Source organism: Bacillus siamensis KCTC 13613 (assembly GCF_000262045.1).
GTDB lineage: Bacteria > Bacillota > Bacilli > Bacillales > Bacillaceae > Bacillus > Bacillus siamensis.
In genome coordinates this window covers 345,673-403,343 of the sequence record NZ_AJVF01000013.1, presented here as the reverse complement: position 1 = coordinate 403,343, position 57,671 = coordinate 345,673, and the positions used below count along the sequence as shown (strand labels likewise).

Here is a 57,671-nt window from a genome sequence, read left to right as displayed (position 1 = left end):
TCGGTGATATTGATATTAACGTGACAACGGGAAAAATTCAGGCGATTATTTTAGGCGGCAGCGGAAAAGTTCTCGGTTTTTTCGGAAAAGAAGAGGAAATGATCATTCCTTGGCGAAATATAGTTAAAATTGGGGAAGATGTCATCTTAGTGCGTGTAAACGAACCAAAGGGGGGAGCATAATCCTCCCTTTACTTGTAAAAAGCCGGAAATCTCAATGTTTCCGGCACATTTATTTATCTCATTTTTCAATCAGCCGCTAAACGTATGCTTAAAATTGTGTTAAAATGAGTGGGAAATTCGCTTTTTAATGTTTGTCGAAAGGTTGGATCTTCATGAATACATATCACCCGTTTAGTTTTACCACCCCCTCGGCACTCATGATAGAAGACTGGAACCGTGTGAATCAGCATAACACAAAGGTCATCGCCGGATTCACAACGAAAAACGGCGGTGTCAGCAATCCTCCGTATGAGTCATTAAATACCGGATTGCACGTCCGGGACGAAGCTCATGATGTTGTGAAAAACCGTGAAATCATAGCGTCCTTATGCGGTACTGATCTGGATTCCTGGGTATTCGCCGATCAGACACATGAAAACCGCGTCCGATGCGTGACAGCGGGAGATAAAGGAAAAGGGGCGAGAGACTATTCCTCCGCATTCCGCGGGACGGACGGGCTCTATACGAAAGATACAAATCTTTTTTTGGCCCTGTGTTTTGCAGACTGTGTGCCTTTGTATTTTTATGACCCGGTGAAATCAATGATCGGCGCTGCCCATGCCGGATGGAATGGGACGGTCAGACAAATCGGGCGCATCATGACGGAACGCTGGGTAACCGAAGAAGGCTCCCGCTTAACAGATATTCAGGCCGTCATCGGTCCGTCCATCAGCGCGGACAGCTATACCGTCGACGACCGCGTCATCAATGAAGTCCGGGCGCTGCCGTTTTCCGCAGAATCCGCCATACGCGAAACGGAAAAAGGCCGGTATCAGCTTGATTTAAAAGAGGTCAACCGCCTTCTTCTGATACATTGCGGCATTCCGGAAGAAAACATTTCAGTCAGCGGTTTATGCACCGAACAAGAGCGTGAACTATTCTTTTCACATCGCCGCGACAAAGGAAAAACGGGACGCATGATGTCCTTTATCGGAATGAAGGAGGCATAAGTTATCTTGCGTGTTGCTGATCAATTACGACATATAAACGAAAGAATAAACGAAGCATGTAACAGATCGGGCCGAAGCCCCGAAGATGTAACCGTCATCGCGGTTACAAAATACGTATCAGCCGAAAGGGCTCAAGAGGCCGTGGATGCCGGTATTACAAGTCTGGGAGAAAACCGGGATGCCGAGCTTATCCGTAAGCAGGATGTCATCAAAGGCAGCCCCGTGTGGCACTTTATCGGCAGTCTTCAGTCCAGAAAGGTGAAGGCCGTCGCTGACCGTGTATCTTATATACATTCCTTAGACAGACTGTCATTGGCTAAAGAAATTGAAAAACGGGCGCAGCATGCGGTTCGCTGTTTTGTGCAGGTGAATACTTCGCTTGAGCCGTCTAAGCACGGTTTGAAAACAGAGGAGGTCATCCCCTTTATCAGAGAGCTTTCTGAGTTTAGAAACATTTCTGTAGAGGGCCTGATGACGATGGCTCCCCTGACAGACGATACAGAAACGATCAGAGCCTGTTTCCGGCAATTGCGTGATTTGAGGGACCAGGTGCAGGAGCTGAACCAGACAAACGCACCATGCCGTGAACTGTCAATGGGCATGTCAAATGATTATGAAATCGCTGTTGAAGAGGGCGCTACTTTTATCAGAATCGGCTCTTCATTAGTCGGAAATGAAACGGGGGGTGTAAACAAATGAGCATGAAAAATAAACTGAAAAACTTTTTCTCGATGGATGAGGAGGAGTACGAATACGAATACATTGAAACGGAGCAGGATCGTCCGGAAGAGCATGAACAGCAGAAAGATAAACAGACTGCCTACGCTCAGAAGCCTGCGGGCAAACAGAACGTAGTAAGCTTGCAAAGTGTTCAGAAATCCTCTAAAGTGGTGTTGAGTGAACCGCGTGTATATGCGGAAGCGCAGGAAATCGCCGATCATTTAAAGAACAGGCGGGCGGTTGTCGTCAATCTTCAGCGCATCCAGCATGATCAGGCGAAAAGAATCGTCGACTTTTTAAGCGGAACCGTCTATGCCATCGGCGGCGACATTCAAAGAATCGGTTCGGATATTTTTCTGTGCACGCCTGATAATGTCGATGTTTCCGGCACGATTTCGGAGCTTATAAATGAAGACGAACATCAGAGGTGGTAAAGCAGGATGATTCTTTATCAAATTTTTTCCGTTCTGAGTTATTTAATTTACATCTACTCGTTTGCCCTGATTATCTACATCTTTATGTCATGGGTGCCGAGTACGAGAGAAACGGCGGTCGGACGGTTTCTCGCATCGATTTGCGAACCGTATTTAGAGCCGTTCAGAAGGATCATTCCGCCCATTGCCATGCTGGATATATCCCCGATTGTAGCGATTATCGTGCTTCGGTTTGCCACGACGGGACTTTGGGGCCTATACCGCATGATCGCAATGTATACTTGAATGCGACAGTTTGATACGGGCTTGGCACCAGCCAAGCCTCTTTACATAGAAAGGAAAGAACATGAGCGATATTTACCAGCACTTCAGACACGACGAGCGCCCTTTTATCGACCAGGCGCTTGAATGGAAAGAGATTGTCCTGGACCAATATCGGATGAAGCTGACCGATTTCTTAGATCCGCGGGAACAGGTGATTGTAAAAGCCGTCATCGGCGATGCGTGCGGTCTTGCCTTTTTCGGGGGATATGACAGAGCTGAGCGCAAACGCGCGATTTTATATCCTGAATATATGGAACCTGAACAAGATGATTTTGAGCTTCAGGCCTTTGATGTTCAATACGCTGAAAAATTCGTCAACATCGATCACCGCTCTCTTCTCGGATCATTAATGGGGATCGGCTTAAAGCGGCAGAAATACGGCGATCTGATTTTCTCAGAGGAGGCCGTGCAGCTTATCGTTTCCGGTGAAATCGCCGATTTTGTCGGCACTCAGCTGACCAAAGCGGGCAAAGCGCCGGTAAAGCTTGAGAAAATCGAGCTTTCAGCCCTTCACATTCCCGCTTCAGATGTCGAAATAAGGGATGACACGGTTTCTTCATTGCGCCTCGACGCTGTCTGCGCTTCGATGAGCAGGCAATCCCGGCAGAAAGCGCAGACCCTTGTGAAAAACGGGCTCGTTAAGGTGAATTGGAAAGCCGTTGAGGATCCGTCCTATCAGGTTGCTGAAGGGGACATGCTCTCGATTCGGGGCTTCGGACGATGCAGTTTGACAAAAGTAGACGGAAAAACGAAAAAAGACAAATGGAAAGTCACATTCGAACGGCAAAAATGAGTCGTTTTTTCAGATTTTTTCTCCATCTATGGCCGTATTTGTTTTATAATGTGAACTAGATAACCGTACTGAAATGTAAAATGGAGGTGGCAATATGCCATTAACGCCCAATGATATCCATAACAAAACGTTTACAAAAGGTTTTCGCGGATATGATGAAGATGAAGTAAATGAATTTTTAATGCAGGTCAGAAAAGATTACGAAATCGCACTCCGTAAAAAAACGGAGCTTGAGGCGAAAGTGAACGAGCTGGATGAAAAAATCGGCCACTTTGCCAATATTGAAGAAACGCTGAATAAGTCAATTCTCGTAGCTCAAGAAGCGGCAGAAGACGTAAAGCGCAATTCGCAGAAAGAGGCGAAGCTGATCGTCCGTGAAGCAGAAAAAAATGCTGATCGAATCATCAATGAGTCGCTTTCCAAATCAAGAAAAATCGCAATGGAAATTGAAGAGCTGAAAAAACAGTCTAAAGTGTTCAGAACGCGTTTCCAAATGCTGATTGAGGCGCAGCTCGACCTGCTGAAAAACGATGATTGGGATCATCTGTTAGAATACGAAGTCGACGCGGTATTTGAGGAAAAAGAATAATTTTCAGATTTTCTTGACATTCTCCGGCCCGTTCGAATATAATACGTTCATAAATTCAGATGAAAAGACGATGAAAGGGACCGGCATGACTCAAAGCGGGCCATAAAGCGAACCGGGGAAGGTGAAAGCCCGGGATGGCCGGAATCATGCAGATCAGCCCTTTAGTTTCCTTTCTGAACCGAGAGTAGGAAAGGACGTTCCATCACGTTACGATGTTCGAGAGGAAAAGACGGATGATCGTTTTTTCTAAAAGGGTGGTACCGCGAGATAAGCTTTCTCGTCCCTTATGGGATGAGAGGGCTTTTTTTATTTTCTGAAAAATGTTGTGGAGGAATGAAAATGGATTACAAAGATACGCTGTTAATGCCGAAAACAGATTTTCCGATGCGCGGAAATCTGCCGAACCGTGAGCCGGACATGCAGAAAGAATGGGAGGAGCAGGATATTTACCGTCTTGTTCAAGAACGGACGAAAGACCGCCCGAAATTCGTACTGCATGACGGACCTCCTTATGCAAACGGAGACATCCACATGGGTCATGCCCTGAATAAAATCCTGAAAGATTTTATCGTCCGCTATAAATCAATGAGCGGCTACAACGCCCCGTATGTGCCGGGATGGGACACGCACGGTCTGCCGATTGAAACGGCACTGACAAAAAACAAAAAAGTGAACCGGAAAGAAATGTCCGTAGCCGATTTCCGCAAGCTTTGCGAAGAATATGCATGGCAGCAGATCGAAAGACAGCGCGAACAATTCAAGCGTCTCGGCGTCAGAGGCGATTGGGAAAACCCTTATGTTACGCTCCAGCCTGAATTTGAAGCGCAGCAGATCCGCGTTTTCGGCGAGATGGCGAAAAGAGGCTATATTTATAAAGGCCTGAAGCCTGTCAACTGGTCGCCTTCAAGTGAATCTGCCTTAGCAGAAGCGGAAATTGAATATCAGGACAAACGTTCGGCATCCATTTATGTTGCATTTAAGGTGAAAGACGGTAAAGGCGTTCTCGAGAACGGAGAAAGCTTTATTATCTGGACAACGACACCGTGGACAATGCCTGCCAACCTCGGAATTTCCGTTCATCCTGATCTTGAATACAATGTCATCAAGGTTGGAGACAAGCGTTATGTAGTAGCGGCTGAATTAATCGAAAGCGTAGCGGAGGCATGCGGCTTTGAAAATCCTGAAGTTGTCGCATCGTATAAAGGCAGAGAGTTAGAATACATCACTGCAGAACATCCGCTGTACGGCAGAGATTCACTCGTCATGCTCGGTGACCATGTTACAACCGATGCCGGAACAGGCTGTGTTCATACTGCTCCGGGCCACGGGGAAGATGACTTTATCGTCGGCCAAAAGTACGGCTTAGAAGTACTTTGCCCTGTCGATGAAAAAGGCAACATGACCGACGAAGCGCCGGGCTTTGAAGGAATGTTTTACGATAAAGCCAATAAACCGATCACGGAGAAGCTTGAAGAAAACGGCGCGCTCTTAAAGCTCGAGTTTATTACACACTCTTATCCGCATGACTGGAGAACAAAAAAACCGACTATCTTCAGAGCGACAGCGCAATGGTTTGCGTCAATTAAAGATTTCAGACCGGAGCTGCTTGATGCCATCAAACAAACGAAGTGGGTGCCGGAGTGGGGCGAACAGCGCCTTTACAACATGGTGCGCGACCGCGGCGACTGGTGTATTTCAAGACAGCGCGTCTGGGGCGTTCCGATCCCGGTATTTTATGCTGAAAACGGTGAGCCGATCATCACCGACGAAACGATTGAACACGTTTCTGAGCTGTTCAAACAGCACGGCTCAAACGTCTGGTTTGAAAGAGAGGCAAAAGACCTTCTGCCGGAAGGATTTACACATCCGGGAAGCCCGAACGGAATCTTCACGAAAGAGCAAGACATTATGGATGTATGGTTTGATTCAGGTTCTTCTCACCAGGCCGTTCTTGAGGAACGTGATGATCTCGTCCGCCCGGCTGATTTATACCTTGAAGGCTCTGACCAATACCGCGGCTGGTTTAACTCATCTCTTTCTACCGCCGTTGCAGTCACCGGCAAAGCGCCGTATAAAGGCGTATTAAGCCACGGATTTACACTTGATGCAAACGGCCGTAAAATGAGTAAATCACTCGGCAATACGATTGAGCCGACAAAAATCGCAAAACAGCTTGGAGCTGAAATTCTGCGTTTATGGGTTTCTTCCGTAAACTATCAGGCCGATCACCCGGTTTCTGAAGATATTCTGAAGCAGGTCGCGGAAGTATACCGGAAAGTCCGCAACACGTTCCGTTTCCTTCACGGCAACCTGTTCGATTTCGATCCAAGCGTCAATGCCGTTGATGTAAAAGATCTTCGTGAAGTGGATCAATATATGCTGATCAAGCTGAATAAGCTGATCGATAAAGTGAAAAAAGCGTACGATGAATACGAATTTGCGGTTGTTTATCACAGCATTCATAATTTCTGTACGATCGAGCTCAGCTCTTTCTATCTTGATTTCGCAAAAGATGTCGTGTACATCGAGCATGCGGATCATCCGGACCGCCGCAGCATGCAGACCGTCTTTTATGAAACGCTGCTGGCGTTAGTGAAGCTGACTGCGCCGATTCTCCCTCATACGGCGGATGAAATGTGGTCTCACTTATCATTTGTTGAAGAGGCGAGCGTGCAGCTGACAGATATGCCGGAAACCATCTCTGTTCCGGACAGTCAAGCGACAGAAGAAAAATTCGACCGCTTCATGGAGCTTCGCAATGACGTGCTGAAAGCTTTGGAAATGGCCCGTAACGAAAAAATTATCGGGAGATCATTGGAAGCGAGCCTGACTTTGTATCCGAACAAAGAAAACCGCGACCTCTTGTCATCCATTAAAGAAAACATCGCACAGCTGTTTATCGTCTCGGAACTGACAGTAAAAGACGAAAGCGAAGCGCCGGAAAACGCGCAAAGCTTCACAACAGGAAAAATGACCGTAGAAAAAGCGGAAGGTCAGATGTGTGAGCGGTCCCGCGTGATTTCTAAAGATGTCGGCGCTAATCCGAAGTATCCGACATTATCACTGCGCAATGCGGAAATCGTTGAAAAATATTATCAAAATTAATGAATGAGAAAGCGCCCGGCTGACAGCCGGGCGTTTTTTACATGCCACTAATGTCATCGATTAGAACGATAGGAAAAATCTTATGGGCTTCAAATGGCGCTCTGGGGGCAACAATAAAGCTATAAATCAAGAGCAGGAGTTGTGATGAATGAATGATCAACTGACCGCAATCCACACGGAGCTTCTCATGATGAAAGAAGAACTTCAATCAAGATTATTTGAATATTCTTGCTTTCAAATGTCAGCATCTGTTGAACCTTCAATGAACGACCAAGAAGCAACTCTGATCTATCATATAAAAGAAGAACTTCAGGATGTTCTTCTTGCCCTGTCTAAGTTTGAAAACAATACGTACGGTTATTGTGAAAAAACAGGCGACCCCATTCCGATTGACAAGCTTGCGGTATTGCCGACGGCCAGAACCGCTGATGATTTTTATTATCCCGCTCAATTTGAAAAGAAAACCCTTCCATACTGGGTATCCGGAGATTATGCATATGATCAGGCGCTGTATGAGTGACAGCGTCTGTCTTCATGCCCTTATGATCTGCCTTTACTCCGGCATCTTTTACTGATAAAATTCATAAAGGATAAAAGTAACTGTATACTGGAGGAACGTGTGTGCTTTATTATCTTATCGCTCTTTTTATTATTATTGCCGACCAATTAACCAAATGGCTTGTCGTCAGCCATATGGAATTGGGACAAAGCATACCTGTCATCGATCAGGTGCTTTATATCACATCTCATCGCAACACGGGAGCGGCATGGGGAATTTTAGCCGGCCAAATGTGGTTTTTCTATGTCATTACCATCGCCGTGATTATCGGAATCGTTTATTACATACAGCGTTATGCAAAAGGGCAGATGTTACTCGGAATTTCTCTCGGCTTAATGCTGGGAGGTGCAGCCGGAAACTTTATCGACCGGGCGGCACGCCAGGAAGTAGTCGATTTTATTCACGTCATCATCGTGAATTATCACTATCCGATTTTTAATATCGCGGACTCCTCACTGTGCGTCGGCGTCATACTTTTATTTATTCATATGCTGTTTGACAGCGGGAAAAAGAAGGAGCAATAACATGAATCAATTTGAGATAACCGTTCAGCCTGAACAAAAAAGCGAACGGATTGATAAATTTTTGGCCGCAGCAGGAGAAAACTGGTCACGCACCCAGGTGCAGCAATGGGTGAAAGAGGGACTGGTAACCGTTAACGGCAAATCCGTCAAAGCCAACTACAAAATGCAGCCCGGCGATCAGGTAACCGTCACCATTCCTGAACCGGAAGAACTGGACGTGCTTGCAGAGCCGATGGATCTGGATATTTACTATGAGGATCAGGACGTCTTGGTTGTGAACAAACCGCGGGGCATGGTCGTACATCCGGCGCCCGGCCATGTGACAGGGACGCTCGTAAACGGACTGATGGCTCACTGCAATGATCTTTCAGGCATTAACGGCGTCATGCGCCCGGGAATCGTCCATCGCATTGATAAAGATACCTCCGGCCTGTTAATGGTCGCCAAAAACGATATGGCGCATGAATCACTCGTTAATCAGCTCGTCAATAAAACCGTGACGAGAAAGTACACAGCGGTTGTCCACGGGTTGATTTCACATGATGACGGAACGATTGACGCTCCGATCGGAAGAGATAAGAAAGACCGTCAAAGCATGACCGTAACAAGAGAAGGCAGCAAAAACGCCGTCACGCATTTCCACGTGCTTGAGCGGTTTCAAGACTTCACGCTCGTAGAGTGCCGTCTTGAAACCGGAAGAACGCATCAGATCCGCGTTCATATGAAATATATCGGGTTTCCTTTGGCAGGCGACCCGAAGTACGGACCGAGAAAAACCATCGATTTCAACGGCCAGGCGCTTCATGCCGGAATATTAGGTTTTGATCATCCGCGGACGGGCGAATACATGGAGTTTGAAGCGCCCCTACCTGAAGATATGAAAAAACTCATTGAACATTTGAGAAATAGCCATTGACAGCGACTTTCTTTTCTGAAATAATAAAAACAAGCTGAATAGATTCTTTAACACAGTCCAGAGAGGCTGAGAAGGATAACGGAAAGGACAGAAGAGATACGTGTGTGTCTTCGTCCTGGAAAGGAACCCCTCTATGCTCTGGCAGGAGGGGTTTTTTCTTCTTATATACGAATGGAGAGGTGTCACGAGTGAATCAAAAAGCTGTTATTCTCGACGAACAGGCCATCAGAAGGGCGCTCACAAGGATAGCCCATGAAATGATCGAACGGAATAAAGGAATGAATGACTGCATTCTTGTAGGGATTAAAACAAGAGGCATTTATTTAGCAAAGCGGCTGGCTGAACGGATCGAACAGATTGAAGGAAATCCGGTCACCGTCGGAGAAATTGATATTACCCTTTACCGTGACGATCTCACAAAAAAAACGAGCAATGAAGAACCGCTTGTAAAAGGCGCGGACATTCCGGCTGATATCACAGACCAAAAGGTCATTGTGGTCGATGATGTGCTTTATACCGGCCGGACGGTGAGAGCGGCGATGGATGCACTCGTTGATGTCGGACGGCCGTCATCGATACAGCTTGCCGTGCTTGTTGACAGAGGGCACCGGGAGCTGCCGATCAGAGCGGACTATATCGGGAAAAACATCCCGACTTCAAAAGCTGAAAAAGTGATGGTTCAGCTGAGTGAAGTTGATCAGACTGATATGGTCGCCATATACGAAAATGAATAATCACCCTTTTTAAATGCATTCCAGAGAGTCTGCAAAGAGGATTTTAAAACACAAAGCCGGGCGGATCGACGCGGCCGGGTTTTGTATGCCTCTTTGCGTATAAGCAAAGAGGTTTTTTTATACCATTTGAAAGTCAACCGGGAGGAAAACGCCATGAGTAAGAAAAAAGTAAACCTGGGAGTCAGGGACGTCCCCAATCCATTGTCCTGGCTGTCATTCAGCCTGCAGCATTTATTCGCCATGTTCGGCTCAACCATACTCGTGCCGAAACTGGTCGGAATGAGCCCGGCAGTGGCGCTTGTCACGAGCGGAATCGGGACACTCGCCTATCTCTTGGTGACAAAAGGCCGGATTCCCGCTTATCTCGGCTCATCATTCGCTTTTATTTCACCGATTATCTTGGTGAAAGCGGCGGGAGGGCCGGGGGCTGCCATGGTCGGTGCCTTCCTGGCGGGAATTGTGTACGGCCTGATCGCACTGCTCATCAGGCAGCTTGGAACGGGGTGGCTGATGAAGCTGCTTCCCCCGGTGGTCGTCGGACCGGTCATCATCGTCATCGGCCTCGGATTGGCGAGTACAGCCGTCAATATGGCAATGTATGCCGATCCGAATGCGAAGGAACTCGTCTACAGCCTGAAACATTTCAGTGTAGCCGGCGTCACTTTGGCTATCACCATTATCTGCGCCATCTTTTTACGGGGATTTTTAAGCCTGATTCCGGTATTGATCGGCATTATAGGCGGCTATCTGTTTGCGCTGACGCAAGGCATCGTCAATTTCCAGCCGGTCATTGATGCAAAATGGTTCGCCGTTCCTGAATTTATCATCCCTTTCAAAGACTATACGCCGTCAGTGACGTTGGGCATTGCGGCTGCGATGGTGCCGGTCGCTTTCGTGACGATGTCAGAACATATCGGCCATCAAATGGTGCTGAGTAAAGTTGTCGGACAGGATTTCATTAAAAAGCCGGGACTGCACCGCTCCATAATGGGGGACAGTGTTGCGACGATCATCGCTTCGTTAATCGGCGGCCCGCCGACGACGACATACGGCGAGAACATCGGAGTACTGGCAATTACAAGAGTGTTCAGCGTCTTTGTCATCGGCGGCGCCGGCGTGATTGCGCTGTGCTTCGGATTTATCGGCAAAGTTTCGGCGCTGATCAGCTCTGTTCCGTCAGCGGTTATGGGAGGCGTTTCCTTCCTGCTCTTCGGAATCATCGCCTCCAGCGGCTTGAGAATGCTGATTGACAACAACATTGATTATGAAAACAAGCGAAATTTAATTATCACATCCGTCATCCTCGTGATCGGCGTCGGCGGTGCGTTCATTCAAGTATCAAAAGGCGGGTTTCAAATATCCGGCATGGCGCTTGCGGCAATCGTCGGAGTCATTCTGAACCTTGTCCTGCCGCACACAAATGACGAAGAAACGGACGTAACGGAAAAACAAAATCATATGTAAACCTTTTAAAGAAAGTCCAGAGAGGCTTGGAAGGGTTATAACGGGAAGAAGCTGTACGCCGCTTCTCTCTTTAACCGCACCCCGAGTCTATAGACCGGGGTGTTTTTTACGGCCTTCAAGCGGAAACGGAGGAGAAAAAACATGAATCATTTAACGGCGATGTCTGAACTGAGCGCGGCTGAAATTACAGAACTGCTGCGTGAGGCAAAAGCGATAAAAGAGGGTACAGTCCGCCCTGATCTCGCGGGAAAATTCGTTGCGAATCTGTTTTTTGAACCGAGCACGAGAACGCGGTTCAGCTTTGAAGTGGCGGAAAAGAAACTCGGAATGAACGTGCTCAGCTTAGACGGCACGAGCACAAGCGTTCAAAAAGGCGAGTCCTTATACGACACGGTCAGAACACTGGAATCAATCGGAGCGGACGCCTGCGTCATCAGGCACAGCACGGATGAATATTACAAAGATCTGACAGACAGAGTCAATATTCCGATCTTAAACGCAGGCGACGGCTGCGGCCAGCATCCGACTCAGTCATTGCTCGATTTAATGACGATTCAAGAGGAATTTGAGACCTTTCAGGGCCTGACGGTTTCTATTCATGGTGATATCAAACACAGCAGGGTGGCAAGGTCAAATGCCGAGGTGCTGACAAGGCTCGGCGCACGCGTGCTGTTTTCAGGGCCGCCGCAATGGCAGGATGAGAAAAACGCCTTCGGCACCTGTGTACAGACGGATGAAGCCATACAAGCTTCAGATGTCGTCATGCTGCTCCGCATTCAAAATGAAAGGCATCAGACAGAAGCCGACCAAAAAGGCTACCTGGAAGCATACGGGCTGACCGCAAAGCGGGCGGAAAGCATGAAGCGGCATGCCATTATCATGCATCCCGCACCGGTGAACAGAGGAGTCGAAATTGACACAACATTAGTAGAATGCGAAAAATCAAGAATTTTCAAACAAATGGAAAATGGTGTGTATATCAGAATGGCAGTCTTAAAAAGAGCACTGCAAACCAATGCGAAAAGGGGAGAAGCGGCTTATGTCTTATCTCATTAAAAATGGCTGGATGTTAAATGAACAGGGAGAAAAAGTGAAACAGGATATCCGGGTAACAGGAGAAATCATTGCGGAAACCGGCATTCTGACCGCACAAGACGGAGAAACGGTGATTGATGCTGACGGACTGTTCGTCTCACCGGGACTCGTGGACCTTCATGTGCACTTCAGAGAACCGGGCGGTGAGAAAAAAGAAACCATTGAAACTGGCTCTAAAGCTGCGGCGCGCGGCGGTTTTACCACAGTCGCCGCCATGCCGAATACAAGGCCCGTGCCGGATACGAAAGAGCAGATGGAATGGCTGCAAAACCGGATCAAAGAAACCTCATCTGTCAGGGTTCTTCCTTACGCATCCATTACGATCAGACAAACCGGCCAAGAAATGACAGATTTTAAGGCGCTTCATGAAGCGGGCGCGTTCGCCTTCACCGATGACGGTGTCGGCGTTCAGACGGCCGGAATGATGTATGAAGCCATGAAACGGGCGGCTTCAATAAATAAAGCGATTGTCGCTCATTGTGAGGATAACTCACTTATTTACGGCGGAAGCGTGCATGAAGGATCGTTTTCCAAAGCGAACGGCCTGAACGGCATACCTTCCATTTGTGAAGCGGTACATATCGCCCGTGACGTGCTTCTGGCGGAAGCGGCGGGCTGCCATTACCACGTGTGTCATATCAGCACGAAAGAATCCGTCAGAACCGTAAGAGACGCAAAAAAAGCGGGAATCCGCGTGACAGCCGAAGTGTCGCCGCACCACCTGCTGCTTTGTGACGAAGATATCCCGGGGCTTGATACCAATTTTAAAATGAATCCGCCGCTTCGCAGCAAAGAGGACAGAGCGGCGCTGATCGAAGGGCTTTTAGACGGAACGATTGATTTCATCGCCACAGACCATGCGCCGCATACAGAAGAAGAGAAAAACACGGACATGAAGCTTGCGCCTTTCGGTATCGTCGGTTTAGAAACAGCCTTTCCGCTTCTGTACACACATTTTGTGAAAAACGGGACGTGGACGCTGAAGCAGCTGGTTGATTTCATGACAACAAAACCTTGCGAGGCGTTCGGTCTTCCGTATGGAACGCTTGCACCGGGCGCACCGGCTGACATCACCCTGATTGATCTGGAAAAAGAAGCGGCCATTGACAAAGATACATTTTTATCTAAAGGAAAAAATACGCCATTCAACAAGATGAAGTGCTTCGGCTGGCCTGTTGCAACGATGGCTGCCGGTAAGCTTGCATATGAAGAAGGGAGACTCGTCAAATGAAAAGAAGACTAGTGCTGGAAAATGGAGCGGTATTTGAGGGTGAAGCATTCGGGAGCCTGGAGCATACCGCGGGTGAAGTCGTATTCAACACGGGAATGACCGGTTATCAGGAAATTTTATCAGACCCTTCCTACTGCGGGCAGATCGTGACGCTGACGTATCCTCTGATCGGCAACTATGGGATTAACAGAGATGACTTTGAATCCATCACTCCTTTTGTAAAAGGGCTGATCGTAAAAGAACTGTGCGAGCTGCCTTCCAACTGGAGATCTGCTTACACGCTTGACGAGTATTTAAAAATGAAAAATATCCCCGGCTTACAAGGGATTGACACGCGAAAGCTCACAAGAATGATCCGCACGGCCGGTGCATTAAAAGGAACATTTGCATCTTGCGAGGAGGATGTCGAAGCGGTTCTGGCACGTCTGAAAGAAACGGAACTGCCGAGAAATCAAGTCGCTCAAGTATCGGCGAAAACGGCTTATCCGAGTCCGGGCCGCGGCAAACGCATCGTACTCGTTGATTTCGGCATGAAGCACGGCATTTTAAGAGAATTAAACAAACGAAAATGTGATGTCATCGTTGTGCCGTACAATGTAACGGCGGAAGAAGTGCTCCAACTGAAGCCGGACGGCATCATGCTTTCTAACGGACCCGGAGATCCGAAAGATGTGCCGGAAGCGATTGAGATGATAAAAGGCATACTCGGGAAGGTGCCGTTATTCGGAATCTGTCTCGGCCATCAATTATTTGCGCTGGCATCAGGAGCAGATACGGAAAAAATGAAATTCGGACATAGAGGCTCCAACCATCCGGTTAAAGAGCTTGCGACAGGGAAAGTCGCTTTAACCGCTCAAAACCACGGATATACAGTTTCTTCTATAGATGAGACGGAGCTTGAAGTGACGCATATTGCGATCAATGACCAAACGATCGAAGGCCTCAAGCATAAAACATTGCCGGCATTTACGGTTCAGTACCACCCCGAAGCTTCACCGGGGCCGGAAGATGCCAATCATTTATTTGACAGATTCATTGACTTGATCGAAACAACTGAGAAAGAAGGGGAAGCGGTATGCCAAAACGCGTAGATATTAAAAAGATTTTAGTGATCGGATCAGGCCCGATTATTATCGGGCAGGCGGCGGAATTTGATTATGCGGGCACGCAGGCGTGTCTCGCTTTAAAGGAAGAAGGCTATGAAGTCATTCTCGTTAATTCAAATCCGGCAACCATTATGACGGATACGGAAATGGCAGATCGGGTATACATCGAACCGCTGACGACGGAATTTCTCACACGTATCATCAGAAAAGAACGGCCGGATGCCATCCTGCCGACCCTCGGAGGGCAGACCGGACTGAATCTTGCCGTCGAGCTGTCTGAACTCGGGGTTCTCGAGGAATGCGGAGTGGAAGTGCTCGGCACAAAACTGTCCGCCATCCAGCAGGCGGAAGATCGCGATTTATTCCGTACGTTGATGAATGAGCTGAATGAACCGGTGCCGGAAAGCGAGATCATCCGCACTTTGCAGGAAGCCGAGGAATTTGTCGGCCGGATCGGGTTTCCGGTTATCGTGCGCCCTGCTTACACTTTAGGCGGAACGGGAGGAGGCATCTGCTCGAATGAAGCGGAGCTGAAAGAGATCGTCGAAAACGGATTAAAACTAAGCCCCGTCCATCAATGCCTATTGGAAAAAAGTATCGCCGGCTACAAAGAGATCGAATATGAAGTCATGAGAGACAGCAGAGATCATGCGATCGTCGTCTGCAATATGGAAAATATCGACCCGGTCGGCATCCATACGGGCGACAGCATCGTCGTTGCTCCGAGCCAGACGCTGAGCGACCGGGAATACCAGCTTTTGCGCAATGTTTCATTAAAGCTGATCCGCGCGCTCGGCATAGAAGGCGGCTGTAATGTTCAGCTCGCGCTCGATCCCGACAGCTTCCAATATTACATTATCGAAGTGAATCCGCGGGTGAGCCGCTCATCAGCACTCGCCTCAAAAGCGACGGGTTACCCGATCGCAAAGCTTGCGGCGAAAATCGCAGTCGGGCTTTCTCTTGATGAAATGATGAATCCCGTAACGGGAAAAACATATGCGGCTTTTGAGCCCGCGCTTGACTATGTCGTGTCAAAAATCCCGCGCTGGCCGTTTGATAAATTTGAATCGGCAAACCGCAGACTCGGAACGCAGATGAAAGCCACCGGAGAGGTCATGGCTATCGGACGCACCCTTGAAGAATCGCTGTTAAAGGCAGTCCGCTCATTGGAAGCCGATGTCTATCACCTGGAATTGAAGGATGCGGAAGAGATTTCTGACGGACTTTTGGAAAAACGGATCAGAAAGGCCGGAGATGAACGGCTGTTTTACCTTGCAGAAGCGTTCAGAAGAGGCTACACAGTCGAACAGCTTCATGAGTTTTCCGCAATTGACGTCTTCTTTTTGCACAAGCTCTGTAAGCTGGTCGCTTTTGAAACCAAGCTGAAAGCGGAAAAAGGCAGCCTCACCGTCCTGCAGACAGCGAAGGAACTCGGTTTCTCCGACAAATACATCAGCCGGGAATGGAATATGCCGGAACAAGAGCTGTACCAAATGAGAAAAGAAGCAGCCATCAAGCCTGTATATAAAATGGTGGATACGTGCGCGGCGGAATTCGAATCAGAAACCCCGTACTTCTACAGCACATATGAGGAAGAAAATGAATCAGAAGTGACATCAAGAAAAAGCGTCGTCGTCCTCGGCTCCGGCCCAATCCGCATCGGACAGGGCGTCGAATTTGACTATGCGACCGTTCACTCTGTCTGGGCGATCAAGCAGGCAGGCTATGAAGCGATTATTATCAACAACAACCCTGAGACAGTGTCAACTGATTTCAGTATTTCAGACAAGCTGTATTTTGAACCGCTGACGGTTGAAGATGTCATGCATATCATTGATTTGGAACAGCCGGAAGGCGTCGTCGTCCAATTCGGCGGCCAGACTGCGATCAATCTTGCGGAAGAATTGAGCGCCCGCGGCGTCAAGATTCTCGGCACATCACTTGAGGATTTAGACCGTGCGGAAGACCGGGATAAGTTCGAGCAGGCGCTTGAGGCGCTGAACGTGCCGCAGCCGCTCGGAAAAACCGCTGTGTCGGTGAATGAAGCGGTCAAAATTGCCGCATCCATCGGCTATCCGGTTCTTGTCCGCCCTTCATATGTGCTCGGCGGACGGGCGATGGAGATCGTCTATCACGAAGAAGAGCTGCTTCACTATATGAAAAATGCGGTCAAAATCAACCCGCAGCATCCGGTGTTAATCGACCGTTATCTGACGGGGAAAGAAATCGAAGTCGACGCCGTATCTGACGGCGAAACAGTCGTCATCCCGGGAATTATGGAGCATATCGAGCGGGCCGGCGTCCATTCAGGGGATTCAATCGCCGTCTATCCGCCTCAGTCTTTAAGCGGAGACATTAAGAAAAAAATCGAACAATACACTGTAGCCTTGGCAAAAGGCCTCAACATCGTCGGTTTGCTGAACATCCAATTCGTCCTGTCGCAAGGTGAAGTGTATGTGCTTGAAGTAAATCCGCGGTCAAGCAGAACCGTGCCGTTCTTAAGCAAAATCACAAAGATCCCGATGGCGAATCTGGCGACAAAGGTCATTCTCGGCCAAAAGCTTGCTGATTTCGGCTATCAAGAGGGACTGCAGCCTGAACAGCAGGGGGTATATGTGAAAGCGCCTGTCTTCTCATTCGCGAAGCTGAGAAGAGTGGATATTACATTAGGGCCTGAAATGAAGTCGACGGGAGAGGTCATGGGCAAAGATTCAACTCTTGAAAAAGCGCTCTATAAAGCGCTGATTGCCTCTGGCATTCAAATTCCGAATTACGGCTCGGTGCTGTTGACTGTTGCTGATAAAGATAAAGAAGAAGGACTTCTGATCGCGAAGCGGTTCCATGCTATCGGCTATAACATCATGGCGACGGAAGGAACGGCCGCTTATTTGAAAGACGCTCAGATTCCGGCTCAGGTTGTCGGGAAAATCGGCGAAGAAGGGAAGAATCTCATCGACGTCATCAGAAATGGAGAAGCGCAATTTGTCATCAATACGCTGACAAAAGGAAAACAGCCGGCCAGAGACGGCTTCAGAATCCGCCGTGAATCCGTTGAGAACGGAGTCGCCTGCCTGACATCTTTAGATACGGCCGAAGCCATTTTGCGGGTGTTGGAAAGCATGACATTCCGGGCGGATCATATGCCTGCATCTGAAACCAATCAAAAGGCGGCCGTTACGGTATGAAGAAAGCGCACTTGACTGTTCAATCCAACTCAGAAATTGCCGACCGGATTTATAAGATGGTGCTGAAAGGAGAGGTTGTCCGGCACTTTACCGAGCCGGGACAATTTCTTCATCTGAAGGTAAGTGACGCGGTCACGCCGCTATTAAGAAGGCCGCTCAGCATTGCGGACGTCAATTTCGCCGCGGATGAAGTATCCGTTATCTACAGAGCTGACGGTGAGGGGACGCGTCTTTTGTCTGAGAAAAAAGAGGGCGGCAGGATAGACGTTCTCGGCCCTCTCGGCAACGGATTCCCCGTCCGGCGGATAGAATCCGGCAAAACCGCGCTGTTAGTCGGAGGCGGAGTCGGGGTTCCGCCTTTGCAGGAACTGTCAAAGCGACTGACGGAAAAAGGCGTAAACGTTATTCACGTGCTTGGGTTTCAATCAGCAAAGGATGTTTTTTACGAACAGGAATGTCTCGCGTACGGAGATACCTACGTGGCGACGGCTGACGGAACATATGGAGAAAAAGGATTTGTCACCGATGTCATCCGCGAAAAGCAGCTCGAATTCGATGTCCTGCTCAGCTGCGGGCCGACACCGATGCTGAAAGCGCTGAAGCAGCAGTACGGCCATAAAGAGGTTTACCTTTCGATGGAAGAGCGGATGGGCTGCGGAATAGGGGCTTGCTTCGCCTGCGTGTGCCGTACGGGCGAAAGCGATACGTCGTATGTAAAAGTCTGCCTTGACGGGCCGGTATTTAAAGCTGAGGAGGTGGCGCTGTAATGTTAGAGGTGATTCTGCCGGGTCTCCAATTGAAAAACCCGATCATCCCCGCTTCCGGATGTTTCGGTTTCGGGAAGGAATATGCCGGATTTTACGATTTATCATGCCTCGGAGGCATCATGATTAAAGCCACCACGAACGAAGCCCGCTTCGGAAATCCGACACCGAGAGTGGCGGAGACAAGCGCGGGAATGCTGAATGCCATCGGACTGCAAAATCCCGGTCTGGAGCATGTGCTCAATCATGAGCTGCCTTGGCTCGAACAGTTTGACACGCCGATTATCGCAAACGTCGCGGGTTCTCAGGTGGAAGACTATAAAGAAGTGGCCGAACGCATCAGCCAAGCGCCGAATGTGCATGCGCTTGAGCTGAACATTTCGTGTCCGAATGTCAAAACGGGCGGGATTGCTTTTGGAACTGATCCCGCCATGGCGGCCGATCTGACAAAAGCGGTGAAAGAAGTTTCCTCAGTGCCTGTGTATGTGAAGCTTTCTCCTAATGTCGCAAACATAACCGAAATTGCGAAAGCGATTGAAGCGGCCGGTGCTGACGGGCTGACGATGATTAATACACTCGTCGGGATGAGGCTTGATCTTAAGACGGGACGGCCGATTTTAGCAAATAAAACGGGCGGACTGTCAGGCCCGGCAATCAAACCGGTCGCCATCCGGATGGTATACGAAGTCAGCCAGGCCGTTGAAATTCCGATTATCGGGATGGGCGGCGTCCAGACCGCAGAAGATGCATTAGAATTTCTTCTCGCCGGAGCGAGTGCGGTTGCCGTAGGGACGGCCAACTTCGTCAATCCGTTCGTCTGCCCGGAAATCATTGAACAGCTCCCTCATGTGCTGCGCCAATACGGTTATCAATCTGTAAGTGAATGCATCGGAAGGAGCTGGAAACATGCAAAACAACCTGCCCATCATCGCGCTTGATTTTGCATCAGGAGAAGAAACTTTAGCGTTTCTAGATTTGTTTGAAAAGGAAAAGCTGTTTGTCAAAACGGGGATGGAACTTTTTTATCAGGAAGGACCCGCCATCATTCATCAATTAAAAGAACGGAACTGTGATATATTTTTAGATTTGAAGCTTCATGATATTCCGACTACAGTCAATAAAGCGATGAAGCGGCTTGCGGGCCTCGGCGTTGATCTCGTCAATGTACATGCCGCAGGGGGCAGACGCATGATGCGCGCAGCTCTTGAGGGGCTTGAAGAAGGCACCCCGGCAGGCAAAAAACGCCCGTCATTAATCGCAGTCACCCAGCTGACGAGCACTTCAGAGCAGATGGCGAAGGAAGAGCTTCTGCTGCAAAAGCCGCTGTTAGAAACGGTTGTGCATTACGGCAAAATGGCTGAAGAGTGCGGGCTGGACGGCGTGGTATGTTCGGTTCATGAAACAAAAGCCATTTATGAAGCGGTCCGGCCGTCATTTCTGACAGTCACGCCGGGCATCCGCACGGCCAATGACGCAGCTGATGATCAAGTCCGGACGGCGACTCCGTCATTTGCGAAAGAAAACGGTTCGTCTGCCATTGTCGTGGGCCGTTCAATTACAAAAGCGGAAAACCCCGTTAAAGCATATGAAGCCATTAAACTGGAATGGGAGGGCGTTCGCCGATGAAACAGGCTATCGCAAAACATCTATTACACATTGAAGCTGTCTTTTTACGCCCGAATGAGCCGTTTACGTGGGCGAGCGGCATTTTATCGCCGATTTATTGTGACAACCGCCTGACATTGTCGTATCCAAAAGTGAGAAATGATGTGGCAGACGGGCTCGGCAGACTGCTGAAAGAGCATTTCCCCGAGGCGGAGATGATCGCGGGCACTGCAACGGCAGGCATTCCACATGCTGCGCTTCTCGCAGATCGTACAGGCGCTCCGATGTGCTACGTCAGAAGCAAACCGAAAGCGCACGGCAAAGGAAATCAAATAGAAGGCGCCGTTAAAAAAGGACAAAAAACAGTCGTGATTGAAGACTTGATTTCTACCGGTGGCAGCGTGCTTGAAGCTGCGGCGGCCCTTCAAAGAGAGGGCGCGGAAGTTCTCGGCGTCCTTTCAATTTTTACATACGGACTGCCGAAAGCAAGAGAAGCCTTTAAAAAAGCGGGTCTGCCGTACTACTCGTTAACAGATTATGACACGCTGATTGAAGTAGCGCTTGAAAACGGAACGATACATTCAGATGACATTGAGAAACTGAAATCATGGAAACAAAATCCCGAGTCAAAAGATTGGTTTAAAAAATAATGACAATAAAAACAGGCCTCAGGGCCTGTTTTATTATTCCTATCAAAAAACTCGGGTTGACTTCTGTTAGAATTGTGCTAAAATTTAGTACAAATCTAAAAAGCTTATCAAGAGCGGCTGAGGGACTGGACCGATGACGCCCGGCAACCTGCGTATCATGCAAGGTGCCGCATCCAGAAAAATGCACAGCATTTTGAAGATAAGGGCTATAACGGGTCACTGTCTTTCATTCCGCTGGATTGAAAGTTTTTTATATGAAAAAAGATTGAGGGATAAGACAACCGGCAGAAAACAACAGCTGTTTGATTGTCTCCGGGAGGAGGAAAGAAAAAATGCTAACGTATGACACATGGGAGGAACCGGCGATTACATTTCCGGAAGACGATTCCTATAAAGGCGCGCTGTCCGTTTTAAAATGGGCATACGGCCACTACGGAGACCAGCTTGTTTACGCGTGCAGCTTCGGGATTGAGGGAATCGTCCTGATCGATTTAATTTCTAAAGTGAAAAAAGACGCGGAAATCGTGTTTCTCGATACAGGACTTCACTTTAAAGAAACATATGAAACGATCGAAAAAGTGAAAGAACGTTACCCGGGACTGAACATCATCCTGAAAAAGCCCAGCCTTACTCTTGAGGAACAGGCCGAGGCTCATGGAGATAAACTGTGGGAAAGAGAACCGAACCAGTGCTGCTTCATCAGAAAAATTCTGCCGTTAAGAGAAGCGCTTGCCGGGCGTCCGGCATGGCTGTCCGGCCTCCGACGCGATCAAGGGCCGAGCCGGGCGAATACGAATTTCCTGAATAAAGACGATAAGTTTCATTCCATTAAAGTATGCCCGCTGATCCACTGGACGTGGAAAGACATCTGGAGATATACATCCAAGCATGAGCTGGATTACAACATTCTTCATGATCAGGGCTATCCGAGCATCGGCTGTGAACCGTGCACTTCACCTGCGTTTACCGCAGAAGACTTGCGGAGCGGCAGATGGAACGGAATGGCGAAAACAGAATGCGGACTGCATGAATAAAGGAGCTGCACAATGGAATTAGCCGCTATTTTATTCTGCCTGTTTTTCGCCATGAATATCGGAGCCAGCGGAGCCGCGGCTTCAATGGGAGTCGCTTACGGGTCCGGCGCCGTTAAAAAGAAAACGTATGCGCTGATCATCTGCGCGGCCGGCGTCCTGTCAGGGGCGGTTATCGGCGGCGGAGAAGTCGTTAAGACGATCAGCGGCGGAATCATTCCCGAACAGACCATTACGCTCACCATTGTCTGCATTATTATCGGAGCTGCGGCGTTATCGTTATTCACGGCGAATGTGCTCGGCATTCCGCTGTCGACGAGCGAGGTCACCGTCGGGGCGATTGTCGGGGTCGGCGTCGCGTACAAAGTATTGTTTCTGCAGCATCTTTTGGTCATCGTGATTTTTTGGGTGCTCGTTCCGTTTGTCGCGTTCTGTTTCACGTTTCTCGTATCGAAGGTATCCAGTTCTCTGAATATTCGAGTCATTTCGAGCCGGAAACAGAAGGTTTTGGGGATTGTCCTGCTTATTGCGGGGTTTTGGGAAGCTTTTTCAGCCGGAATGAACAACGTCGCAAATGCGGTAGGGCCTTTAGTTGCCGCCGGCGTGCTCAGCGTGTCCAAAGGGACGCTGTACGGAGGCATCTTTGTTGCTCTCGGCGCTCTGCTTTTAGGACGCAGAGTGCTTGAAACCAACGGGAAAAAGATTACGAGATTTTCTGCCGGCGAAGGCATACTGCTTTCCGGAACCGGGGCCGGGCTTGTCATTATCAGTTCCGTGTTCGGTCTGCCGGTTCCTTTGGCGCAGGTGACATCATCATCAATCATCGGTATCGGAATGGCCAAAAACGGGCCGAACGTTTTTCATAAAGAAGTCGTGAAAACGATGCTCAAAGTATGGGTCGTTTCACCGTTTTTGTCACTGTCGATTTCGTATCTGCTTGTCTCTCTGCTGTTAAAAGGAGATTACTATTCCATCTTTATGATGGCCAGCGTGCTTTTGGCAGCTGGCGGAGCCGCCAGTCTGATGAAAGCCATCCGAAAAGAGAAGCGCTCTGTCCATGAACAAGGCGGGGGCATTTAACTATTAATCTGAGTTTATTTATCTGTTAACTGGGAGGAAAATGTACTATGAGTCTAGCACCGCACGGAGGAACATTAGTTAATCGGGTGAATGAGCAGTATGATCTTACATCCGTCCAAAAAGAAATTGAGCTGGATTTGATTTCGTTTGCTGATTTAGAGCTGATCGGAATCGGTGCCTACAGCCCGATTGAAGGATTTTTCACAGAAAAAGATTACGTGTCAGTCGTTGAAAATATGCGTCTGGCATCCGGGGCCGTCTGGTCTTTGCCGATTACGCTTCCGGTCGATTCAGAAAAAGCGGCTGAGCTTGCTGTCGGAGACACCGTAAAACTGACTTACGGCGGAGAAACATACGGCGCAGTGGACATCGAAGATATTTATACGCCGGATAAACAGAAAGAAGCCGTTCACGTATATAAAACCGATGATGACGCTCATCCAGGCGTGAAAAAACTATTTTCACGCGGCGATACGTATGTCGGCGGGCCGATCACGTTAATTAAAAAAGCGTCAAAGCAGTTTCCTGAGTTTACATTTGAACCTGCTGAAACGAGACGAAGCTTTGAAGAAAAAGGCTGGAAAACCATCGTCGGTTTCCAAACGAGAAATCCGGTTCACCGCGCTCACGAATATATCCAGAAAACCGCGCTTGAGACGGTTGACGGCCTGTTTTTGAACCCGCTCGTCGGTGAAACAAAATCAGATGACATTCCGGCGGATGTCAGAATGGAAAGCTATCAGGTGCTGCTCGATCATTATTATCCGAAAGACCGTGTTTTCCTCGGCGTATTTTTGGCGGCAATGCGGTACGCGGGGCCGAGAGAAGCCATTTTCCACGCGCTTGTCCGCAAAAACTACGGATGCACGCATTTTATCGTCGGCCGCGATCATGCCGGCGTCGGTGATTACTACGGAACATACGAAGCGCAAGAGCTGTTTGATCAATTTACAGCGGATGAGCTCGGGATTACACCGATGAAATTCGAGCACAGCTTCTTCTGCCAAAAATGCGGCAACATGGGAACGGCCAAAACATGTCCGCATGACAGAGAAGACCACGTCATTCTGTCGGGAACAAAGGTCAGAGAAATGCTGCGAAGCGGCGTCATGCCGCCGGCGGAATTCAGCCGTCCTGAAGTTGTCGATGTGCTGATTAAAGGGCTGAAAACGAAAGAAGAAGCAGGCGTTTCTTAAGGAGGAAAAAAGAGTGACAAATCGTGATATCGTATGGCATGAAGCCTCAATAACGAAAGAAGAATACCAGCAGAAAAACAAGCATAAAAGCTCTATCCTCTGGCTGACGGGTTTAAGCGGTTCAGGGAAATCTACGATTGCAAACGCCGCAGCCCGCGAGCTGTTTGAACAGGGCTATCAAGTCATTGTGCTTGATGGAGATAACATCCGTCACGGCTTAAACAAGGACTTAGGATTTTCTGATGATGACCGCAAGGAAAATATACGCCGAATCGGGGAAGTGGCAAAGCTTTTCGTTCAGCAGGGCACCATCGTCATTACGGCCTTTATTTCTCCGTTCCGTGAGGACAGAGATCAGGTGAGGGAGCTCGTGGAAGAAGGCGAATTTAATGAAATCTATGTGAAATGCGACCTCGATATATGTGAAAAGCGCGATCCGAAAGGTTTGTATAAAAAAGCCAGAAACGGCGAAATTCCGTTCTTTACGGGAATCGACTCACCGTATGAAGAGCCGAATGCGCCTGAGCTCGTACTTGATTCAGGAAAATATGAACGCGAAGAATGCACCGGCAGACTGATTGATTTTGTGAAAAACAGCTTAGCATAATAAGTCCGAAAAGGCCGCGCAATCAGCCGGATATCCTCCCTAATGGCGGGATATGGTAAAATAGCTGAGGTGCGGCCTCGCGGCTGTTCTGTGAAGATGTCAAAACGGATCGGGGAGACATGCTATGGGGAAAGTATTTATCGTTGGAGCCGGTCCGGGAGATCCGGACTTATTAACGGTCAAGGCAATGAAAGCCATACAGAAAGCGGACGTTATACTATATGACAGATTGGTAAACAAAGAGATTTTACAGTATGCAAGAGAAGAAGCGGATCTGATTTACTGCGGAAAACTCCCGGATTTTCATATTATGAAGCAGGATACGATCAACCGTTTCCTTGTGAAGTATGCGAAAAAGGGAAAAACCGTGGTCAGGCTCAAGGGGGGCGACCCGTTTGTTTTCGGCCGCGGGGGCGAAGAAGCGGAGGCTCTCGCGCAAAACGCCATTCCGTTTGAGATCGTTCCCGGCATTACATCGGGAATCGCGGCAGCTGCTTACGCCGGCATTCCCGTGACGCACAGGGAGGCGAGCTCCAATGTCGCATTTGTTACAGGGCATTATAAACAAGAAGACGACTTTGAAGAAAAATGGAAAGCACTGGCGACGGGCATTGATACGCTGGTGATTTATATGGGGATTAAAAATATCCGGCAGATTGAAAGAATGCTGCTGGAAAACGGCAGAGACGGCGGCACTCCGGCGGCCTTTATTCATTGGGGAACGACGGACAGGCAAAAAACAGTCGTCTGCACCGTCAGCACACTTTCAGACACAGTGATAAAAGAAGAAATCAAAAATCCGAGCTTAATCGTCATCGGTGATGTCGTTAATTATCACTGCAAGCTGGACTGGTTTGAATCTGAACTGAAAAATCCGGATCTGAGCGAGGCGTTGTAAATGAAGCAGGCGATTTTATACATCGGGCACGGAAGCCGGCTGAAAAAAGCGCAGGCAGAATCGGCCGCGTTTTTAAAAGGGTGCATGCCGCACGCTGACGCTCCCATTCAGGAAATCTGTTTTTTAGAACTGCAGGAACCGTCTATTGAAGCGGGCTTTGAAGCATGTGTCAAACAAGGCGCCACTCATATCGCGGCTGTGCCGCTGCTGCTCTTGACCGCTGCCCACGCAAAGCATGACATTCCGGCTGAAATCGCCCGTGCAGCGGCCCGGCATCCCGATATAAAAGTAACATACGGTGTCCCGATCGGAGTGGATGATGAAGTCGTCAAAGCGGTGCATCATCGCATTGAGGACACCGGAGTGCCGATTGAGCAGGCGAAAGTGGTGCTGATCGGCAGAGGAAGCACAGATCCGGCGGTTAAAAATGCCGTCAGTGAGATTGCCGGAAAACTTGAGGCGATCACACCTGTTAAAGAAGTCATCCCTTGTTTTTTAACAGCCTGTGATCCCCACTATAAAGAAGTGTTTGCAGGCCTTGAAGAAGATGGCGGAGCACCCGTTTTTATCGTCCCGTATCTTCTGTTTACAGGGCTTTTAATGACTGAAATTCAACGGGAAGTCCAAAAGCTTCAGACGGTCAATCGAAATGTGCATCTCGCTTCATACTTAGGTTTTCACCCGCATATTAAGCAGGCGTTTTTGAACCGTGTGACAGAGGCTGTTCGAAACCCCGGCGGGCAGTTTGATTTTAAGGGGGGACAGTATGCTGCCTCTTCACATTAATCTCAGCGGAAAAAGAATTGTCATCGCGGGCGGGGGCAATGTTGCCTTAAGAAGGCTGAAAACAGTGCTTCCGGAAGGCGCGGATATTACTGTAATCAGTCCCGATGTCCTGCCTGAAATTAAACAGCTTGCGGATGAAGGACGCATCCGCTGGATTGCCCGGAAAATTGAAATGAAGGATCTCACGCCCGCTTTTTTTATTATTGCCGCGACAAATGACCGAGGCGTGAATCAGAAGATAGCCGCAAGCGCTTCTGAAACGCAGCTGGTCAACTGTGTAAGCAACGCTGAACAGGGCAGCGTGTATATGCCGAAGATCATCCGCAAAGGACGCATTGAAGTATCAGTATCAACAAGCGGCGCAAGCCCGGTACATACGAAAAGACTGGCTGAAAACATTGAGCCCTTGATTACTGATGATTTGGCTGAAGAAGTGGATCGATTGTTTGAGAAAAGAAGAAGACTATAAAAACTATACCTTGTCTGTCATCAGGCAGGGTATTTTTTATGCTTTCCTGACTGTCTTGCTGCTTTCGAGACGAGGAGAAATGATTCAAAAAAAGGAAGCGGGCTGTTTCGTTCAGAATTTGCTTATGTGAACGCTGACACGGGGGTCACCGCCGTCCGGATACAAAGGACCAAGCCGATCTTTACTTGACGGGAAACCGTTCACATCCTTTAAAGATCGGTTCCAGAGAGTGTCTCCATTTATGTTCAGAAATGAGGTAATAAAAAAACACCACCAAGCTGAGTGCGGTATCAGCTTGATGGTGCGTTTATTTTTTCAGCCGTATGACAAGATCGGCATCAGGTGTGACAAATACGGTATGCTGGCTGTCATAGGTGACGAAGCCGGGCTTTGCGCCGTTTGGCTTTTTCACATGTCTGATTTTTGTATAATCAACCGGTACGGAGCCGGAATCTTTCGCCTTGGAAAAATAAGCGGCGATCGCAGCTGCTTCCAATATGGATTGTTCATCCGGATCGCTGCTTTTAATCACAACGTGGGAACCCGGAATGTCTTTCGTGTGGAACCATACATCATCCCTTGCGGCGGCTTTTGTCGTTAAGTACTCATTTTGTTTATTATTTTTGCCGACAAGGATCGTCAATCCCTGCGAAGATTCATATTGCTCTAAAACAGGAACGTGCTGTTTCTGTTTTTTCTGTCCTCTTTGCTGTTTCGGACGCAGATATTTGCCTTCGACAAGCTCCTCCCTTATTTCGTGAATATCCTTTGTGGAAGCGGAGGAAAGCTGCTGGATCAGCTGATCGAAATAAGCGATTTCCTCCTCGGCCAGGCGGATCTGTTCTTTTACAACCTCAACGGAATTCTTCGCTTTTTGATATTTTGTAAAATACATCTGCGCGTTTTCGGACGGTGTTTTGTTCGGATTTAAAGGGATGGTCACCGTCGGACTCTCTTCATCATAGTAATTGATGACGTTCGCTTCTTTGTCGCCTTTTTTCAGCATATACAAATTCGCCGTCAGCAGCTCGCCATATAGCTGGAATTCTTTCGCGTTCTCTGAGTAGTCCAGCGTCTTTTCCAGTTTTTTAATCTTGTTGGCGTTCTTTTTCCGTTCATTTGCGACAAACCGCTCAAGATCCTGGGCCTGCTGTTTAACGCGGTCGCGCTCTGCTTTTCCGAAATAAAACCGGTCTAACAGTTCACTCAGTGATTGAAAGGTTCGCTCTTCTCCGTTTACATGCGTGAGAGACAGGAGATAAAAGTATTCCTTTCCGCCTGCTGTCGTGATATTCGGTGTAAACCTGCAGTCCTTCACGCTGCGGAACATCTCTGTCAGCGTCTTCGGCAGCGTTATTTTGTTAGCGAGGCCCGCTCTGTGAACGGCCTCTTTTGCAAACAGCGGAGAAACCCCGGAGAAATGTCTGACGATCTGCTGGTCAAGCCGCCCTTCCTGAAAACTGAGATGACGCAAAATGTCCTCTTCATCCGCAGCAAGCGGCGAAATTTTTTCCTGAGCGGGAGGGAGTTTGTAATCATAGCCCGGCAGAACGGTCCGGTAGCTGTTCATCGACGGAGATAAATGCTTCAGTCCGTCAATGATGGCACCTTCTCCGTCAGTGAGAATAATATTGCTGTGGCGCCCCATAATTTCAACATACAGTGTTCTGACGGTTTCGTCGCCGATTTCATTTCTGCTTTTTATGCGGAATATCATAATCCGGTCTAATCCGGCCTGTTCTATTTTCTCAATAAAGCCGCCTTCTATATGCTTTCTGAGCAGCATACAAAACATCGGGGGCTCGCTCGGATTTTCATAGGCCTGGTTTGTCACGTGCACCCGTGAATAGCTCGGATGCGCCGATAATAATAATTTATGGTTTTTTCCGTTAGCGCGGATATGGAATATCACATCGTGCTTAAAAGGCTGGTGGACTCTCGTAATCCGGCCTCCGGCGATCCGGCTGTTTAATTCATGTGTCATTCCGTATGTAAACATGCCATCAAAAGACATATAAAACACCCTTTCCTTCTTCCTGCATTCGATAATTATAGCATGAAAAGGGACGAGTCAGAATAAGCTTGTTTACAGAGTGACATCTCTAAAGCGAGGCAGGGGAGTGGACGAGAAGAATGAAGTTTCATGAAATGGGTCAAACCGATTTGCTGAAAGCAACAAATACGTCCATTAAACAGGGATTGACCGAAAAAGAGGTGAAAAAACGCCTTGAAAAGCACGGACCGAACGAGCTTCAGGAGGGTAAGAGGACACCGGCGATCGTCGTGTTTTTCGCCCAATTTAAAGATTTTATGGTGCTCGTGCTGCTTGTGGCAACCTTAATTTCCGGGTTTTTAGGCGAATATGTAGATGCCGTGGCGATTATGGCGATTGTATTTGTCAATGGGGTGCTCGGTTTTTTTCAGGAGAGACGGGCGGAGAAGTCTTTACATGCATTAAAAGAGCTGTCAACGCCGTATGTGTCAGCATTGCGGGACGGGAGCTGGAAGAAAATTCAGTCCAAGGAGCTCGTTCCCGGCGATATCGTGAAATTTTCAAGCGGCGACCGGATCGGCGCTGATGTCCGGATCGTTGAAGCGAAGAGCCTTGAAATCGAAGAATCGGCGCTGACCGGGGAATCGATCCCGGTTGTCAAACAAGCTGATAAGCTGAGAAAGCCGGATGTTTCTTTAGGCGATATCAACAATATGGCGTTTATGGGGACGATCGTAACGCGCGGCAGCGGTGTCGGCGTCGTCGTCGGTACAGGAATGAATACGGCAATGGGGAAAATCGCCGATATGCTGGAATCCGCCGGCAACCTTTCAACACCGCTGCAGCGAAGACTTGAAGAGCTCGGCAAAATCTTGATTATCGTCGCGCTGCTTTTGACGGTATTGGTCGTTGCAGTCGGCGTCTTACAGGGACATGAGCTTTACAGCATGTTTTTGGCCGGGGTGTCATTGGCCGTCGCCGCGATTCCGGAAGGGCTTCCCGCCATTGTTACGGTGGCATTATCAATCGGCGTTCAGCGCATGATCAAACAAAAATCAATTGTCAGAAAGCTCCCGGCAGTTGAAACATTGGGCTGCGCCTCTGTCATTTGTTCTGATAAAACCGGCACGCTGACACAAAACAAAATGACCGTCACCCATATGTGGTCAGGGGGAAAAACATTTAAAGTGTCAGGTATCGGCTATGAGCCGGCGGGAGTTTTTACACGCGATGAGCGGGAAATCAAGCCGAAAGATGAGAAGATGCTTGAACAGATGCTGGTTTTCGGCGCATTATGCAATACGTCCGAAATAGAACTGAAAGACGGTCATTATGTGCTTGACGGCGATCCGACAGAAGGAGCGCTGCTGACGGCCGCGAGAAAAGGCGGCTATTCAAACGACTGGCTCAGTGAACAATACCGGGTTGTTGCCGAGTTTCCGTTTGACTCCGTCCGCAAAATGATGACCGTCATCGCCGAAGATAAGGAAAAAAAGCGGTTCGTCATCACCAAAGGAGCGCCTGATGTGCTGATTGAACGCTCGTCACATATGATGCACGGCGGCAGAAGTGCGCCGTTTTCAGAAGAAAAGAAAGCTGAGGCAGAAGCGGTCTTGAAAGAACTGGCGTCGCAAGCCCTCCGGACGATCGCGATTGCTTATAAACCGTTAAATCCGGGTGAAAAGCCGACAATGGAGCAGGCGGAAAAGAACCTGACGATACTCGGCCTGTCCGGCATGATTGATCCGCCTCGTCCGGAGGTCAGACAGGCCATTAAAGAATGCCGTGAAGCGGGCATTAAAACGGTGATGATTACCGGTGATCACGTCGAAACGGCAAAGGCGATCGCGAAAGATTTGCGGCTTCTTCCGAAAAAAGGGCGTGTGATGGACGGAAAAACGCTGAATAAGCTTTCTGAAAAAGAGCTTACGGAGACGGTCGATGATATTTACGTATTCGCACGCGTATCACCTGAACATAAATTGAAAATCGTCAAAGCGTTTCAGGAAAACGGACACGTCGTCGCCATGACAGGAGACGGAGTAAATGACGCCCCGGCCATAAAGCAGGCTGATATCGGCGTTGCCATGGGCGTGACGGGAACGGATGTGGCAAAAGAAGCGTCCTCTCTCATTCTGGTAGATGATAACTTCGCTACGATTAAATCAGCCATAAAAGAGGGGAGAAATATCTATGAAAATATAAGAAAATTCGTCCGGTATTTACTCGCCTCCAACGTCGGTGAGATTTTAGTCATGCTGTTTGCGATGCTTCTCGCTCTGCCGCTGCCGCTCGTTCCGATTCAGATATTGTGGGTGAACTTAGTCACTGACGGGCTGCCGGCTATGGCGCTCGGTATGGATCAGCCGGAAGATGACCTGATGAGGCGGAAGCCGCGGCATCAGAAAGAAGGGGTATTTGCTAGAAAACTGGGCTGGAAAGTCGTCTCAAGAGGATTTTTAATCGGAGCCGCAACCATTTTAGCGTTTATCGTCGTGTATCACCGCAATCCTGAAAATCTCCCGTATGCACAGACCGTCGCATTCGCGACTCTTGTTCTGGCTCAGCTTATACACGTATTTGACTGCCGGAGCGAAACGTCTGTTTTCTCCCGTAATCCGTTTGAAAATGTCTATCTGCTCGGCGCCATCGTTTCTTCTGTTTTCCTGATGGCCATCGTCATCTATTATCCGCCGCTGCAGCCTATTTTCAAAACTGTGCCGATTACGCCGGGCGATTGGATGCTGATTCTCGGCATGTCGGGCATACCTACTTTTTTGCTGGCGGGTTCACTTTTGACAAGAAAAAAATAATTCCATATGATATAATCTTAGGGGTAATAGCATGTCTATTGCCCTTTTATTTTGATAATGGGAAAGAATTGGGTGTTTCATATGATACGGAGTATGACAGGCTTCGGCAGCGCAAGCAGCACAAAAGGCGATCTTTCGGCAACCGTTGAGTTGAAATCCGTCAATTACCGGTTCAAAGAAGTGACCGCCCGTCTGCCAAGGCCTTTGCTATATGTAGAGGATAAGCTGAAACAAATCATATTGCAGCATATACAGCGCGGAAGAGTAGAACTGTTTCTTACTGTAAACAGTGACGCGCTCATAAAAAGAAGCCTGAAAATCGATTGGGAGCTCCTTGATGAATATGTGAGCGCCGCCCGCGTCATGAAAGATCGCTACAGCCTGGCCGCTGAACCCGACGCAATGGATTTCTTTGCTTTTGAACACATTGCACAGATTCATGAAGAGCAGATGCGTGATGACAAGCTTGAAGAAGTCATCAGGGAGGCTGCTGAGCTGGCGGTAAAGGAACTTTGTGACATGAGGGAAAAAGAAGGCCGGCTTTTGGCGGAAGACTGCTTTCTGCACATTGAGCGGCTTGAGACGCTGTCCGAACGGGTGAAAGACCGCGCTTCGGCCGTTGTTACCCATTACCGCGAGCGTCTTTACGCCCGAATGAAGGAATGGACGGAGGACGCGATTGACGAAAGCAGGCTGATCACGGAATGCGCCATTTTCGCCGACCGTTCTGATATAACGGAAGAAATTACCAGATTAAAGAGCCATTTTGTTCAATTCCGTGATATATTAAAAGAAGGCGGTGCAGTCGGCCGCAAACTTGATTTCCTCGTTCAGGAACTTAACCGCGAAGCGAACACGATCGGCTCAAAAGCCAATGATCATCAAATCACAAAGCTTGTCGTGGAAATGAAAAGTTCTATTGAAAAATTGAAGGAACAAGTGCAAAATATAGAATAGCGACTGTGCGTATTGTTTACAGACGGTCTCTTCAGGTTACACTAGAGACGTCTATTTTACAGGGGGAACGTAGAAGATGACGATTAAACTGATTAATATCGGATTTGGCAATATCATCTCCGCCAATCGGATGATTTCGATTGTCAGCCCGGAGTCTGCGCCAATAAAGCGAATGATCCAGGATGCAAGAGACCGCGGAATGCTAATAGACGCTACATACGGACGAAGAACCCGTGCAGTTGTCGTCATGGATAGTGATCACATTATCCTATCTGCCGTCCAGCCTGAGACAGTTGCACACAGACTTTCTGTGAAAGAAGAAATTATGGATGAAGGGCAGGGGTAATTGCCGCATGAAAGAAAGAGGGTTATTAATCGTTCTCTCAGGTCCCTCCGGAGTTGGAAAAGGAACGGTTCGGCAAGCAATATTTTCACAAGAAGACACAAAATTTGAATACTCAATTTCAGTCACGACGAGAAACCCGAGAGAGGGCGAAGTCGACGGCGTCGATTATTTCTTTAAATCAAGAGATGAATTCGAACGCATGATTGAAAACAACAAACTGCTTGAATGGGCAGAATATGTCGGCAACTATTACGGAACGCCCGTTGATTATGTCGAACAGACGCTTCAAGAAGGAAAAGACGTCTTCTTAGAGATTGAAGTGCAGGGCGCGCTCCAAGTGCGGAATGCATTTCCGGAAGGCCTGTTTATCTTCTTAGCGCCGCCGAGTCTTTCTGAGCTGAAAAACAGAATCGTGACAAGAGGGACAGAAACAGACGATTTAATTGAAAACAGAATGAAGGCCGCCAAAGCTGAAATCGAAATGATGGACGCGTATGATTATGTCGTGGAAAACGACAATATCCAAACGGCTTGTGATAAAATTAACGCAATTGTTCTCGCCGAGCACTTAAAGCGTGAACGCGTTGCTCCGAGATATAAGAAAATGCTGGAGGTAGAATAACTTATGTTAGATCCGTCAATTGACTCTTTAATGAATAAATTAGATTCTAAATACACTTTGGTGACTGTGTCTGCAAGACGCGCGCGTGAAATGCAGATCAAAAAAGACCAGCAGATTGAACATACCATTTCTCACAAATATGTAGGCAAAGCTTTAGAAGAAATTGACGCGGGCCTGCTTTCGTTTGAAAGAGAAGACAGCGAATAACAAGCACACGTAGCAACCTATCTCTACATAGGTTGTTATTTTTTTCCGTTTGGGATTTGTCCAATGCTTTCATAAAGGAGAGAGACTTCATGAAAAACCGAAACATTCTGCTATGCGTAAGCGGAGGGATTGCCGTTTATAAAGCTTCCGCGCTCACGAGCAAGCTGGTCCAGGCCGGTGCGAACGTAAAAGTGATTATGACTGAGTCCGCGCGTGAGTTTGTTTCTCCGCTGACATTTCAGGCGCTGAGCCGGAATGAAGTGTATACAAATACTTTTAAAGAACAAAATCCGAAGGTGATTTCTCATATTGACGCCGCTGACTGGGCGGATTTAATTATCGTCGCACCCGCTACGGCAAATGTCATCGGCAAGCTTGCCAACGGAATTGCTGACGATATGCTCACAACGACGGTGCTGGCGGCGGAGGCTCCGGTGTGGGTGGCGCCTGCGATGAATGTCCATATGTATGATCATCCGGCGGTGAAACGGAACATTTCCGTGCTTTATCAGGACGGCGTCCGTTTTATTGAGCCGAGTGAAGGCTATTTGGCATGCGGATATGTAGGCAAAGGAAGGTTAGAAGAGCCGGAGCTTATTGTTGAGCGTGTCAGAGAGCATTTTAAGGAGCCTGAAGACGATGCGCCGCTGAAAGGAAAACATATTGTCATTACGGCGGGTCCGACGCGCGAAGCCGTGGACCCCGTCCGCTTTTTCACAAATAAATCCACCGGCAAAATGGGCTATGCCGCTGCCGAAGCTGCCGTCCGGCTGGGGGCGCGGGTGACGCTGATTTCAGGCCCGGTGTCAATAGAACCTCCTGAGGGGCTGTATCAGTTCCTTCCCGTGCAATCAGCAGCAGATATGAGAGACGCCGTGCTATCTGTGTTTGATTCATGTGACATCGTCATTAAGACGGCGGCCGTGGCCGATTTTACGCCGGCGGCTGTTTCTGAACATAAAATGAAGAAGAAAGACGGTTCACTCGTGATCGAATTCAACCGTACGGCAGACATCCTGAAAGAACTCGGCGAACGGAAAACACACCAGCTTCTGATCGGCTTCGCGGCTGAAACGCAAGACATCGAACGCTATGCGCGCAGAAAACTTGAACAGAAAAACCTTGATATGATCGTGGCGAATGACGTGAAAGCCGAAGGAGCCGGGTTTGGCACAGATACGAATCTCGTCACCTTCTATTTCCGGGACGGAAGAAAGCGGGAGCTTGCGCTTATGTCTAAACTTGATGTTTCCTTTGAAATGCTGAAGGAAATAACAGCTTTGAAAGACGAGGACCGAAAACCCGTATGAATGTAGCTGAAGTCATTGTTGATGTAAGCTCCAAAAACATTGACAGACCCTTTGATTACAAAATCCCCGATCATTTAAAGGGAATGATCGAAGTCGGCATGCGGGTGATTGTCCCGTTCGGCCCGCGCAAGCTTCAAGGGTTTGTGACTGGTTTGAAAGATTCGTCTGAATTAAACGGCGGGTCAATGAAGGAAGTGGAGAAGCTTCTTGATTTGACGCCCGTTCTGACTGAAGAACTGATGCAGCTGTCTTCATGGCTTTCTGACAAAACGCTGTCGTTTAAAATCACGGCGCTTCAGGCCATGCTGCCGGCAGCGCTGAAGGCGAAGTACGAAAAAGAGCTGAAAGTCGTTGATGAAGAAGCGCTGACACCGGACATCAGACAGCTTTTCAGAAATCAAAAAAGTCTTCTGTACTCGGATATTACCGATGAACACCTTCTTTCGTCGCTTCAAAAATTCGTGCGCAAAGGAAGCATTGATGTCACATATAAAGTCGCCCAAAAAACGAATAAAAAAATGATCCGCATGATCGAAGCGGGGGCAGACAAAGAAGAACTCGCCCGGCACGCAGATTCATTGACAAAGCAGGCTGCTAAACAGCTCGCCGTGCTTACTTATTTTATCGGCGGGGGAGAAAAGATTTCCGCGGCTGAGCTTTGCAAAAAGACCGATTCCAGTTCCGCGACGCTGAAAACGCTTCTTAAAAAGGGCCTTCTTACGGAAAGCTTTGAGGAGGTTTACCGCGATCCTTATCAGGACAGAATGTTCAAAAAAACAGAGCCGCTTGCCCTTACTGAAGAGCAGCAGGCCGCTTTTGAGCCGATTAAACAAGCCGTAGCCGATCATGTTCATCACGTCTTTCTGCTTCACGGCGTAACAGGAAGCGGCAAAACAGAAATTTACCTGCAGTCCATTGAAAAGGTGCTGGCAAAAGGACAAGAAGCCATCGTGCTCGTTCCGGAAATCTCATTGACGCCGCAAATGGTGAACCGTTTTAAAGGCCGTTTCGGCTCTCAGGTTGCGGTCATGCACAGCGGTTTATCCACAGGTGAAAAATACGATGAATGGCGGAAGATTCAGCGCAAGGAAGTCCGGCTTGTCGTCGGAGCCAGGTCGGCCATCTTTGCTCCGTTTGAAAATCTCGGCATGATCATTATTGATGAAGAACACGAATCTTCCTATAAGCAGGAGGAAATGCCGCGGTATCATGCAAAGGACGTAGCCATCCGCCGAGCCGAGCATCATAGCTGTCCGGTCGTCCTCGGGAGCGCCACGCCGACATTGGAGTCATTTGCGCGGGCGAAAAAAGGCGTTTATGAGCTGCTTCCGTTAAAACACCGCGTAAATCGCCAGCTCATGCCGGATGTTTCTCTCGTTGATATGAGAGAAGAGCTGAGAAACGGCAACAGGTCGATGTTTTCAATAGAGCTGATGGAACAGCTGGAAGAGAAGCTTGCGAAAAAAGAGCAGGCCGTTCTCTTTCTGAATAAACGGGGGTATTCTTCGTTTGTCATGTGCCGGGACTGCGGCTATGTACCGCAATGTCCGCATTGCGACATTTCAATGACGTATCACCGCTACGGGCAAAGGCTGAAATGCCACTACTGCGGTCATGAGGAGTCTGTTCCGGGAACATGTCCGGAATGCGGCAGTGAACATATCCGCTTTTTCGGCACGGGAACGCAGCGTGTGGAGGAAGAGCTTACCAAAGTGCTGCCACAGGCGCGCGTCATCAGGATGGATGTGGACACGACTTCAAGAAAAGGCGCCCACGAAAAGCTATTGTCCGCGTTCGGTGAAGGAAAAGCGGATATCCTGCTCGGCACGCAAATGATCGCAAAAGGGCTTGATTTTCCGAACGTGACACTCGTCGGAGTATTAAGCGCAGATACGACGCTTCACATCCCTGATTTCAGGGCGGCTGAGAAGACATTTCAGCTGTTGACGCAAGTAAGCGGACGGGCCGGGCGGCATGAAAAGCCGGGAACGGTGGTCATTCAAACGTATACACCGTCTCATTACAGCATTCAGCTGACGAAAACGCATGACTATGAAACTTTCTTTCAGCAGGAGATGGCGCACAGGCGGGCTCAGTCATATCCGCCTTATTATTACGTGGCGCTGGTGACCGTTTCTCATGAAGAAGCGGCAAAAGCCGCGGTCACCGCAGAAAAGATTACAAACTATTTAAGAGCGGGGTGCGGGCCCGACACGAAAATTCTTGGGCCGGCGGCTTCCCCGATTGCCAGGATCAAAGATAGATATCGCTATCAATGCGTGATAAAATACAGACAGGAAAACGAGTTGCAGATTCAGTTGAAAAAAATACTGGAGCACTATAAACGCGACATTGCGCAAAAGCATGTGATGATTTCAATCGATATGAATCCGTACATGCTGATGTAACATTAGTTTTGGAGGGCAAAATTTTGGCTGTGAAAAAAATCGTCACACACCCCGCGGAAGTTTTGGAAACACCCGCTGAGGAAGTGACAGTGTTTGATAAAAAATTAAAAAAACTGCTTGATGATATGTACGATACGATGCTTGAAATGGATGGCGTCGGCCTCGCCGCCCCGCAAATCGGCATTTTAAAAAGAGCGGCCGTCGTTGATATCGGTGAAGAAAGCGGCCGGATCGACCTTGTAAATCCGGTTATTCTTGAAAAGAGCGGTGAGCAGACCGGAGTTGAAGGCTGCTTAAGCTTTCCCGGGGTTTACGGCGACGTCACCCGCCCGGATTACGTAAAGGTAAAAGCTTACGACCGTAAAGGAAAACCGTTTGTTTTAGAAGCGGAAGGCTTTTTGGCCAGAGCCGTCCAGCATGAAATGGATCATTTAGACGGCATTTTATTCACATCAAAAATTACGGCTTACTACACTGAAGAAGAACTGGCAGAAATGGAAGGATGATTGGATGACAAGGATCGTTTTTATGGGAACGCCCGACTTTTCAGTTCCCGTGCTGCGCACGCTTATTGAAGACGGATATGAAGTGGTTGGGGTCGTTACGCAGCCTGACCGCCCCAAAGGCAGAAAAAAAATCATGACGCCGCCTCCCGTAAAGGCTGAAGCTGAACGTCACGGCATCCCCGTGCTTCAGCCCGAAAAAGTAAGGCTTGAAGAAGAAATAGAAAAAGTGCTCAGCCTGAAGCCGGACCTGATTGTTACCGCGGCATTCGGACAGATCCTGCCCAAGCAGCTGCTTGACGGCCCGAAATACGGCTGCATTAACGTGCACGCGTCACTATTGCCTGAATTAAGAGGCGGAGCGCCGATACATTATTCGATTCTCCAAGGCAAGAAGAAAACAGGCGTGACGATCATGTATATGGTAGAAAAGCTTGATGCGGGTGATATGATTTCTAAAATCGAAGTGGAAATTGATGAAACGGATAATGTCGGCACGCTTCACGACAAATTAAGCATAGCGGGGGCGAAGCTTTTGTCAGAGACCGTTCCGAATGTCATTTCCGGAAATATTAAACCGATCAGGCAGGACGAATCAAAAGCGACTTACGCGCCTAACATTAAGCGTGAGCAGGAGCGGATCGACTGGACAAAGCCCGGGGAAGACATTTACAACCAGATCAGAGGCTTAAACCCTTGGCCTGTCGCCTATACAACATTGAACGGACAAAATATCAAAGTATGGGCCTCTGAAAAAGTTGCGGCAAAAACTGAGGCAGCGCCCGGAACAGTCATCCGCACGGAGCAAAACGGCATTGTCGTCGCATCGGGAAACGGCACCGCTCTTTTGATCACAGAGCTGCAGCCGTCAGGTAAAAAACGGATGAAGGGCGAGGATTTTGTAAGAGGAAAAAATGTTCAGTCAGGTGACGTGTTAGGAGCAGCAGATGAAAAAAATTAATGTCCGTGAGCTTGCCCTTGAAGCGCTTGAGAAGCTTGAGCAAAATCAGGCATACAGCAACCTGCTTCTTACATCGGTTATCAAAACGAACACGCTCAGCGATCAGGACAGGGGACTGCTGACAGAGCTTGTCTACGGAACGCTGCAAAATAAAATCGCTCTAGACTATATACTGAAGCCTTTTATCCGCAAGCCGAATAAGGTGAAGCCATGGGTGATTCAGCTGCTGCGTCTGTCCGCTTATCAAATGGAATATTTAGAAAAAATTCCGGATCGCGCCGCCATCCATGAAGCAGTGGAAATCGCCAAAAAACGCGGGCATAAGGGAATCGCGTCCTTTGTCAACGGCATCCTGCGCTCCCTGCAGCGTGAGGGCGCGCCGTCATTCGCTGAAATTGAAGACCCGATTCTCCGCCTTTCAACAGAGACGAGCCATCCCGAATGGCTTGTAAAGGAGTGGGTTGAGGCGTACGGCTTTGAGGCGGCCGAAAAGATCTGCCGGATTCATCTCGTTCCGCCGAAACAGACGCTCCGTGTCAATCACATCAAGGCCGACAGGGAAACGATGCTGGATAAGATGGAAAATGCGGGTCTGGAAGCGGAAGCCGGAGACCTTTCTCCTGATGCGATTAAGCTTTTAAAAGGCAGCATCGCAAACACGGAATTTTTCCAAAGCGGGCAAGTATCCATCCAGGATGAAAGCTCAATGCTCGTCGCGCGGGCGCTGGACCCGAAGCCGGGGGAAACCGTGTTAGACGCATGCGCCGCACCCGGAGGAAAGTCGGCTCACATCGCGGAATTAATGGAGAACGAGGGGAGCCTCACATCGCTTGATCTTCACCGCCATAAAGTGAAGCTGATTAAAGAAGGCGCGGAACGGCTCGGACTTACGATCATCGACGCGCAAACGATGGATGCCAGAAAAGCTGGGGACGCTTTTGGCGCAGAACGGTTTGACCGGGTTCTCGTTGATGCCCCGTGCTCAGGTTTCGGCGTCATCAGAAGAAAGCCTGATATGAAATATACAAAGACGCCGGATGACAGCAGACGGCTGTCAGAGATCCAGCTCGGTATTTTAAGGGAAATCGCCCCATTAGTAAAAAAAGGTGGCACACTCGTATACAGTACGTGTACAATGGACCGGACAGAAAATGATGAAGTTATGCATGCGTTTATACAAGAACACCCTGAGTTTGAACCCGATTTGTCTCTTGAAAAGCGGCTGCCTGAAAAGGCGAGACCCTTTGTTCAGGATGGAAGCCTTCAAATTCTTCCGCATTATTTCGGAACAGACGGTTTCTTTATTAGCAGCATGAGAAAGAAGGGATAAAAAATGACACAATTAAAAAAGACAAGCATACGGAAAGAGCTGCGGACTGAACAGCCGTCCATTTACTCTTTTGAATTAGATGAAATCAAACAATGGCTGACCGAGAATGGCGAAAAGCCGTTCCGCGCAGCACAGATTTTTGAATGGCTTTATGAAAAACGGGTTTCTTCTTTTGAGGAAATGACAAACCTTTCAAAAAGCCTGCGTGAAAAACTCGAGAGCAATTTTGTGCTGACAACGCTGAAAACGGCTGTAAAGCAGACGTCACAAGACGGCACGATGAAATTTTTATTCGAGCTTCACGACGGTTATACAATTGAAACGGTTTTAATGAGACACGAGTATGGCAATTCTGTATGTGTAACGACACAGGTCGGCTGCCGGATCGGCTGCACATTTTGCGCGTCAACACTTGGCGGACTGAAACGGAATCTTGAAGCGGGAGAAATCGTCGCTCAAGTCGTGAAAGTGCAAAAGGCGCTTGATGAAACGGATGAACGCGTCAGCTCAGTCGTCATCATGGGAATCGGAGAGCCGTTTGATAATTTCAATGAAATGCTCGCTTTCTTAAAAATCATTAACCATGATAAAGGACTGAACATCGGAGCGCGTCATATCACGGTTTCCACAAGCGGCATCATTCCGAAGATTTACGATTTCGCCGATCAAAAAATGCAGATCAATTTCGCGATTTCTCTGCATGCCCCGAATACGGAGATCAGAAGCCGTCTGATGCCGATTAACAAAGCCTATAAGCTTCCTGACCTTATGGAAGCCGTCAAATATTACATCGAGAAAACAGGCAGACGGATCAGCTTTGAATACGGGCTGTTCGGAGGCGTAAATGATCAGGTCGAACACGCGGAAGAGCTTGCAGAACTGTTAAAAGACGTGAAATGCCATGTCAACTTAATTCCGGTAAACTATGTGCCTGAACGGGATTACGTCCGCACACCGAGAGATCAGATTTTCGCATTCGAAAAAACGTTAAAATCCCGCGGTGTAAATGTCACGATCAGAAGAGAGCAAGGCCATGACATTGACGCGGCCTGCGGTCAGCTTCGCGCGAAGGAGCGTCAAGACGAGACGAGGTGAAGAGGTTGATTACAGCCTTAAAAACAGATACAGGTAAAGTCCGCCAGCATAATGAAGATGCGGCGGGCATTTTCACAAAAGAAGAAGCGGTGCTTGCGGTTGTCGCCGACGGCATGGGCGGTCATCTTGCCGGAGATGTGGCGAGCAGGATGGCGGTTGCAGCGATGGAAGAGCAGTGGAACCGGGCCGAATCCGTTCCGTCTCTGCCGTCTGATTGTGAGGTTTGGCTCAAAGACCGGATTCATGAGGCGAATGTCAGGGTGTATGAACACGCAAAAGCGAATGAAGAATGCCGGGGAATGGGCACCACCGTTGTCTGCGCTTTATTCACGGAGAAGTTTGTCACTGTGGCCCATATCGGAGACAGCCGGTGCTACCTGCTTCAAGAGGGTGAATTCGTTCAGCTGACTGAAGACCACTCGCTTGTGAATGAGCTGGTCAAGACGGGAGAAATTTCGAAAGAGGACGCCGAGCATCATCCGCGGAAAAATATATTGACGAGAGCGCTGGGGACAGATGAATCCATCAGCCCCGACGCCCGTTCTTTTGAGCTGTCTGACGGCGATCAGCTGCTTTTATGCTCTGACGGACTTTCAAATAAAATAGAAGATCACGAGATCAAACAAATGCTTCAAGCCGAATCTGCTCCTCAGGAAAAAGTAGACCTTCTCATCAGCAAAGCGAATCAAAACGGCGGCGAAGATAATATCACGGCTGTATTGATTGAGTTTTCCGCAGAGGCAAAAGAGGGTGAAGACAAGTGCTAACCGGCAAGCGGATCAGCGGGCGTTATCATATTCTCCGGCCCATTGGCGGCGGCGGAATGGCGAACGTTTTTTTAGCTGAGGACATCATTCTCGAACGTGAAGTCGCAATTAAAATTCTGCGGTTTGACTTTGTGAATGACATTGAGTTTATCAGGCGTTTCAGAAGAGAAGCACAGTCCGCATCAAGCCTTGACCATCCGAATATCGTCAGTATTTACGATATCGGGGAGGAAGGCGATATTTATTACATTGTCATGGAATATGTGGAAGGCATGACATTAAAGGAATACATAACCGCACACGGACCGCTTCATCCGAAAGAAGCGCTGTCTGTTATGGAGCAGATCGTCTCAGCCATCGCTCATGCCCATCAAAATCATATCGTGCACCGGGATATTAAACCGCACAATATTTTGATAGATCATTCAGGGCATATTAAGGTGACGGATTTCGGCATCGCCACAGCTCTCACTTCGACGACAATCACACATACGAATTCTGTGCTGGGCTCGGTTCATTATTTGTCTCCGGAGCAGGCGAGAGGCGGTCTGGCAACGAAAAAATCAGATATTTACGCGCTCGGCATCGTGCTGTTTGAGCTTTTAACAGGCAAAATCCCTTTTGACGGAGAATCAGCCGTAAGCATAGCATTAAAGCACTTGCAGACAGAAACGCCTTCCGCCAGAAAGTGGAACCCTTCGATTCCGCAGAGCGTTGAAAACATTATTTTAAAGGCAACCGCCAAAGATCCGTTTCACCGCTATGACAGCGCAGAGGACATGGAAGCGGACATCAGAACGGCTTTTGACGCCGGCAGGCTGAATGAACAAAAATTTTCCGTGCAGGATGATGAGGAAATGACGAAAGCGATTCCCGTTATTACTGACGGTGCAAAAACTGCGCCTCATGCGGAAACGCCGGAGGAGACGGACGATAAGGCACAGCAGCCCGCCAAAAAGAAAAAACGGAAATGGCCGTGGATTCTGATGGCTGTCTGCTTCATTTTCATTATGGCGGCTGTTCTTGCAGTCACTGTGTTCCCGTCTCTGTTTATGCCCAAAGATGTAAGCGTCCCCGACGTACGGGGCATGAAGTATGAAAAAGCGGAAGCCCTGCTGGAAAAGAACGGTCTCGAAGCCGACCCTGATATGGCGGACATTGAAGATGAAAAAATCGAAGAGGGATTAATGGTCAAAACTGATCCGAAAGCGGGATCTGCCGTTAAAGAAGGCTCTTCTGTAAAACTGTACAAAAGTATCGGGAAACCGAAAACCCAGCTGATCGACGTGAAAAGCCGGCAGATCGACGACGCGAAAAAAGCGCTGAAGGATAAAGGCTTCAAACATGTCAATGTAAAAGAAGAGAATGATGACAGTGCGGCAGGCACCGTAATTGATCAGAGCCCGTCAGCCGGCACCGACATGGTCGCAAGCGATGATGAAGTCAGCTTAACGGTCAGCCTCGGGCCGGCGGATGTTACGCTGAGGGACTTAAAAACTTACAGCAAAGAAGCGGCTTCGGGGTATCTTGAAGATAACGGCCTGCAGCTTGTTGAAAAAGAAGCGCATTCAGATGACGTGCCAAAAGGACAAGTCATGAAGCAAGAGCCGTCAGCCGGCACAGCGGTTAAGCCGGGAAGTAATGTTGAAGTGACATTTTCGCTCGGACCTGAAGAAAAACCGGCGAAAACGGTAAAAGAAAAAATCAGCATTCCCTACGAACCCGAACATGAAGGGGACGAGCTTGAAGTGCAAATCGCCATCGATGATAAAGACCACAGCATCTCTGATACGTATGACTCGTTTAAAATTAAAGAGCCGACTGAAAAAACGATTGAACTGAAGATTGATCAGGGACAAAAAGGGTATTATCAAGTGATGGTCGATCATAAAGTCGTCAGCTATAAGACGATTGAATACCCTGAAGATAAAGACTGACCAAGGAGGGACCGTATGCCTGAGGGCAAAATTATTAAAGCATTAAGCGGATTCTATTATGTCTTGGATGAATCACAGAACAAGATCATTCAATGCAGGGGCCGGGGCATTTTCAGAAAAAATAAAATAACGCCTCTTGTCGGCGATTATGCCGTTTATCAGGCTGAAAATGATAAAGAAGGCTACCTGCTGGAAATCAAAGAACGAACAAACGAGCTGATCAGGCCGCCGATTTCAAACGTCGATCAGGCCGTTCTCGTCTTTTCCGCCGTTCAGCCGGCGTTCAGCACGTCATTATTGGACCGTTTTCTCGTCCTTGTGGAAGCCAACGGCATTCACCCGATCATCTGCATAACCAAAATGGACTTAACTTCAGACGCGGAAACGAAAGAGAAGATTCTGTCTTATGTGAAAGACTATCAGGCGATCGGTTATGACGTATATGTGACATCATCAAAAGAAAACAGCGGTTTAACAGACATCGTGAAACACTTTGAGAACAAAACCACGGTGTTTGCCGGCCAGTCCGGAGTCGGGAAATCTTCGCTTTTAAATGCGATCAGCCCGGAGCTTGAGCTGAAAACAAACGAGATTTCCGCACATTTGGGACGCGGGAAACATACGACGCGCCATGTGGAGCTCATTCATACATCAGGCGGTCTTGTGGCGGATACTCCCGGGTTCAGTTCGCTTGAGTTTACCGATATTGAAGAAGAAGAGCTCGGCAGCACGTTCCCTGAGATCAGAGACATAAGCGCCTCGTGCAAATTCAGAGGCTGTCTGCATCTTAAGGAGCCGAAATGCGCGGTAAAGCAAGCGGTGGAAGAAGGAGACATCCGGACATACCGCTATGAGCATTACAAAGAATTTATGCAGGAAATAAAAGAGAGAAAGCCGAGGTATTAATATGATTAAGGTTGCGCCATCAATTCTTTCCGCCGATTTTGCTTCACTGGGCGAGGAAATTAAAGACGTGGAAAAAGGAGGGGCGGACTATATCCATATTGATGTCATGGATGGCCATTTCGTCCCTAACATTACAATCGGGCCGCTTATCGTTGAAGCCGTCCGTCCGGTGACTGATCTGCCGCTGGATGTCCATCTTATGATTGAAAACCCGGACCGCTACATCCCGGCATTCGCAAAAGCCGGTGCGGACATCCTTTCCGTCCACGCCGAGGCATGTCCGCATCTTCACCGGACCATTCAATTGATAAAAGAGCAGGGGGTAAAAGCGGGAGTTGTGCTCAATCCGCATACGCCCGTTCAAATCATTGAACATGTGATCGATGAGCTGGACCTTGTGCTGTTAATGACGGTTAACCCCGGTTTTGGAGGACAGCGCTTCATTCATTCGGTCCTGCCGAAGATCCGTCAGGTCAAACAGCTGGCTGAGGAGAAAGGCCTTTCTGAGCTTTTAATCGAGGTGGACGGCGGCGTTAATAAAGAAACAGCTCCTTTATGCGCTGAAGCGGGCGCCAACCTGCTTGTTGCCGGGTCTGCCGTATATAATCAGCCGGATCGGAAAAAAGCCATCGCTGACATCCGAAACGCAGAATAAACATGCTGAAAAAGAGCCCGGTGAAAGCCGCCGGCTCTTTTCGTATTTAAGAGAGAAAGGATAATATATGAAGACAATCAATATTGTTGCGGGCGGCCCCCGGGAGTTTATTCCCGAGCTGTCCGCGTACACAGACGGAGATACGACGTGGGTCGGAGTGGATAAAGGGACGGTCGCTCTTTTGGAGGCCGGGTTCATTCCGCAGGAAGCTTTCGGTGATTTTGACAGCATTACGGAAGAAGAACTCCTGCAGATTCAAGAAGCTGCGCCGTCCCTCCATGTGTATCAGGCGGAAAAAGATTATACCGATCTGGAACTCGCTCTTGACTGGGCTTTACAAAAAGAACCGGAGCACATTCGGATATTCGGTGTGACGGGCGGAAGAGCCGATCATTTTTTAGGGAACATTCAGCTGCTGTATAAAGCCGTAAATAAGGACACTGATGTTAAACTGATCGACAGGCAGAATGAGATTCAGATGTTCGGACCCGGCCGTTATACAATTGAAGAAAAAAGCAGCAGACGCTATGTTTCTTTTATTCCGTTTGCTGAAGCGGCAGACGGCCTGACGCTCGACGGTTTTAAATATCCTCTGGATAATTGTCATATTCCCATGGGTTCCACACTATGTATTAGTAACGAACTCATTCATTCACGAGGTACTTTTTCGTTTGCAAAAGGCATATTAATAATGGTAAGGAGCGCGGATTAAAAAAGCGGCTTCTGCCATATGCGGAAAAAACCATGAATCCTAAAGTGATGAACGCAGCGGATACGGAACTTATAGGAGGGGACAAAATGAAATTTTATACCATTAAATTGCCGAAGTTTTTAGGAGGAATTGTCCGGGCGATGCTGGGCTCATTTAGAAAAGAGTAGGCCCTAGGAGCTGAAATCGCCCTCTTTGAACGCATAAAAAACGCCTGCCGCATAAAAGGGCAGGCGTTCATTTTTGCTTATACACGCTCAACTTTTCCGGATTTTAAAGCCCGGGCAGATACATATACTTTTTTAGGTTTGCCGTCAACGAGGATGCGGACCTTTTGAAGGTTGGCGCCCCAAGTACGTTTAGAAGCGTTCATTGCGTGAGAACGGTTGTTTCCGGCTTTTGTTTTTTTACCTGTAATAAAACATTTACGTGCCATTTGTTTCCCTCCTAACTGCGCGAAACATCTTTTCAAACATAGTGTCTCAGATGCTTTCGTTATACAATACTTTAAATAATTTACCACAGCTAAAAACCGTTTGCAACTATTGTTTACCTTACTTTCAAGAAAAATCACTTGACATGTAAAACCAATCACATTTCCGCGCTGGAGCGCCGCTGTCTGTATCTTTTCTTTTCATAATGGGATACATATAGTAGAATAATGATAACTCTATGCACCTGAAGGAGGAACCTGTGTGTCCATTGAAATGAAGACAAAATACGGACAGATTGATATATCCAACGAAGTCATCGCAATGGTTGCCGGAGGCGCTGCCATTGACTGTTACGGAATAGTGGGGATGGCCTCTAAAAACCAGATTAAAGACGGTTTGTCTGAAATCCTCCGGAAAGAGAACTTTGCAAAAGGCGTACATGTCCGTCAGGAAGCAGAACAAATACATATCGACATGTACATTATTGTCAGCTACGGCACTAAAATATCCGAAGTAGCCCACAATGTTCAGACGAAGGTAAAATACACAGTAAATCAAACAATCGGACTTGCAGTTGATTCTGTAAATATTTATGTCCAAGGCGTACGAGTAACGAACCCGTAGTGAGGAGGATGAGTATTGTCTAGACGAAACTTAGATGGGAGAGCTTTTGCGGCAATGATTCTGGCGGGGGCTGAGACATTGTCTCAAAACGCATCCGCGGTGGATGCGCTGAACGTGTTTCCCGTGCCGGACGGCGATACCGGAACAAACATGAATTTATCGATGTCATCCGGTGCAAGAGAGGTAGAACACCTTGACTCACCTGACATCGGCAAAGTCGGCATCGCCCTGTCAAAAGGCCTGCTTATGGGAGCAAGAGGAAACTCAGGAGTGATCCTGTCCCAATTATTCAGAGGTTTCACAAAGAACATTGAAAACAAAAAAGAAATAAATGCCCAAGAATTTGCCGCCGCACTTCAAGCGGGAGTGGATATGGCATATAAGGCAGTCATGAAACCGGTTGAAGGAACGATTTTAACCGTGGCAAAGGACGCGGCTAAAAAAGCGGTCGCCTCGGCCAAAGAAGAAACCGATATCATTGCTCTCATGGAGGCCGTTATTGAAGAAGCGGAAGCGTCGCTCAACCGCACGCCGGATCTGCTTCCTGTTTTAAAGGACGTCGGTGTCGTTGACAGCGGCGGAAAAGGTCTGCTTTGTGTATATGAAGGCTTTTTGGCTTCCTTAAAAGGAGAATCCGTACCGAAAAAAGCGGTTCTTCCGGCACTCGATGATATGGTGAATGCCGAACATCATAAAAGCGCGCAGAGCATGCTGAGTACAGAAGACATTGAATTCGGATTTTGTACGGAAGTGATGGTAAGGCTGGATCAAGATAAACGGACGTTCGAAGAAGAGACATTCAGAAATGAACTGAGCCGTTTCGGTGACTCATTGCTGGTCGTGGCTGATGATACGCTGGCGAAAGTTCACATTCATGCCGAAGAGCCAGGGAACGTGCTCAATCTCGCGCAGCGTTACGGCGATTTGATTAAAATCAAAATTGAAAACATGAGAGAGCAGCATACGTCCATCATCAGCCAAGAACATGATGAAAAAAAGCCGGCCGGTGTAATGAAAGAAGCCCGTAAACCTTTTGGGATCGTGACTGTGGCAATGGGCGAAGGCATTTCTGAACTGTTTGCGAGCATCGGCGCCTCACACGTTATCGAAGGCGGCCAGACAATGAATCCGAGCACAGAAGATATTGTTGAAGCCGTTCAGTCTGTGAATGCGGAAACGGTTTTCATTCTTCCGAACAATTCCAATATTGTGATGGCTGCCAATCAGGCGGCGAGCGTGGCTGAAGAAAATGTCATTGTCATTCCGGCAAAAACGGTGCCTCAAGGCATGACCGCCCTGCTTGCGTTTAACCCTGACCAGCCGGCTGATGTAAATGAAGCCAATATGCTTGAAGCCATCCGGAATGTGAAAAGCGGACAGGTGACATATTCAGTCAGAGACACCCATATCGACGGCAAGGATATAAAAAAAGGTGATTTTATCGGCATTTTAAACAGTTCGATTATCGGCAGCGCCGAAGACCGGATAAATGCGGCGAAATTACTGCTGGATGAGATGATCGGAGAAGAAGATGAAATCGTCACCATCCTGTACGGAGAAGACGCGCCGGAAGAAGAAGCTGAGAAACTCGCTGAGTATATTACAAGCGTCTGTGAAGATATCGAAGTTGAAATCCATAACGGCAGACAGCCTCTTTATCCATATATATTTGCGGCAGAATAGAAGGGCTTATCAGGCCCTTCTATTCTTATGCCTTAATTTACCTGCGGCAGTGCGGCAGTGTGCCTGCTTGCCAATTGATAAATGTTCAATTAGTCTAAAGAAAAGCGCTGAATGAAGTGATGTTAAGGAGGAACAAACCAGCATGAAATATAGAAGCGTTTTTGATATTATCGGCCCGGTAATGATCGGCCCGTCCAGTTCACACACCGCAGGCGCAGCCCGGATCGGCAGAGTGGCCAGAAGCTTATTCAGACGGGAGCCCCGCCGGATCGTTGTGTCTTTTTACGGGTCATTTGCAGAGACGTATAAGGGCCACGGCACTGATGTCGCGATTATCGGCGGCCTGCTTGATTTTGATACCTTTGATGAACGGATTAAAACAGCGATTCAAATTGCTGAAGAGAAGGGCATAGATATAGAGTTCCGCACAGAGGATGCCGTGCCCGTACATCCGAATACGGCGCGTATCATCATTTCTGATGATGAGGGTGAGCTTGCCTTAACCGGTATTTCAATCGGCGGCGGGAAAATAGAAATCACGGAGCTTAACGGCTTTGAGCTGCGACTTTCCGGAAACCACCCGGCTATTTTAGTCGTTCATAATGATAAATTCGGCACAATTGCAGGCGTTGCCAATGTGCTTGCGAAATTCTCAATCAACGTCGGACATATGGAAGTGGCGCGTAAGGACGTCGGCCAGCTTGCGCTGATGACGATTGAGGTCGATCAGAATATTGAAGAAGAAGTGCTTGACGAACTTTCAACACTTCCTAATATTATACAGGTTACTAAGATAGCTGACTAAAAAGTCAGGAGGAAAATGACATGTTTCGTAATGTAAAAGAATTAATAGAAATCACTCAAGAAAAACAAATTCCGATCTCAGAAGTGATGATCACCCAAGAGATGGAAGTGACACAAAAAACGCGGGAAGAGATCTTTCAAGGAATGGAACGCAATCTTTCCGTCATGGAAGCGGCGGTTGAAAAAGGGCTGAACGGCGTCACGAGCCAGACCGGTTTAACAGGAGGAGATGCCGTGAAACTGCAGGCATACATCCAATCGGGAAAAAGCCTGTCAGGCAATCTGATTTTAGACGCCGTGTCTAAAGCTGTAGCTACAAATGAAGTCAATGCGGCGATGGGAACGATCTGCGCTACACCGACCGCCGGCTCTGCCGGGGTTGTGCCGGGAACGTTATTCGCCGTAAAGCATAAGCTGAACCCTACGACGGAACAAATGATCCGTTTTCTGTTTACAGCCGGCGCGTTCGGTTTTGTCGTAGCGAATAACGCGAGTATTTCGGGTGCGGCGGGAGGCTGTCAGGCGGAAGTCGGATCGGCATCCGGTATGGCTGCCGCTGCAATTGTGGAAATGGCGGGCGGAACGCCTCAGCAATCAGCGGAAGCAATGGCGATTACGCTGAAAAATATGCTCGGTCTCGTATGTGATCCGGTCGCCGGCTTGGTAGAAGTGCCGTGTGTCAAACGGAACGCAATGGGAGCCTCCAATGCGATGATCGCGGCGGATATGGCGCTGGCAGGGATTACGAGCCGCATTCCTTGCGATGAGGTAATAGACGCGATGTACAAAATCGGCCAGACGATGCCGACAGCACTGCGTGAAACGGGACAAGGCGGTTTAGCCGCGACACCGACGGGAAGAGAATTAGAGAAAAAAATTTTCGGAGGAGCGCTGAAATTAAGTGAAACACCATCAGCAAACTAGTATAGCGGAGATTAAGGGCATTGGGCCGGAAACAGAAAAAACATTGCACGAACTGGGTATCTATGACATTTCTGATCTTCTGAATTATTTCCCTTACCGTTATGACGACTATGAGCTGAGGGATTTAGAGGAAGTAAAACATGAAGAAAGAGTGACGGTAGAAGGGAGGGTTCATTCAGAACCTTCTCTTACCTATTACGGCAAAAAACGAAACAGGCTGACATTCAGAGTGCTTGTCGGCAATTATTTAATTACCGCGGTTTGTTTTAACCGTCCGTACTTAAAAAAGAAACTGACGCTCGGTTCTGTCGTCACGATATCCGGTAAATGGGATAAACACAGGCAGACCGTATCCGTGCAGGAACTAAAAAACGGTCCTCATCAAGAAGATAAAAGCATTGAGCCTGTTTATTCCGTTAAAGAAAACGTCACCGTTAAAATGATGAGACGATTTATTAAGGATGCGCTGCAGCATCATTTGGACAGTGCGGCCGATCCGCTTCCTGAAAAATTGAGAATCCGCTACAAGCTGCCTGATTACAAACAAGCCCTGCAGACGATGCATCAGCCGGAGACGAGGGAATCGCTGCAGCAGGCAAGACGCCGGTTTGTGTACGAAGAATTCTTATTGTTTCAGCTGAAGATGCAGGCGTTCCGTAAAGCGGAAAGAGAACAGTCAAAAGGGATCAGCCACGTGTATCCTGCTGAAAAGCTCGCCGCTTTCACAGACAGCCTTCCGTTTTCGCTCACGAACGCACAGATGCGCGTGCTCCGTGAAATTACCGCTGATATGACATCGCCATACAGAATGAACCGGCTGCTGCAAGGTGATGTCGGTTCGGGAAAAACGGCGGTCGCCGCCATCGCTTTGTACGCTGCGATTCTGTCGGGGTATCAGGGGGCATTAATGGTGCCGACAGAAATTCTGGCCGAACAGCATGCTGACTCTCTCGTATCGTTGTTTGCAAATGAAGACGTGAATATCGCGCTTTTGACGAGTTCTGTAAAAGGAAAGCGGCGCAGGGAGCTTTTGGAGCGGCTTGCTCTCGGAGAGATTGATATTTTAGTAGGGACCCATGCTTTAATCCAGGATGAAGTGGAATTTAAAGCGCTGGGCCTTGTCATTACGGACGAGCAGCACCGGTTCGGGGTCGAACAGCGCAAAAAACTCAAGAATAAAGGCCAGGATCCGGATGTGCTGTTTATGACAGCCACACCGATTCCGAGAACGCTGGCCATTACCGTCTTCGGAGAAATGGATGTTTCCGTGATAGATGAAATGCCCGCGGGACGAAAGCAAATCGAAACGTATTGGGTGAAACACGACATGCTGGAGCGGATTTTGGCTTTTATAGAAAAAGAGCTGAAACAGGGCAGACAAGCCTATATAATCTGTCCGCTCATTGAAGAATCGGATAAGCTGGATGTGCAGAATGCGATTGACGTATATAACATGCTGTCTGATGTGTACCGCGGCAAATGGAATGTCGGTCTGATGCACGGGAAGCTCCATTCTGATGAAAAAGATCAGGTGATGAGAGAATTCAGCGTCAATCAATGTCAGGTTCTCGTGTCAACAACCGTCGTAGAAGTCGGGGTGAACGTGCCGAATGCGACAATTATGGTCATCTATGACGCCGACCGTTTCGGATTATCTCAGCTCCATCAGCTCCGCGGCCGGGTCGGACGGGGAGACCACCAATCTTTCTGCATCTTGATGGCCGATCCAAAATCCGAAACCGGGAAAGAGCGGATGAGAATCATGTCGGAGACAAATGATGGGTTTGAACTGTCTGAAAAGGATCTTGAACTGCGCGGTCCCGGCGATTTCTTCGGAAAAAAACAAAGCGGTATGCCCGAGTTCAAGGTGGCGGATATGGTTCATGACTACAGAGCTTTGGAGACGGCCCGTCAGGATGCGGCCAATCTTGTGTCTTCAGAAGCTTTTTGGAAAGATGACGAGTACAGCATGCTTCGTGCTCAATTGCTTTCAAGCGGTGTCTTAGAAGGGGAGAAATTAAGCTGATTCTGCAAAATTCGGCGGCTTTCAAAAAACAATCATTGCATTCCAATCTATGAAATTATATACTACTATTAGTACCTAGTCTTAATTGTCCGGATGGTGTTTATAGATGAGAAGAAGCAAGAAAGAACGCCAAAAATTATTGCAGCAGACGATCAAATCGACACCCTTCATCACAGATGAAGAATTAGCGGGGAAATTCGGCGTCAGCATTCAGACGATCCGTTTAGACCGCTTAGAGCTCTCAATACCGGAGCTGAGGGAAAGAATTAAAAACGTGGCAGAGCAAACGCTTGAAGATGAAGTGAAATCACTGCCTTTAGATGAAGTGATCGGTGAAATCATTGATCTGGAGCTTGACGGCCAGGCCATTTCTATATTAGAAGTAAGACGCGAACATGTTTTCAGCCGCAATCAGATTGCGCGGGGGCATCATTTGTTTGCGCAGGCGAACTCACTCGCCGTAGCCGTCATAGATGATGAGCTGGCGCTGACCGCAAGCGCAAATATCCGCTTTACAAGACAGGTGAAAGAGGGCGAGCGCGTCGTTGCGAAAGCCAAAGTGACGGCAGTCGAAAAAGAAAAAGGCAGAACGGTAGTGGAAGTCAACAGTTATGTGGGAGAAGAAGTCGTATTCTCCGGCAACTTTGACATGTACCGTTCAAAACAATCATAAAGGTGGAGCATGCATGAGAATAGCTGTAGATGCAATGGGAGGCGACAATGCACCCAAAGCTGTTATTGACGGAGTAATGAAGGGTATTGAGGCATTTGACGATCTTCATATTACGCTGGTCGGTGACAAGACAACGATAGAATCACACTTGCCAACAACATCAGACCGCATCACCGTATTGCACGCCGATGAAGTGATTGAACCGACGGATGAACCGGTCCGCGCCGTACGCAGAAAGAAAAACTCTTCTATGGTGCTGATGGCACAGGAAGTGGCTGAAAACAGAGCGGATGCCTGCATTTCAGCGGGGAATACGGGCGCATTGATGACAGCGGGGCTGTTTATTGTCGGCAGAATTAAAGGAATCGACCGGCCGGCCCTTGCGCCGACGCTTCCGACCGTATCAGGCGACGGTTTCCTTCTTTTAGATGTAGGCGCCAATGTCGATGCCAAGCCGGAGCACCTTGTCCAGTACGGAATAATGGGATCTGTATATGCCCGGCAGGTTCTCGGAATCAGCTCGCCGCGCGTCGGCTTGTTAAATGTCGGCACGGAAGAAAAGAAGGGAAACGACCTGACAAAAAAGACGTTTGAATTATTAAAAGAAACAAACGTGAATTTTGTCGGAAACGTAGAGGCGAGAGACTTGCTGGAAGGCGCTGCTGACGTTATCGTTACAGACGGCTTTACGGGCAACGTCACGTTGAAAACATTGGAAGGTTCAGCGTTATCAATTTTCAAAATGCTGAAAGATACACTGACTTCAAGTTTTGTTTCTAAGCTGGCAGCAGGAGTGCTGAAGCCGAAGCTGATGGAAATGAAACTGAAAATGGACTATTCTGAGTACGGCGGGGCGAGTCTTTTCGGTTTAAAGGCGCCTGTTATTAAAGCGCACGGCTCTTCTGATGCACGCGCTGTTTATCACGCGCTGCGCCAGGCGAGAGAAATGGTCAGCCAAAACGTGGCCGCATTTATAGAAGAAGAAGTAAAAGAAGAAAAAACAGATGAGTAGTCTGGAGGTTATCACACCATGAGTAAGATTGCATTTTTATTTCCCGGACAGGGATCACAATATATCGGTATGGGAAAAGACCTGTACGAACGCGAAGAAGCGTCAAAACGTATTTTTGATGAAGCGGATGAAACGCTTGAAACAAAGCTGAGCTCGCTCATTTTTGAAGGCGATGCTGAAGAATTAACCCTTACATACAATGCGCAGCCTGCGCTCTTAACAACAAGCATTGCCGTATTGGAAAAGTTTAAAGAATCCGGCATCACGCCGGATTTCACAGCCGGCCACAGCCTCGGAGAATATTCGGCGCTCGTTGCGGCGGGAGCGATGACATTTAAAGATGCCGTTTACACGGTAAGAAAACGGGGAGAATTCATGAATGAAGCCGTGCCGGCGGGAGAAGGCGCAATGGCCGCTATTCTCGGAATGGATGCGGAATCCTTGAAAAAGGTGACGGATCAAGTGACAGAAAACGGCCACCTCGTACAGCTTGCAAATCTGAACTGCCCCGGCCAGATCGTGATTTCCGGAACGGCAAAAGGCGTGGAGCTTGCTTCAGAAGAAGCGAAAAACAACGGGGCAAAACGGGCGATCCCGCTAGAAGTAAGCGGACCGTTCCATTCTGAATTAATGAAGCCCGCGGCGGAAAAACTCGAAGAAGTGCTCAGCGCATGTGAGCTGAAAAGTGCGGCTGTTCCCGTTATATCAAACGTTTCGGCTGACATCATGACAGAAAAAGACGATATCAAGAAAAAGCTGATCGAACAGCTTTATTCACCTGTACGCTTTGAAGAAACAATTAACAAACTGATTGACGAAGGCGTTACGACGTTTGTTGAAATCGGTCCCGGAAAAGTGCTTTCAGGCCTTGTGAAAAAAGTGAACCGCCGTCTGAAAACAATCGCGGTTTCTGACCACGAAACCATTGAATTGGCGATTCAAACGCTGAAGGAGGAGAATCAGGATGCTTAATGAAAAAACAGCAGTCGTAACGGGAGCGTCCCGCGGAATCGGGCGGGCGATCGCGCTTGATCTTGCGAAAAACGGATGTAACGTAGTTGTCAACTACTCCGGAAGTGAAGCGAAAGCGAACGAGGTCGTAGATGAAATCAAATCTTTGGGCCGAAATGCGATCGCGGTAAAAGCCGATGTATCAAATTCCGAAGAAGTACAAAACATGATGAAAGAGGCTGTCGCCGAATTCTCTTCAATCGACATTCTTGTGAACAATGCGGGAATCACAAAGGACAATCTCCTGATGAGAATGAAAGAAAATGAATGGGATGACGTCATCAACATTAACCTGAAAGGTGTTTTCAACTGCACGAAAGCCGTGACTAGACAGATGATGAAACAGCGCTCAGGCCGGATTATCAACGTATCATCAATCGTCGGCGTCAGCGGAAACCCGGGCCAGGCGAACTATGTGGCGGCAAAAGCCGGTGTGATCGGCTTGACAAAGTCATCTGCCAAAGAGCTTGCGAGCCGTAATATTACGGTCAACGCCATCGCTCCGGGCTTTATTTCCACGGATATGACGGACAAGCTTTCTAAAGAAGTCCAAGATGAAATGCTGAAGCAGATTCCGCTCGCGCGTTTCGGTGATCCTTCCGATATCAGCAGCGTTGTCACGTTCCTTGCTTCTGAAGGATCGCGTTATATGACGGGCCAGACCCTCCATATTGACGGCGGAATGGTGATGTAAAGATTTGTTTTTAAAATTTCATCCTAGTTTCTCTAGTTTTTTAAAAACGAATCCTCTATAATACTTGAGGGGAGGTGAATTGCTATGGCAGATACATTAGAGCGTGTAACGAAAATCATCGTAGACCGCCTTGGCGTTGATGAAGCTGACGTCAAACTTGAAGCTTCTTTCAAGGAAGACTTAGGTGCTGATTCCCTAGATGTAGTTGAGCTTGTTATGGAACTTGAAGACGAGTTTGATATGGAGATTTCTGACGAAGATGCTGAAAAGATTGCAACAGTCGGCGACGCTGTGAACTACATACAAAACCAGCAATAAGCTGATGCTAAAAGTCCCGCCTGACAGCGGGGCTTTAGCCCTTTAACCGTTCGGTTACCGGCGTCTGACGCTGTACGCGCTGCCGATTCCGTTTACGGCGGGAAGCGCGGTGAACCTGATGTGCCTATGGAGGTTACTATGTCAAAACACTCACATTTTAAAGATAAAAAAAAGTTCTATAAAAAAATAGAGCAATTTAAAGAGTTCCAAGAACGGATTTCGGTTCATTTTCAAAACGAGAAACTTTTGTATCAAGCATTTACACATTCATCTTATGTGAATGAGCATCGGAAAAAGCCGTATGAAGACAATGAAAGGCTTGAATTTTTAGGTGACGCTGTTTTGGAACTGACGATCTCCCAATTCTTATTTGCCAAATATCCGGCCATGAGTGAAGGAGATTTGACGAAGCTGAGAGCCGCTATCGTATGCGAGCCGTCACTCGTCTCCCTTGCCCACGAATTGTCATTCGGCGATCTTGTTCTTTTGGGTAAAGGAGAAGAAATGACGGGCGGCAGAAAGCGTCCTGCGCTTTTAGCGGATGTGTTTGAAGCGTTTATCGGCGCACTGTATCTGGATCAGGGCCTTGAGCCGGTTCAGCAATTCCTGAAAGAGTACGTGTTCCCTAAAATAAACGATGGTGCTTTTTCTCATGTGATGGATTTCAAAAGCCAGCTTCAAGAATTTGTGCAGCGGGACGGAAAAGGATCGCTTGAGTACAAAATTCTCAATGAAAAAGGACCTGCCCACAACCGGGAATTCGAGGCGCTTGTCTCTCTTAAAGGTGAGGCGCTCGGCATCGGGAACGGACGTTCCAAAAAAGAAGCCGAGCAGCACGCGGCACAGGAAGCTCTTGCAAAATTGCAAAAACACCATACGAAACAATAAAATCCCCCTGTATCCCTAGGGGGAT

The 57,671-nt window shown here is 48.3% G+C and carries 58 protein-coding genes, 1 riboswitch and 1 other annotated feature (1 of these 60 running past the window's edge); of the genes, 56 read left to right on the top strand and 2 right to left on the bottom strand.

Annotated features, from left to right (window positions below; all coding sequences use genetic code 11):
- The 28 genes from Y79_RS0102035 to Y79_RS0101895 all read left to right on the top strand — a co-directional run.
- Nucleotides 1-182, top strand: partial view of a YlmC/YmxH family sporulation protein gene (locus Y79_RS0102035; protein ID WP_003154415.1) — the 3' portion only. It extends 70 nt beyond the left edge of the window; the window shows 182 of its 252 coding nt (coding positions 71-252); the start codon falls outside the window, past its left edge; the stop codon is at nucleotides 180-182.
- A gap of 152 nt (nucleotides 183-334) precedes the next feature.
- A complete protein-coding gene (pgeF, locus tag Y79_RS0102030; RefSeq protein ID WP_029575208.1) occupies nucleotides 335-1,171 on the top strand; it encodes a peptidoglycan editing factor PgeF in 837 nt (278 codons plus the stop codon).
- A gap of 6 nt (nucleotides 1,172-1,177) precedes the next feature.
- A complete protein-coding gene (locus tag Y79_RS0102025; RefSeq protein ID WP_016936195.1) occupies nucleotides 1,178-1,870 on the top strand; it encodes a YggS family pyridoxal phosphate-dependent enzyme in 693 nt (230 codons plus the stop codon).
- Nucleotides 1,867-2,325, top strand: coding sequence for a cell division protein SepF (gene sepF, locus Y79_RS0102020; RefSeq protein WP_016936194.1), 459 nt, complete (start codon nucleotides 1,867-1,869; stop codon nucleotides 2,323-2,325). The genes Y79_RS0102025 and sepF overlap by 4 nt, the downstream gene beginning before the upstream one ends.
- A 6-nt stretch (nucleotides 2,326-2,331) precedes the next feature.
- Nucleotides 2,332-2,610 carry a YggT family protein gene (locus tag Y79_RS0102015; RefSeq protein WP_016936193.1) on the top strand — a complete coding sequence of 93 codons (279 nt, stop codon included), beginning with the start codon at nucleotides 2,332-2,334 and terminating at the stop codon, nucleotides 2,608-2,610.
- A 61-nt stretch (nucleotides 2,611-2,671) separates the two neighbouring features.
- Nucleotides 2,672-3,442 carry a YlmH family RNA-binding protein gene (locus tag Y79_RS0102010; RefSeq protein WP_016936192.1) on the top strand — a complete coding sequence of 257 codons (771 nt, stop codon included), beginning with the start codon at nucleotides 2,672-2,674 and terminating at the stop codon, nucleotides 3,440-3,442.
- A gap of 94 nt (nucleotides 3,443-3,536) precedes the next feature.
- Nucleotides 3,537-4,031, top strand: a complete 495-nt coding sequence (gene divIVA / locus Y79_RS0102005; RefSeq protein ID WP_003154406.1) for a septum site-determining protein DivIVA — start codon at nucleotides 3,537-3,539, stop codon at nucleotides 4,029-4,031.
- Nucleotides 4,032-4,092: 61 nt separating this feature from the next.
- Nucleotides 4,093-4,319 (top strand) — a binding site (T-box leader).
- Nucleotides 4,320-4,370: 51 nt separating this feature from the next.
- Nucleotides 4,371-7,136, top strand: a complete 2,766-nt coding sequence (ileS, locus tag Y79_RS0102000) for an isoleucine--tRNA ligase (RefSeq protein WP_016936191.1) — start codon at nucleotides 4,371-4,373, stop codon at nucleotides 7,134-7,136.
- A 148-nt stretch (nucleotides 7,137-7,284) separates the two neighbouring features.
- Complete coding sequence (locus tag Y79_RS0101995; RefSeq protein ID WP_016936190.1) at nucleotides 7,285-7,656, top strand: TraR/DksA family transcriptional regulator; 372 nt, start codon at nucleotides 7,285-7,287, stop codon at nucleotides 7,654-7,656.
- 101 nt (nucleotides 7,657-7,757) lie between these two features.
- Nucleotides 7,758-8,219, top strand: a complete 462-nt coding sequence (gene lspA / locus Y79_RS0101990) for a signal peptidase II (RefSeq protein ID WP_016936189.1) — start codon at nucleotides 7,758-7,760, stop codon at nucleotides 8,217-8,219.
- A 1-nt stretch (nucleotide 8,220) separates the two neighbouring features.
- Entirely contained in the window at nucleotides 8,221-9,135 is a 915-nt protein-coding gene (locus Y79_RS0101985; RefSeq protein ID WP_016936188.1) for an RluA family pseudouridine synthase, read from the top strand.
- Nucleotides 9,136-9,323: 188 nt separating this feature from the next.
- Complete coding sequence (gene pyrR / locus Y79_RS0101980; RefSeq protein WP_003154392.1) at nucleotides 9,324-9,869, top strand: bifunctional pyrimidine operon transcriptional regulator/uracil phosphoribosyltransferase; 546 nt, start codon at nucleotides 9,324-9,326, stop codon at nucleotides 9,867-9,869.
- 153 nt (nucleotides 9,870-10,022) lie between these two features.
- The gene (pyrP, locus tag Y79_RS0101975) at nucleotides 10,023-11,333 is read left to right on the top strand and encodes a uracil permease PyrP (protein WP_016936187.1); all 1,311 of its coding nucleotides are present in this window, start codon (nucleotides 10,023-10,025) and stop codon (nucleotides 11,331-11,333) included.
- A 141-nt stretch (nucleotides 11,334-11,474) separates the two neighbouring features.
- Entirely contained in the window at nucleotides 11,475-12,389 is a 915-nt protein-coding gene (locus tag Y79_RS0101970) for an aspartate carbamoyltransferase catalytic subunit (protein ID WP_016936186.1), read from the top strand.
- Nucleotides 12,373-13,659, top strand: coding sequence for a dihydroorotase (locus Y79_RS0101965; RefSeq protein ID WP_016936185.1), 1,287 nt, complete (start codon nucleotides 12,373-12,375; stop codon nucleotides 13,657-13,659). The genes Y79_RS0101970 and Y79_RS0101965 overlap by 17 nt, the downstream gene beginning before the upstream one ends.
- Complete coding sequence (locus Y79_RS0101960; RefSeq protein WP_016936184.1) at nucleotides 13,656-14,750, top strand: carbamoyl phosphate synthase small subunit; 1,095 nt, start codon at nucleotides 13,656-13,658, stop codon at nucleotides 14,748-14,750. Before Y79_RS0101965 ends, Y79_RS0101960 begins: the two co-directional genes overlap by 4 nt.
- Nucleotides 14,735-17,950 carry a carbamoyl-phosphate synthase (glutamine-hydrolyzing) large subunit gene (carB, locus tag Y79_RS0101955; protein ID WP_016936183.1) on the top strand — a complete coding sequence of 1,072 codons (3,216 nt, stop codon included), beginning with the start codon at nucleotides 14,735-14,737 and terminating at the stop codon, nucleotides 17,948-17,950. The genes Y79_RS0101960 and carB overlap by 16 nt, the downstream gene beginning before the upstream one ends.
- Nucleotides 17,947-18,717, top strand: coding sequence for a dihydroorotate dehydrogenase electron transfer subunit (locus Y79_RS0101950; RefSeq protein WP_016936182.1), 771 nt, complete (start codon nucleotides 17,947-17,949; stop codon nucleotides 18,715-18,717). Before carB ends, Y79_RS0101950 begins: the two co-directional genes overlap by 4 nt.
- Nucleotides 18,717-19,652, top strand: a complete 936-nt coding sequence (locus tag Y79_RS0101945; protein ID WP_016936181.1) for a dihydroorotate dehydrogenase — start codon at nucleotides 18,717-18,719, stop codon at nucleotides 19,650-19,652. The genes Y79_RS0101950 and Y79_RS0101945 overlap by 1 nt, the downstream gene beginning before the upstream one ends.
- Nucleotides 19,621-20,340, top strand: coding sequence for an orotidine-5'-phosphate decarboxylase (gene pyrF / locus Y79_RS0101940; protein ID WP_016936180.1), 720 nt, complete (start codon nucleotides 19,621-19,623; stop codon nucleotides 20,338-20,340). Before Y79_RS0101945 ends, pyrF begins: the two co-directional genes overlap by 32 nt.
- On the top strand, nucleotides 20,337-20,969 hold the full coding sequence (gene pyrE / locus Y79_RS0101935; RefSeq protein WP_016936179.1) for an orotate phosphoribosyltransferase: 633 nt from the start codon (nucleotides 20,337-20,339) through the stop codon (nucleotides 20,967-20,969). The genes pyrF and pyrE overlap by 4 nt, the downstream gene beginning before the upstream one ends.
- Nucleotides 20,970-21,070: 101 nt before the next feature.
- Nucleotides 21,071-21,175, top strand: a riboswitch (SAM riboswitch).
- Nucleotides 21,176-21,301: 126 nt separating this feature from the next.
- Complete coding sequence (locus Y79_RS0101925; protein WP_016936177.1) at nucleotides 21,302-22,003, top strand: phosphoadenylyl-sulfate reductase; 702 nt, start codon at nucleotides 21,302-21,304, stop codon at nucleotides 22,001-22,003.
- 12 nt (nucleotides 22,004-22,015) lie between these two features.
- Complete coding sequence (locus tag Y79_RS0101920) at nucleotides 22,016-23,080, top strand: inorganic phosphate transporter (RefSeq protein ID WP_016936176.1); 1,065 nt, start codon at nucleotides 22,016-22,018, stop codon at nucleotides 23,078-23,080.
- A 47-nt stretch (nucleotides 23,081-23,127) separates the two neighbouring features.
- Nucleotides 23,128-24,276 carry a sulfate adenylyltransferase gene (gene sat, locus Y79_RS0101915; protein ID WP_016936175.1) on the top strand — a complete coding sequence of 383 codons (1,149 nt, stop codon included), beginning with the start codon at nucleotides 23,128-23,130 and terminating at the stop codon, nucleotides 24,274-24,276.
- A gap of 13 nt (nucleotides 24,277-24,289) precedes the next feature.
- Entirely contained in the window at nucleotides 24,290-24,883 is a 594-nt protein-coding gene (cysC, locus tag Y79_RS0101910; RefSeq protein WP_016936174.1) for an adenylyl-sulfate kinase, read from the top strand.
- Between the two features lie 124 nt (nucleotides 24,884-25,007).
- Nucleotides 25,008-25,781, top strand: coding sequence for a uroporphyrinogen-III C-methyltransferase (cobA, locus tag Y79_RS0101905; RefSeq protein ID WP_016936173.1), 774 nt, complete (start codon nucleotides 25,008-25,010; stop codon nucleotides 25,779-25,781).
- Entirely contained in the window at nucleotides 25,782-26,567 is a 786-nt protein-coding gene (locus tag Y79_RS0101900; protein ID WP_016936172.1) for a sirohydrochlorin chelatase, read from the top strand. It begins immediately after the preceding gene.
- A complete protein-coding gene (locus Y79_RS0101895) occupies nucleotides 26,548-27,036 on the top strand; it encodes a precorrin-2 dehydrogenase/sirohydrochlorin ferrochelatase family protein (protein ID WP_016936171.1) in 489 nt (162 codons plus the stop codon). The genes Y79_RS0101900 and Y79_RS0101895 overlap by 20 nt, the downstream gene beginning before the upstream one ends.
- A gap of 307 nt (nucleotides 27,037-27,343) precedes the next feature.
- Here Y79_RS0101895 and Y79_RS0101885 read toward each other — a convergent pair whose 3' ends face one another.
- Nucleotides 27,344-29,050, bottom strand: a complete 1,707-nt coding sequence (locus Y79_RS0101885) for an Rqc2 family fibronectin-binding protein (RefSeq protein ID WP_029575207.1) — start codon at nucleotides 29,048-29,050, stop codon at nucleotides 27,344-27,346.
- A gap of 119 nt (nucleotides 29,051-29,169) precedes the next feature.
- On the opposite strand from Y79_RS0101885, the gene Y79_RS0101880 reads away from it, so the two are divergent.
- The 17 genes from Y79_RS0101880 (at nucleotide 29,170) to spoVM (ending at nucleotide 46,725) form a co-directional block, all read left to right on the top strand.
- On the top strand, nucleotides 29,170-31,842 hold the full coding sequence (locus tag Y79_RS0101880; protein WP_016936168.1) for a calcium-translocating P-type ATPase, SERCA-type: 2,673 nt from the start codon (nucleotides 29,170-29,172) through the stop codon (nucleotides 31,840-31,842).
- Between the two features lie 81 nt (nucleotides 31,843-31,923).
- Nucleotides 31,924-32,799, top strand: a complete 876-nt coding sequence (locus Y79_RS0101875; protein WP_029575206.1) for a YicC/YloC family endoribonuclease — start codon at nucleotides 31,924-31,926, stop codon at nucleotides 32,797-32,799.
- Nucleotides 32,800-32,875: 76 nt separating this feature from the next.
- Nucleotides 32,876-33,145 (top strand): extracellular matrix/biofilm regulator RemA, encoded by a 270-nt coding sequence (remA, locus tag Y79_RS0101870; RefSeq protein WP_003154355.1) that lies wholly within the window; start codon nucleotides 32,876-32,878, stop codon nucleotides 33,143-33,145.
- A 7-nt stretch (nucleotides 33,146-33,152) separates the two neighbouring features.
- On the top strand, nucleotides 33,153-33,767 hold the full coding sequence (gene gmk / locus Y79_RS0101865) for a guanylate kinase (protein WP_016936166.1): 615 nt from the start codon (nucleotides 33,153-33,155) through the stop codon (nucleotides 33,765-33,767).
- A gap of 3 nt (nucleotides 33,768-33,770) precedes the next feature.
- On the top strand, nucleotides 33,771-33,974 hold the full coding sequence (gene rpoZ / locus Y79_RS0101860) for a DNA-directed RNA polymerase subunit omega (RefSeq protein WP_003154346.1): 204 nt from the start codon (nucleotides 33,771-33,773) through the stop codon (nucleotides 33,972-33,974).
- 89 nt (nucleotides 33,975-34,063) lie between these two features.
- A complete protein-coding gene (coaBC, locus tag Y79_RS0101855; protein ID WP_016936165.1) occupies nucleotides 34,064-35,284 on the top strand; it encodes a bifunctional phosphopantothenoylcysteine decarboxylase/phosphopantothenate--cysteine ligase CoaBC in 1,221 nt (406 codons plus the stop codon).
- Complete coding sequence (gene priA / locus Y79_RS0101850; protein WP_016936164.1) at nucleotides 35,281-37,692, top strand: primosomal protein N'; 2,412 nt, start codon at nucleotides 35,281-35,283, stop codon at nucleotides 37,690-37,692. The genes coaBC and priA overlap by 4 nt, the downstream gene beginning before the upstream one ends.
- 23 nt (nucleotides 37,693-37,715) lie before the next feature.
- A complete protein-coding gene (def, locus tag Y79_RS0101845; RefSeq protein ID WP_016936163.1) occupies nucleotides 37,716-38,198 on the top strand; it encodes a peptide deformylase in 483 nt (160 codons plus the stop codon).
- Nucleotides 38,199-38,202: 4 nt separating this feature from the next.
- Nucleotides 38,203-39,156 carry a methionyl-tRNA formyltransferase gene (fmt, locus tag Y79_RS0101840; protein ID WP_016936162.1) on the top strand — a complete coding sequence of 318 codons (954 nt, stop codon included), beginning with the start codon at nucleotides 38,203-38,205 and terminating at the stop codon, nucleotides 39,154-39,156.
- Nucleotides 39,143-40,486, top strand: a complete 1,344-nt coding sequence (rsmB, locus tag Y79_RS0101835; RefSeq protein ID WP_016936161.1) for a 16S rRNA (cytosine(967)-C(5))-methyltransferase RsmB — start codon at nucleotides 39,143-39,145, stop codon at nucleotides 40,484-40,486. Before fmt ends, rsmB begins: the two co-directional genes overlap by 14 nt.
- Nucleotides 40,487-40,489: 3 nt before the next feature.
- A complete protein-coding gene (rlmN, locus tag Y79_RS0101830; protein WP_016936160.1) occupies nucleotides 40,490-41,581 on the top strand; it encodes a dual-specificity RNA methyltransferase RlmN in 1,092 nt (363 codons plus the stop codon).
- A 5-nt stretch (nucleotides 41,582-41,586) separates the two neighbouring features.
- Nucleotides 41,587-42,348 (top strand): Stp1/IreP family PP2C-type Ser/Thr phosphatase, encoded by a 762-nt coding sequence (locus Y79_RS0101825; protein WP_016936159.1) that lies wholly within the window; start codon nucleotides 41,587-41,589, stop codon nucleotides 42,346-42,348.
- Nucleotides 42,342-44,285: a Stk1 family PASTA domain-containing Ser/Thr kinase gene (pknB, locus tag Y79_RS0101820; RefSeq protein ID WP_016936158.1), complete on the top strand. Its 1,944-nt coding sequence runs from the start codon at nucleotides 42,342-42,344 to the stop codon at nucleotides 44,283-44,285. The genes Y79_RS0101825 and pknB overlap by 7 nt, the downstream gene beginning before the upstream one ends.
- 15 nt (nucleotides 44,286-44,300) lie before the next feature.
- A complete protein-coding gene (gene rsgA / locus Y79_RS0101815; RefSeq protein WP_016936157.1) occupies nucleotides 44,301-45,191 on the top strand; it encodes a ribosome small subunit-dependent GTPase A in 891 nt (296 codons plus the stop codon).
- Between the two features lies 1 nt (nucleotide 45,192).
- A complete protein-coding gene (gene rpe / locus Y79_RS0101810; protein WP_016936156.1) occupies nucleotides 45,193-45,846 on the top strand; it encodes a ribulose-phosphate 3-epimerase in 654 nt (217 codons plus the stop codon).
- A gap of 67 nt (nucleotides 45,847-45,913) precedes the next feature.
- A complete protein-coding gene (locus Y79_RS0101805) occupies nucleotides 45,914-46,558 on the top strand; it encodes a thiamine diphosphokinase (protein ID WP_016936155.1) in 645 nt (214 codons plus the stop codon).
- An 86-nt stretch (nucleotides 46,559-46,644) separates the two neighbouring features.
- Entirely contained in the window at nucleotides 46,645-46,725 is an 81-nt protein-coding gene (gene spoVM / locus Y79_RS01000000119915; protein ID WP_003154329.1) for a stage V sporulation protein SpoVM, read from the top strand.
- Nucleotides 46,726-46,802: 77 nt separating this feature from the next.
- Here the strand turns inward: spoVM and rpmB are convergent, their stop codons facing one another.
- The gene (rpmB, locus tag Y79_RS0101795) at nucleotides 46,803-46,991 is read right to left on the bottom strand and encodes a 50S ribosomal protein L28 (protein WP_003154328.1); all 189 of its coding nucleotides are present in this window, start codon (nucleotides 46,989-46,991) and stop codon (nucleotides 46,803-46,805) included.
- A gap of 259 nt (nucleotides 46,992-47,250) precedes the next feature.
- On the opposite strand from rpmB, the gene Y79_RS0101790 reads away from it, so the two are divergent.
- The 11 genes from Y79_RS0101790 to rncS all read left to right on the top strand — a co-directional run bounded on the left by Y79_RS0101790 (nucleotide 47,251) and on the right by rncS (nucleotide 57,646).
- Nucleotides 47,251-47,613 carry an Asp23/Gls24 family envelope stress response protein gene (locus Y79_RS0101790; RefSeq protein WP_016936154.1) on the top strand — a complete coding sequence of 121 codons (363 nt, stop codon included), beginning with the start codon at nucleotides 47,251-47,253 and terminating at the stop codon, nucleotides 47,611-47,613.
- Between the two features lie 15 nt (nucleotides 47,614-47,628).
- On the top strand, nucleotides 47,629-49,296 hold the full coding sequence (locus tag Y79_RS0101785) for a DAK2 domain-containing protein (RefSeq protein WP_016936153.1): 1,668 nt from the start codon (nucleotides 47,629-47,631) through the stop codon (nucleotides 49,294-49,296).
- A 142-nt stretch (nucleotides 49,297-49,438) separates the two neighbouring features.
- The gene (gene sdaAB, locus Y79_RS0101780) at nucleotides 49,439-50,101 is read left to right on the top strand and encodes an L-serine ammonia-lyase, iron-sulfur-dependent subunit beta (RefSeq protein ID WP_016936152.1); all 663 of its coding nucleotides are present in this window, start codon (nucleotides 49,439-49,441) and stop codon (nucleotides 50,099-50,101) included.
- 20 nt (nucleotides 50,102-50,121) lie between these two features.
- On the top strand, nucleotides 50,122-51,024 hold the full coding sequence (gene sdaAA / locus Y79_RS0101775; protein ID WP_016936151.1) for an L-serine ammonia-lyase, iron-sulfur-dependent, subunit alpha: 903 nt from the start codon (nucleotides 50,122-50,124) through the stop codon (nucleotides 51,022-51,024).
- A complete protein-coding gene (gene recG, locus Y79_RS0101770; RefSeq protein WP_016936150.1) occupies nucleotides 51,002-53,050 on the top strand; it encodes an ATP-dependent DNA helicase RecG in 2,049 nt (682 codons plus the stop codon). Before sdaAA ends, recG begins: the two co-directional genes overlap by 23 nt.
- Nucleotides 53,051-53,156: 106 nt before the next feature.
- A complete protein-coding gene (gene fapR, locus Y79_RS0101765; RefSeq protein ID WP_016936149.1) occupies nucleotides 53,157-53,723 on the top strand; it encodes a transcription factor FapR in 567 nt (188 codons plus the stop codon).
- Nucleotides 53,724-53,736: 13 nt separating this feature from the next.
- Complete coding sequence (plsX, locus tag Y79_RS0101760) at nucleotides 53,737-54,735, top strand: phosphate acyltransferase PlsX (RefSeq protein WP_016936148.1); 999 nt, start codon at nucleotides 53,737-53,739, stop codon at nucleotides 54,733-54,735.
- A gap of 18 nt (nucleotides 54,736-54,753) precedes the next feature.
- On the top strand, nucleotides 54,754-55,707 hold the full coding sequence (gene fabD / locus Y79_RS0101755) for an ACP S-malonyltransferase (protein ID WP_016936147.1): 954 nt from the start codon (nucleotides 54,754-54,756) through the stop codon (nucleotides 55,705-55,707).
- Nucleotides 55,700-56,440, top strand: a complete 741-nt coding sequence (gene fabG, locus Y79_RS0101750; protein ID WP_016936146.1) for a 3-oxoacyl-[acyl-carrier-protein] reductase — start codon at nucleotides 55,700-55,702, stop codon at nucleotides 56,438-56,440. Before fabD ends, fabG begins: the two co-directional genes overlap by 8 nt.
- 84 nt (nucleotides 56,441-56,524) lie before the next feature.
- Nucleotides 56,525-56,758: an acyl carrier protein gene (acpP, locus tag Y79_RS0101745; RefSeq protein ID WP_003154310.1), complete on the top strand. Its 234-nt coding sequence runs from the start codon at nucleotides 56,525-56,527 to the stop codon at nucleotides 56,756-56,758.
- A 138-nt stretch (nucleotides 56,759-56,896) separates the two neighbouring features.
- Nucleotides 56,897-57,646, top strand: a complete 750-nt coding sequence (rncS, locus tag Y79_RS0101740; RefSeq protein WP_003154303.1) for a ribonuclease III — start codon at nucleotides 56,897-56,899, stop codon at nucleotides 57,644-57,646.
- Nucleotides 57,647-57,671: the final 25 nt, after the last annotated feature.

Excerpts from the sequence above, each read along its gene's own strand:
- priA (WP_016936164.1), top strand. The coding sequence starts at position 35,281 with ATGAATGTAGCTGAAGTCATTGTTGATGTAAGCTCCAAAAACATTGAC.
- rncS (WP_003154303.1), top strand. The coding sequence starts at position 56,897 with ATGTCAAAACACTCACATTTTAAAGATAAAAAAAAGTTCTATAAAAAA.
- Y79_RS0101950 (WP_016936182.1), top strand. The coding sequence starts at position 17,947 with ATGAAGAAAGCGCACTTGACTGTTCAATCCAACTCAGAAATTGCCGAC.
- cobA (WP_016936173.1), top strand. The coding sequence starts at position 25,008 with ATGGGGAAAGTATTTATCGTTGGAGCCGGTCCGGGAGATCCGGACTTA.
- Y79_RS0101970 (WP_016936186.1), top strand. The coding sequence starts at position 11,475 with ATGAATCATTTAACGGCGATGTCTGAACTGAGCGCGGCTGAAATTACA.
- acpP (WP_003154310.1), top strand. The coding sequence starts at position 56,525 with ATGGCAGATACATTAGAGCGTGTAACGAAAATCATCGTAGACCGCCTT.
- remA (WP_003154355.1), top strand. The coding sequence starts at position 32,876 with ATGACGATTAAACTGATTAATATCGGATTTGGCAATATCATCTCCGCC.
- Y79_RS0101880 (WP_016936168.1), top strand. The coding sequence starts at position 29,170 with ATGAAGTTTCATGAAATGGGTCAAACCGATTTGCTGAAAGCAACAAAT.
- carB (WP_016936183.1), top strand. The coding sequence starts at position 14,735 with ATGCCAAAACGCGTAGATATTAAAAAGATTTTAGTGATCGGATCAGGC.
- rpoZ (WP_003154346.1), top strand. The coding sequence starts at position 33,771 with ATGTTAGATCCGTCAATTGACTCTTTAATGAATAAATTAGATTCTAAA.
- Y79_RS0101925 (WP_016936177.1), top strand. The coding sequence starts at position 21,302 with ATGCTAACGTATGACACATGGGAGGAACCGGCGATTACATTTCCGGAA.
- pyrE (WP_016936179.1), top strand. The coding sequence starts at position 20,337 with ATGAAACAGGCTATCGCAAAACATCTATTACACATTGAAGCTGTCTTT.
- sdaAA (WP_016936151.1), top strand. The coding sequence starts at position 50,122 with ATGTTTCGTAATGTAAAAGAATTAATAGAAATCACTCAAGAAAAACAA.
- rsgA (WP_016936157.1), top strand. The coding sequence starts at position 44,301 with ATGCCTGAGGGCAAAATTATTAAAGCATTAAGCGGATTCTATTATGTC.
- ileS (WP_016936191.1), top strand. The coding sequence starts at position 4,371 with ATGGATTACAAAGATACGCTGTTAATGCCGAAAACAGATTTTCCGATG.
- Y79_RS0102010 (WP_016936192.1), top strand. The coding sequence starts at position 2,672 with ATGAGCGATATTTACCAGCACTTCAGACACGACGAGCGCCCTTTTATC.
- fabD (WP_016936147.1), top strand. The coding sequence starts at position 54,754 with ATGAGTAAGATTGCATTTTTATTTCCCGGACAGGGATCACAATATATC.
- Y79_RS0101985 (WP_016936188.1), top strand. The coding sequence starts at position 8,221 with ATGAATCAATTTGAGATAACCGTTCAGCCTGAACAAAAAAGCGAACGG.
- fmt (WP_016936162.1), top strand. The coding sequence starts at position 38,203 with ATGACAAGGATCGTTTTTATGGGAACGCCCGACTTTTCAGTTCCCGTG.
- Y79_RS0101995 (WP_016936190.1), top strand. The coding sequence starts at position 7,285 with ATGAATGATCAACTGACCGCAATCCACACGGAGCTTCTCATGATGAAA.
- spoVM (WP_003154329.1), top strand. The coding sequence starts at position 46,645 with ATGAAATTTTATACCATTAAATTGCCGAAGTTTTTAGGAGGAATTGTC.
- Y79_RS0101965 (WP_016936185.1), top strand. The coding sequence starts at position 12,373 with ATGTCTTATCTCATTAAAAATGGCTGGATGTTAAATGAACAGGGAGAA.
- gmk (WP_016936166.1), top strand. The coding sequence starts at position 33,153 with ATGAAAGAAAGAGGGTTATTAATCGTTCTCTCAGGTCCCTCCGGAGTT.
- coaBC (WP_016936165.1), top strand. The coding sequence starts at position 34,064 with ATGAAAAACCGAAACATTCTGCTATGCGTAAGCGGAGGGATTGCCGTT.
- sat (WP_016936175.1), top strand. The coding sequence starts at position 23,128 with ATGAGTCTAGCACCGCACGGAGGAACATTAGTTAATCGGGTGAATGAG.
- rsmB (WP_016936161.1), top strand. The coding sequence starts at position 39,143 with ATGAAAAAAATTAATGTCCGTGAGCTTGCCCTTGAAGCGCTTGAGAAG.
- sdaAB (WP_016936152.1), top strand. The coding sequence starts at position 49,439 with ATGAAATATAGAAGCGTTTTTGATATTATCGGCCCGGTAATGATCGGC.
- pyrF (WP_016936180.1), top strand. The coding sequence starts at position 19,621 with ATGCAAAACAACCTGCCCATCATCGCGCTTGATTTTGCATCAGGAGAA.
- Y79_RS0101895 (WP_016936171.1), top strand. The coding sequence starts at position 26,548 with ATGCTGCCTCTTCACATTAATCTCAGCGGAAAAAGAATTGTCATCGCG.
- pyrP (WP_016936187.1), top strand. The coding sequence starts at position 10,023 with ATGAGTAAGAAAAAAGTAAACCTGGGAGTCAGGGACGTCCCCAATCCA.
- Y79_RS0101920 (WP_016936176.1), top strand. The coding sequence starts at position 22,016 with ATGGAATTAGCCGCTATTTTATTCTGCCTGTTTTTCGCCATGAATATC.
- rpe (WP_016936156.1), top strand. The coding sequence starts at position 45,193 with ATGATTAAGGTTGCGCCATCAATTCTTTCCGCCGATTTTGCTTCACTG.
- fapR (WP_016936149.1), top strand. The coding sequence starts at position 53,157 with ATGAGAAGAAGCAAGAAAGAACGCCAAAAATTATTGCAGCAGACGATC.
- sepF (WP_016936194.1), top strand. The coding sequence starts at position 1,867 with ATGAGCATGAAAAATAAACTGAAAAACTTTTTCTCGATGGATGAGGAG.
- Y79_RS0101945 (WP_016936181.1), top strand. The coding sequence starts at position 18,717 with ATGTTAGAGGTGATTCTGCCGGGTCTCCAATTGAAAAACCCGATCATC.
- rlmN (WP_016936160.1), top strand. The coding sequence starts at position 40,490 with ATGACACAATTAAAAAAGACAAGCATACGGAAAGAGCTGCGGACTGAA.
- plsX (WP_016936148.1), top strand. The coding sequence starts at position 53,737 with ATGAGAATAGCTGTAGATGCAATGGGAGGCGACAATGCACCCAAAGCT.
- rpmB (WP_003154328.1), bottom strand. The coding sequence starts at position 46,991 with ATGGCACGTAAATGTTTTATTACAGGTAAAAAAACAAAAGCCGGAAAC.
- fabG (WP_016936146.1), top strand. The coding sequence starts at position 55,700 with ATGCTTAATGAAAAAACAGCAGTCGTAACGGGAGCGTCCCGCGGAATC.
- Y79_RS0101885 (WP_029575207.1), bottom strand. The coding sequence starts at position 29,050 with ATGTCTTTTGATGGCATGTTTACATACGGAATGACACATGAATTAAAC.
- Y79_RS0101805 (WP_016936155.1), top strand. The coding sequence starts at position 45,914 with ATGAAGACAATCAATATTGTTGCGGGCGGCCCCCGGGAGTTTATTCCC.
- divIVA (WP_003154406.1), top strand. The coding sequence starts at position 3,537 with ATGCCATTAACGCCCAATGATATCCATAACAAAACGTTTACAAAAGGT.
- Y79_RS0101960 (WP_016936184.1), top strand. The coding sequence starts at position 13,656 with ATGAAAAGAAGACTAGTGCTGGAAAATGGAGCGGTATTTGAGGGTGAA.
- Y79_RS0101875 (WP_029575206.1), top strand. The coding sequence starts at position 31,924 with ATGATACGGAGTATGACAGGCTTCGGCAGCGCAAGCAGCACAAAAGGC.
- Y79_RS0101900 (WP_016936172.1), top strand. The coding sequence starts at position 25,782 with ATGAAGCAGGCGATTTTATACATCGGGCACGGAAGCCGGCTGAAAAAA.
- Y79_RS0102015 (WP_016936193.1), top strand. The coding sequence starts at position 2,332 with ATGATTCTTTATCAAATTTTTTCCGTTCTGAGTTATTTAATTTACATC.
- pgeF (WP_029575208.1), top strand. The coding sequence starts at position 335 with ATGAATACATATCACCCGTTTAGTTTTACCACCCCCTCGGCACTCATG.